The sequence below is a fragment of the Flavobacterium chungbukense genome (genome assembly GCF_020805785.1).
Classification (GTDB): Bacteria; Bacteroidota; Bacteroidia; order Flavobacteriales; family Flavobacteriaceae; genus Flavobacterium; species Flavobacterium chungbukense.
This window is the reverse complement of the sequence record NZ_JAJGZV010000009.1, coordinates 1-56,995: the sequence shown is the minus strand read 5'-3', so window position 1 is coordinate 56,995 and position 56,995 is coordinate 1. Positions and strand designations below refer to the sequence as shown.

General features: G+C 33.2%; 58 protein-coding genes and 2 tRNA genes (1 of these 60 cut by a window edge). 25 read left to right on the top strand and 35 right to left on the bottom strand.

The annotated features are described in order from the left end of the window. The 9 genes from LL966_RS19915 to LL966_RS19875 all read left to right on the top strand — a co-directional run. Positions 1 to 193, top strand: partial view of a hypothetical protein gene (locus LL966_RS19915; RefSeq protein ID WP_229355666.1) — the 3' portion only. Its footprint begins 893 nt before the window's first position; the window shows 193 of its 1,086 coding nt (coding positions 894–1,086); its start codon lies beyond the left edge, outside the window; its stop codon occupies positions 191 to 193. A 112-nt stretch (positions 194 to 305) separates the two neighbouring features. Further along, the gene (gene rsmI, locus LL966_RS19910) at positions 306 to 1,025 is read left to right on the top strand and encodes a 16S rRNA (cytidine(1402)-2'-O)-methyltransferase (RefSeq protein ID WP_229355664.1); all 720 of its coding nucleotides are present in this window, start codon (positions 306 to 308) and stop codon (positions 1,023 to 1,025) included. Between the two features lie 164 nt (positions 1,026 to 1,189). Next, positions 1,190 to 1,534, top strand: a complete 345-nt coding sequence (locus LL966_RS19905) for a HopJ type III effector protein (RefSeq protein WP_229355662.1) — start codon at positions 1,190 to 1,192, stop codon at positions 1,532 to 1,534. Positions 1,535 to 1,752: 218 nt separating this feature from the next. After that, positions 1,753 to 3,456, top strand: coding sequence for a single-stranded-DNA-specific exonuclease RecJ (gene recJ, locus LL966_RS19900; protein ID WP_229355660.1), 1,704 nt, complete (start codon positions 1,753 to 1,755; stop codon positions 3,454 to 3,456). Further along, positions 3,443 to 4,726, top strand: a complete 1,284-nt coding sequence (locus LL966_RS19895) for an MFS transporter (RefSeq protein WP_229355658.1) — start codon at positions 3,443 to 3,445, stop codon at positions 4,724 to 4,726. The genes recJ and LL966_RS19895 overlap by 14 nt, the downstream gene beginning before the upstream one ends. Beyond that, positions 4,727 to 5,638, top strand: coding sequence for an alpha/beta fold hydrolase (locus LL966_RS19890; RefSeq protein WP_229355656.1), 912 nt, complete (start codon positions 4,727 to 4,729; stop codon positions 5,636 to 5,638). A gap of 47 nt (positions 5,639 to 5,685) precedes the next feature. Next, positions 5,686 to 6,549, top strand: a complete 864-nt coding sequence (locus LL966_RS19885; RefSeq protein ID WP_229355653.1) for a carboxypeptidase-like regulatory domain-containing protein — start codon at positions 5,686 to 5,688, stop codon at positions 6,547 to 6,549. 88 nt (positions 6,550 to 6,637) lie between these two features. After that, a complete protein-coding gene (locus LL966_RS19880; protein WP_229355651.1) occupies positions 6,638 to 6,994 on the top strand; it encodes a hypothetical protein in 357 nt (118 codons plus the stop codon). An 83-nt stretch (positions 6,995 to 7,077) separates the two neighbouring features. Continuing rightward, positions 7,078 to 8,289 (top strand): cytochrome c3 family protein, encoded by a 1,212-nt coding sequence (locus LL966_RS19875; RefSeq protein WP_229355649.1) that lies wholly within the window; start codon positions 7,078 to 7,080, stop codon positions 8,287 to 8,289. On the opposite strand, the gene LL966_RS19870 is transcribed toward LL966_RS19875, so the two are convergent. From LL966_RS19870 to LL966_RS19855, 4 genes are all read right to left on the bottom strand, one after another. After that, complete coding sequence (locus LL966_RS19870; RefSeq protein WP_229355648.1) at positions 8,290 to 9,033, bottom strand: UDP-2,3-diacylglucosamine diphosphatase; 744 nt, start codon at positions 9,031 to 9,033, stop codon at positions 8,290 to 8,292. It lies immediately after the preceding gene. 63 nt (positions 9,034 to 9,096) lie between these two features. Beyond that, complete coding sequence (locus tag LL966_RS19865; RefSeq protein ID WP_229355647.1) at positions 9,097 to 9,549, bottom strand: 6-pyruvoyl trahydropterin synthase family protein; 453 nt, start codon at positions 9,547 to 9,549, stop codon at positions 9,097 to 9,099. A 33-nt stretch (positions 9,550 to 9,582) separates the two neighbouring features. Continuing rightward, positions 9,583 to 9,759, bottom strand: coding sequence for a hypothetical protein (locus LL966_RS19860; protein ID WP_229355646.1), 177 nt, complete (start codon positions 9,757 to 9,759; stop codon positions 9,583 to 9,585). 90 nt (positions 9,760 to 9,849) lie between these two features. Continuing rightward, a complete protein-coding gene (locus tag LL966_RS19855; protein ID WP_229355645.1) occupies positions 9,850 to 10,614 on the bottom strand; it encodes an enoyl-CoA hydratase/isomerase family protein in 765 nt (254 codons plus the stop codon). Positions 10,615 to 10,878: 264 nt separating this feature from the next. Here LL966_RS19855 and LL966_RS19850 point away from each other — a divergent pair. Next, positions 10,879 to 10,952: transfer RNA gene (locus tag LL966_RS19850), tRNA-Ala, on the top strand. A 131-nt stretch (positions 10,953 to 11,083) separates the two neighbouring features. Here the strand turns inward: LL966_RS19850 and LL966_RS19845 are convergent. Further along, entirely contained in the window at positions 11,084 to 11,536 is a 453-nt protein-coding gene (locus LL966_RS19845) for a hypothetical protein (RefSeq protein ID WP_229355644.1), read from the bottom strand. 296 nt (positions 11,537 to 11,832) lie between these two features. On the opposite strand from LL966_RS19845, the gene LL966_RS19840 reads away from it, so the two are divergent. The 3 genes from LL966_RS19840 (at position 11,833) to LL966_RS19830 (ending at position 14,480) form a co-directional block, all read left to right on the top strand. Beyond that, positions 11,833 to 12,402: a hypothetical protein gene (locus LL966_RS19840; RefSeq protein ID WP_229355643.1), complete on the top strand. Its 570-nt coding sequence runs from the start codon at positions 11,833 to 11,835 to the stop codon at positions 12,400 to 12,402. Positions 12,403 to 12,412: 10 nt separating this feature from the next. After that, positions 12,413 to 12,718 (top strand): hypothetical protein, encoded by a 306-nt coding sequence (locus LL966_RS19835; RefSeq protein ID WP_229355642.1) that lies wholly within the window; start codon positions 12,413 to 12,415, stop codon positions 12,716 to 12,718. A gap of 589 nt (positions 12,719 to 13,307) precedes the next feature. After that, a complete protein-coding gene (locus LL966_RS19830; RefSeq protein WP_229355641.1) occupies positions 13,308 to 14,480 on the top strand; it encodes a synaptonemal complex protein 1 in 1,173 nt (390 codons plus the stop codon). A gap of 201 nt (positions 14,481 to 14,681) precedes the next feature. Here LL966_RS19830 and LL966_RS19825 read toward each other — a convergent pair whose 3' ends face one another. The 3 genes from LL966_RS19825 to LL966_RS19815 form a co-directional block, all read right to left on the bottom strand. Further along, entirely contained in the window at positions 14,682 to 15,302 is a 621-nt protein-coding gene (locus LL966_RS19825) for a hypothetical protein (RefSeq protein ID WP_229355639.1), read from the bottom strand. 142 nt (positions 15,303 to 15,444) lie between these two features. Beyond that, positions 15,445 to 16,626: a tyrosine-type recombinase/integrase gene (locus tag LL966_RS19820; RefSeq protein WP_229355638.1), complete on the bottom strand. Its 1,182-nt coding sequence runs from the start codon at positions 16,624 to 16,626 to the stop codon at positions 15,445 to 15,447. Between the two features lie 300 nt (positions 16,627 to 16,926). Next, entirely contained in the window at positions 16,927 to 17,103 is a 177-nt protein-coding gene (locus LL966_RS19815; RefSeq protein WP_229355636.1) for a hypothetical protein, read from the bottom strand. Between the two features lie 388 nt (positions 17,104 to 17,491). Between LL966_RS19815 and LL966_RS19810 the strand changes: the two genes are divergently transcribed. After that, positions 17,492 to 17,890 carry a hypothetical protein gene (locus LL966_RS19810; protein ID WP_229355634.1) on the top strand — a complete coding sequence of 133 codons (399 nt, stop codon included), beginning with the start codon at positions 17,492 to 17,494 and terminating at the stop codon, positions 17,888 to 17,890. A gap of 97 nt (positions 17,891 to 17,987) precedes the next feature. Here the strand turns inward: LL966_RS19810 and LL966_RS19805 are convergent, their stop codons facing one another. The 3 genes from LL966_RS19805 to LL966_RS19795 are packed head-to-tail and all read right to left on the bottom strand — an operon-like array spanning position 17,988 to position 20,834. Beyond that, positions 17,988 to 18,956 (bottom strand): lipid A deacylase LpxR family protein, encoded by a 969-nt coding sequence (locus tag LL966_RS19805; RefSeq protein ID WP_229355632.1) that lies wholly within the window; start codon positions 18,954 to 18,956, stop codon positions 17,988 to 17,990. Beyond that, positions 18,934 to 19,722 (bottom strand): monofunctional biosynthetic peptidoglycan transglycosylase, encoded by a 789-nt coding sequence (mtgA, locus tag LL966_RS19800; RefSeq protein WP_229355631.1) that lies wholly within the window; start codon positions 19,720 to 19,722, stop codon positions 18,934 to 18,936. The genes LL966_RS19805 and mtgA overlap by 23 nt, the downstream gene beginning before the upstream one ends. Beyond that, on the bottom strand, positions 19,722 to 20,834 hold the full coding sequence (locus LL966_RS19795; RefSeq protein WP_229355629.1) for an NAD(P)/FAD-dependent oxidoreductase: 1,113 nt from the start codon (positions 20,832 to 20,834) through the stop codon (positions 19,722 to 19,724). The genes mtgA and LL966_RS19795 overlap by 1 nt, the downstream gene beginning before the upstream one ends. 300 nt (positions 20,835 to 21,134) lie before the next feature. Between LL966_RS19795 and LL966_RS19790 the strand changes: the two genes are divergently transcribed. Together LL966_RS19790 and LL966_RS19785 are read left to right on the top strand one after the other, a co-directional pair. Continuing rightward, a complete protein-coding gene (locus tag LL966_RS19790; protein ID WP_229355627.1) occupies positions 21,135 to 23,036 on the top strand; it encodes a S9 family peptidase in 1,902 nt (633 codons plus the stop codon). Positions 23,037 to 23,222: 186 nt separating this feature from the next. Then, entirely contained in the window at positions 23,223 to 25,655 is a 2,433-nt protein-coding gene (locus tag LL966_RS19785) for an ATP-binding protein (RefSeq protein ID WP_229355625.1), read from the top strand. Between the two features lie 28 nt (positions 25,656 to 25,683). Here LL966_RS19785 and LL966_RS19780 read toward each other — a convergent pair whose 3' ends face one another. The 12 genes from LL966_RS19780 to pdxA form a co-directional block, all read right to left on the bottom strand. Beyond that, positions 25,684 to 27,039, bottom strand: a complete 1,356-nt coding sequence (locus LL966_RS19780) for a sigma-54-dependent transcriptional regulator (RefSeq protein ID WP_229355624.1) — start codon at positions 27,037 to 27,039, stop codon at positions 25,684 to 25,686. A 129-nt stretch (positions 27,040 to 27,168) separates the two neighbouring features. Continuing rightward, positions 27,169 to 27,465 (bottom strand): PepSY-like domain-containing protein, encoded by a 297-nt coding sequence (locus LL966_RS19775; protein ID WP_229355623.1) that lies wholly within the window; start codon positions 27,463 to 27,465, stop codon positions 27,169 to 27,171. A gap of 14 nt (positions 27,466 to 27,479) precedes the next feature. Then, a complete protein-coding gene (locus tag LL966_RS19770) occupies positions 27,480 to 27,773 on the bottom strand; it encodes a PepSY-like domain-containing protein (RefSeq protein WP_229355622.1) in 294 nt (97 codons plus the stop codon). A gap of 17 nt (positions 27,774 to 27,790) precedes the next feature. Continuing rightward, positions 27,791 to 28,081: a hypothetical protein gene (locus tag LL966_RS19765; RefSeq protein WP_229355621.1), complete on the bottom strand. Its 291-nt coding sequence runs from the start codon at positions 28,079 to 28,081 to the stop codon at positions 27,791 to 27,793. A gap of 27 nt (positions 28,082 to 28,108) precedes the next feature. Continuing rightward, a complete protein-coding gene (locus tag LL966_RS19760) occupies positions 28,109 to 28,405 on the bottom strand; it encodes a hypothetical protein (RefSeq protein ID WP_229355620.1) in 297 nt (98 codons plus the stop codon). 73 nt (positions 28,406 to 28,478) lie between these two features. Continuing rightward, positions 28,479 to 28,775 carry a hypothetical protein gene (locus LL966_RS19755; RefSeq protein WP_229355619.1) on the bottom strand — a complete coding sequence of 99 codons (297 nt, stop codon included), beginning with the start codon at positions 28,773 to 28,775 and terminating at the stop codon, positions 28,479 to 28,481. Positions 28,776 to 29,123: 348 nt separating this feature from the next. Next, positions 29,124 to 30,470 (bottom strand): acetyl-CoA carboxylase biotin carboxylase subunit, encoded by a 1,347-nt coding sequence (accC, locus tag LL966_RS19750; RefSeq protein ID WP_229355616.1) that lies wholly within the window; start codon positions 30,468 to 30,470, stop codon positions 29,124 to 29,126. Between the two features lie 104 nt (positions 30,471 to 30,574). Beyond that, a complete protein-coding gene (accB, locus tag LL966_RS19745) occupies positions 30,575 to 31,060 on the bottom strand; it encodes an acetyl-CoA carboxylase biotin carboxyl carrier protein (RefSeq protein ID WP_229355614.1) in 486 nt (161 codons plus the stop codon). A 23-nt stretch (positions 31,061 to 31,083) separates the two neighbouring features. Further along, entirely contained in the window at positions 31,084 to 32,082 is a 999-nt protein-coding gene (locus tag LL966_RS19740; protein WP_229355612.1) for a beta-ketoacyl-ACP synthase III, read from the bottom strand. 172 nt (positions 32,083 to 32,254) lie between these two features. After that, a complete protein-coding gene (rpmF, locus tag LL966_RS19735) occupies positions 32,255 to 32,449 on the bottom strand; it encodes a 50S ribosomal protein L32 (RefSeq protein ID WP_008465217.1) in 195 nt (64 codons plus the stop codon). Positions 32,450 to 32,458: 9 nt separating this feature from the next. Then, positions 32,459 to 33,001 carry a YceD family protein gene (locus LL966_RS19730; RefSeq protein WP_229355611.1) on the bottom strand — a complete coding sequence of 181 codons (543 nt, stop codon included), beginning with the start codon at positions 32,999 to 33,001 and terminating at the stop codon, positions 32,459 to 32,461. Positions 33,002 to 33,106: 105 nt separating this feature from the next. After that, positions 33,107 to 34,156, bottom strand: coding sequence for a 4-hydroxythreonine-4-phosphate dehydrogenase PdxA (gene pdxA, locus LL966_RS19725; protein WP_229355609.1), 1,050 nt, complete (start codon positions 34,154 to 34,156; stop codon positions 33,107 to 33,109). 57 nt (positions 34,157 to 34,213) lie between these two features. On the opposite strand from pdxA, the gene LL966_RS19720 reads away from it, so the two are divergent. Next, complete coding sequence (locus LL966_RS19720) at positions 34,214 to 34,804, top strand: riboflavin synthase (protein WP_229355607.1); 591 nt, start codon at positions 34,214 to 34,216, stop codon at positions 34,802 to 34,804. A gap of 33 nt (positions 34,805 to 34,837) precedes the next feature. On the opposite strand, the gene LL966_RS19715 is transcribed toward LL966_RS19720, so the two are convergent. Then, positions 34,838 to 35,083 (bottom strand): hypothetical protein, encoded by a 246-nt coding sequence (locus tag LL966_RS19715; protein WP_229355605.1) that lies wholly within the window; start codon positions 35,081 to 35,083, stop codon positions 34,838 to 34,840. Between the two features lie 489 nt (positions 35,084 to 35,572). On the opposite strand from LL966_RS19715, the gene dcm reads away from it, so the two are divergent. Continuing rightward, positions 35,573 to 36,559 (top strand): DNA (cytosine-5-)-methyltransferase, encoded by a 987-nt coding sequence (dcm, locus tag LL966_RS19710; protein ID WP_229355604.1) that lies wholly within the window; start codon positions 35,573 to 35,575, stop codon positions 36,557 to 36,559. Here dcm and LL966_RS19705 read toward each other — a convergent pair. From LL966_RS19705 to LL966_RS19685, 5 genes are all read right to left on the bottom strand, one after another. Next, positions 36,556 to 36,975: a very short patch repair endonuclease gene (locus LL966_RS19705; protein ID WP_229355601.1), complete on the bottom strand. Its 420-nt coding sequence runs from the start codon at positions 36,973 to 36,975 to the stop codon at positions 36,556 to 36,558. The two genes, dcm and LL966_RS19705, sit on opposite strands and share 4 nt — an antisense overlap. 159 nt (positions 36,976 to 37,134) lie before the next feature. Next, positions 37,135 to 37,208, bottom strand: a tRNA-Ile gene (locus tag LL966_RS19700). A gap of 146 nt (positions 37,209 to 37,354) precedes the next feature. Further along, the gene (gene mce / locus LL966_RS19695; protein ID WP_229355598.1) at positions 37,355 to 37,759 is read right to left on the bottom strand and encodes a methylmalonyl-CoA epimerase; all 405 of its coding nucleotides are present in this window, start codon (positions 37,757 to 37,759) and stop codon (positions 37,355 to 37,357) included. Between the two features lie 10 nt (positions 37,760 to 37,769). Then, positions 37,770 to 40,127: a hypothetical protein gene (locus LL966_RS19690; protein WP_229355596.1), complete on the bottom strand. Its 2,358-nt coding sequence runs from the start codon at positions 40,125 to 40,127 to the stop codon at positions 37,770 to 37,772. Next, positions 40,087 to 41,022 carry a hypothetical protein gene (locus LL966_RS19685; protein ID WP_229355594.1) on the bottom strand — a complete coding sequence of 312 codons (936 nt, stop codon included), beginning with the start codon at positions 41,020 to 41,022 and terminating at the stop codon, positions 40,087 to 40,089. Before LL966_RS19685 ends, LL966_RS19690 begins: the two co-directional genes overlap by 41 nt. A gap of 244 nt (positions 41,023 to 41,266) precedes the next feature. Here LL966_RS19685 and LL966_RS19680 point away from each other — a divergent pair, with 244 nt between their 5' ends. After that, positions 41,267 to 42,955, top strand: coding sequence for an Ig-like domain-containing protein (locus LL966_RS19680; RefSeq protein WP_229355592.1), 1,689 nt, complete (start codon positions 41,267 to 41,269; stop codon positions 42,953 to 42,955). On the opposite strand, the gene LL966_RS19675 is transcribed toward LL966_RS19680, so the two are convergent. Beyond that, positions 42,952 to 43,719: an amidohydrolase gene (locus LL966_RS19675; protein ID WP_229355590.1), complete on the bottom strand. Its 768-nt coding sequence runs from the start codon at positions 43,717 to 43,719 to the stop codon at positions 42,952 to 42,954. The two genes, LL966_RS19680 and LL966_RS19675, sit on opposite strands and share 4 nt — an antisense overlap. A 182-nt stretch (positions 43,720 to 43,901) precedes the next feature. On the opposite strand from LL966_RS19675, the gene LL966_RS19670 reads away from it, so the two are divergent. The 4 genes from LL966_RS19670 to LL966_RS19655 all read left to right on the top strand — a co-directional run bounded on the left by LL966_RS19670 (position 43,902) and on the right by LL966_RS19655 (position 48,065). Beyond that, positions 43,902 to 45,221: a GntP family permease gene (locus tag LL966_RS19670; RefSeq protein WP_229355588.1), complete on the top strand. Its 1,320-nt coding sequence runs from the start codon at positions 43,902 to 43,904 to the stop codon at positions 45,219 to 45,221. A 4-nt stretch (positions 45,222 to 45,225) separates the two neighbouring features. Next, positions 45,226 to 45,693 (top strand): RidA family protein, encoded by a 468-nt coding sequence (locus tag LL966_RS19665; protein WP_229355587.1) that lies wholly within the window; start codon positions 45,226 to 45,228, stop codon positions 45,691 to 45,693. Between the two features lie 197 nt (positions 45,694 to 45,890). Then, a complete protein-coding gene (locus tag LL966_RS19660) occupies positions 45,891 to 46,982 on the top strand; it encodes a D-TA family PLP-dependent enzyme (protein WP_229355586.1) in 1,092 nt (363 codons plus the stop codon). A gap of 12 nt (positions 46,983 to 46,994) precedes the next feature. Further along, positions 46,995 to 48,065 (top strand): dipeptidase, encoded by a 1,071-nt coding sequence (locus tag LL966_RS19655; RefSeq protein ID WP_229355585.1) that lies wholly within the window; start codon positions 46,995 to 46,997, stop codon positions 48,063 to 48,065. On the opposite strand, the gene LL966_RS19650 is transcribed toward LL966_RS19655, so the two are convergent. Then, positions 48,062 to 48,838, bottom strand: coding sequence for a DeoR/GlpR family DNA-binding transcription regulator (locus LL966_RS19650; protein WP_229355584.1), 777 nt, complete (start codon positions 48,836 to 48,838; stop codon positions 48,062 to 48,064). The genes LL966_RS19655 and LL966_RS19650 overlap by 4 nt on opposite strands. A gap of 158 nt (positions 48,839 to 48,996) precedes the next feature. On the opposite strand from LL966_RS19650, the gene LL966_RS19645 reads away from it, so the two are divergent. Further along, positions 48,997 to 51,288 carry a family 20 glycosylhydrolase gene (locus tag LL966_RS19645; RefSeq protein ID WP_229355582.1) on the top strand — a complete coding sequence of 764 codons (2,292 nt, stop codon included), beginning with the start codon at positions 48,997 to 48,999 and terminating at the stop codon, positions 51,286 to 51,288. 299 nt (positions 51,289 to 51,587) lie between these two features. On the opposite strand, the gene LL966_RS19640 is transcribed toward LL966_RS19645, so the two are convergent. From LL966_RS19640 to LL966_RS19630, 3 genes are all read right to left on the bottom strand, one after another. After that, positions 51,588 to 52,334 carry a succinate dehydrogenase/fumarate reductase iron-sulfur subunit gene (locus LL966_RS19640; protein ID WP_111287192.1) on the bottom strand — a complete coding sequence of 249 codons (747 nt, stop codon included), beginning with the start codon at positions 52,332 to 52,334 and terminating at the stop codon, positions 51,588 to 51,590. 95 nt (positions 52,335 to 52,429) lie between these two features. Further along, positions 52,430 to 54,430, bottom strand: a complete 2,001-nt coding sequence (locus LL966_RS19635) for a fumarate reductase/succinate dehydrogenase flavoprotein subunit (RefSeq protein ID WP_229355579.1) — start codon at positions 54,428 to 54,430, stop codon at positions 52,430 to 52,432. Between the two features lie 11 nt (positions 54,431 to 54,441). After that, on the bottom strand, positions 54,442 to 55,107 hold the full coding sequence (locus LL966_RS19630) for a succinate dehydrogenase cytochrome b subunit (protein WP_229355577.1): 666 nt from the start codon (positions 55,105 to 55,107) through the stop codon (positions 54,442 to 54,444). 356 nt (positions 55,108 to 55,463) lie between these two features. On the opposite strand from LL966_RS19630, the gene LL966_RS19625 reads away from it, so the two are divergent. Then, positions 55,464 to 56,825, top strand: coding sequence for a hydroxymethylglutaryl-CoA synthase family protein (locus LL966_RS19625; RefSeq protein WP_229355576.1), 1,362 nt, complete (start codon positions 55,464 to 55,466; stop codon positions 56,823 to 56,825). A gap of 81 nt (positions 56,826 to 56,906) precedes the next feature. Here the strand turns inward: LL966_RS19625 and LL966_RS22905 are convergent, their stop codons facing one another. After that, a complete protein-coding gene (locus LL966_RS22905) occupies positions 56,907 to 56,993 on the bottom strand; it encodes an IS3 family transposase (protein ID WP_394799461.1) in 87 nt (28 codons plus the stop codon). Positions 56,994 to 56,995 lie beyond the last annotated feature (2 nt).

Below are 56,995 nucleotides of genomic sequence, written 5' to 3'. Positions count from 1 at the left end.
TTTTACTAAAAATCTTTTTGGAAATAGCACGGAAGATTACAGTCGTGTTTTAAACCAGTTATTGACTTTTGATTCTTATGCTGAAGCTCAAGAATTTATAGAAAACATGGTAAAACCAGATTATAATAATTGGGAAGGAAAAGACGATTACGCAGAACGTTTTCTAGGAATTATCGAGAAGAAATTCTCATAAAAATAAAAACACAAATTTCACAGATTAACACGAATTTATTGTTAGTGCAATTTTCGAAAAAATTAGAATCTGTGTTAATTCGTGCAATCCGTGTTAAATATTAAAATAGAATATGTCAAAATTATATATCGTTCCAACGCCAATTGGCAATCTTGAAGACATGACTTTTAGAGCCATTCGGGTTTTAAAAGAAGTCGATTTGATTTTGGCGGAAGACACCCGAACAAGCGGAAAACTCTTGAAGCATTTTGAAATTGGCACGCACATGCACAGCCATCATATGCACAACGAACATAAAACCACCGAAAACTTAATTGCACGTTTGAAAGCTGGCGAAACTATCGCTTTAATTTCTGATGCTGGAACTCCCGCAATTTCTGATCCAGGGTTTTTATTGACTCGCGCTTGTGTCGAAAATAAAATTGAAGTTGAATGTCTTCCAGGTGCGACGGCTTTTGTTCCAGCTCTTGTCAATAGCGGACTCCCAAATGACAAATTTATTTTTGAAGGTTTTCTGCCTGATAAAAAAGGACGTCAAACTCGTTTTTTGGCTTTAGCCGAAGAAACACGAACAATGATCTTATACGTTTCTCCACATAAACTCGTTAAAACTTTAGCTGAATTTGTACAATATTTTGGAGAAGACAGACAAGTTTGCGTTTCAAGAGAATTATCAAAATTACACGAAGAAAATGTACGCGGAAGCGCAAAAGAAGTTCTCGCACATTTTGAAAAAACAGCACCACGAGGCGAAATTGTGGTTGTTGTTGCAGGAAAAACAATAGAAAAAGAAGCCAAGAAAAGTAAGTATTCTAAGGACGAAGAAGAATAAAAAACAATATTGGCCACAGATTCCACAGATTAACACAGATTATATTTAAGCTTGCCATGAATTACACCAATTATCACGAATTAAATTAGTGGAAATTCGTGCAATTCGTGGCAAAAAAATCTTTTTAATCATTTTAATCTGTGGCAAAAAAAACAACCATCAACATGAGCATACAATCCTTTTTAGAAAAAGTAAAACAAACACCAACACAAATCACATTTCCTGAAACTATTGCAGTAATCGAAGAAAACTACAACTTTACTCCAACTGCTTTTCAAAACGGAACACAACATAATGCAGCTGGCGAAAATTCTGGTTCTTGTAAATTATTTTCTTTCGCGAAATTGCAAAATCTAAGCAAAGAAGAAACATTAGCTTGTTTCGGCGCTTTTTATTTTGAAGAAGTTTTAGGTGATCCAAACGGAACAAACCACCAAAATATTAGAAATTTCATCAACTTAGGTTGGGACGGAATTCAGTTTGAAGAAAATGCATTGGAAGCAAAGTAATATTTTAGATTTTAGAATGTAGATTTTAGATTAACTAAATCAACTTTATTTAAAATCTGAACTCTAAAAACTTTGGCAAAATTGAAACAGAATATTTCTACCACAGATTAGAAATCTTTTTAATCAATGTAATCTGTGGCAAAAAAAATTACCTACCTGATTAAACGATTTTTGATTTTTCAAATCTAAAATCTAAAATCAACAATCTAAAATTAAAAATGCGTTGGACCTTAAAACCAAAACCTTCTTTAGATAAAATCAAACATTTGGCGCAAGCTTTAAATGTAGAAGATTTTGTTGCAACACTTTTGATTCAGCGTGGTATTGAAACTTTTGAAGATGCGAAAAATTTTTTCCGTCCTTCTTTAGAACACCTTCACGATCCATATTTGATGAAAGATATGGACAAGGCTGTTTCAAGAATCGAACAAGCTGTTGAAAATCAAGAAAACATTATGGTCTTTGGTGATTATGATGTTGATGGAACAACAGCGGTTTCTTTAGTTTCTTCTTATTTAAAATCATATTATCCTCATATTGCCACTTATATTCCCGATCGTTACGATGAAGGTTACGGAATCTCTTATAAAGGAATTGACTATGCAGACGACAACGGAATTTCTTTAATTATCGCTCTCGACTGCGGCATCAAATCGATTGATCATATCGCTTACGCTAAAGCAAAAAATATCGATTTTATTATTTGCGATCACCATAGACCTGGAGAATTTCTTCCAGACGCTGTGGCAGTTTTAGATCCGAAAAGAGAAGATTGCAATTATCCGTATGATGAATTGTGCGGTTGTGGTGTTGGTTTTAAATTAATTCAGGCTTTAGGTCAAAACCGAAATGAAACTATTGAAGATTTAGTTCCATATTTGGATTTGGTTGCTACAGCAATTGCAGCAGATATTGTTCCGATTACGGGAGAAAACCGAGTTTTGGCTTATTTTGGTTTAAAGGTTATTAATAGCGAACCAAGACCTGGAATTAAAGCTTTGGTGCATCAGGTAAAAAAGAAAGTTCTAGATATTACCGATGTTGTTTTCATCATTTCTCCTAGAATTAATGCAGCAGGAAGAATAAAACATGGCAATCATGCTGTCGAATTATTAACAGAATTTAATTTTGAACAAGCACAGCAATTCGCTTCGGAAATAGAACAATACAATGCAGACCGAAAAGATTTAGATAAAAAAATCACTAAAGAAGCTTTTCAGCAAATTTTACAAAATAATGAAGAAGAGCGTTTTTCTACCGTAGTTTTTCAGGAAGATTGGCACAAAGGCGTTATCGGAATTGTAGCTTCAAGATTAATTGAGACTTACTATCGTCCAACTTTAGTTTTCACCAAAAGTGGCGATAAATATGCTGCTTCGGCAAGATCTGTAAAAGGTTTTGATGTTTACAATGCACTCGATGCGTGTTCAGAACATTTGGAGCAATTTGGAGGACATATGTATGCTGCAGGAATGACTTTAAAAGCTGAGAATTATGAGCTTTTTAAAGACGCTTTTGAGAAATGTGTACAAGAAACCATTAAGCCCGAAATGCGAACTCCCGAAATCGAAATTGATGCCGAAATTGATTTCTCAGACATTACCCCAAAACTAATTCGGATTTTAAAACAATTTGAACCTTTTGGACCGCAAAATATGACACCAGTTTTTATGACTCGCGATTTAAAAGACAGTGGTTATGCCAAAACTCTAGGCGCAGAAGAAGAACATTTAAGACTTTTCGTCAAACAATATAACTCCGACGGAATTGCCGCGATTGGCTTTGGACTCGGAAAAAAATTAGACATAGCAAAAAATCAAAATCCGTTTCAGCTGGCTTATACCATCGCCGAAAATGAATGGAACGGAACTATTTCAACTCAGCTTATGCTGAAAGACATTAGAACAGATGGAAGAGATTAAATCGAACAAACCTGATCCGTATCAGGCATTGCGTTACAGAGAGTTTAACGTGTTTTTATTATTGCGATTTGCGATGGTTTTTGCCTGGTCGATGCAGTTTATCGTAATTGAATGGGAAGTTTACAGCTTAACTAAAAATCCGCTTTCGTTAGGAATTATTGGTTTAATGGAAGTTATTCCAGCCGTTTCGATGGCATTGTTTGCAGGCCATATTGTTGACCAAAAAGAAAAGAAAGGATTATTGGTAAAATGTATTTTAGGATTTTCGGTAATCAGTTTTGGTCTATTTCTATTGACTTGGCCAAAAGTGGTTGGCGGTTGGTCTTCAAATGTGATTCTGTATTCTATTTATGCTTTAGTATTTTTTGGAGGTTTGGTTCGTGCATTTCTTGGGCCAACTATTTTCTCTCTTCTATCGTTAATTATTCCTAAAAAAGCATATCCAAATGCGGCAACTTGGAGCAGTTCGGTTTGGCAGATTGGAGCGGTTATGGGTCCAGCACTTGCGGGTTTCTCTATTAACTGGATTGGCGTTCATTGGTCAATGTGTCTCGTATTCGGATTCTCGATTCTTTCTCTAATTGCGTTATCGCAAATCAGTGCAAAACCAATCATCAATCCGAAAATCGGAGAATCAATAAAAGATAGTCTTACAGAAGGTTTGACGTTTGTATTCAAAAACCAAATTGTTTTAGGCGCTTTATCGCTTGACATGATTGCGGTTCTTTTTGGTGGTGCTGTAGCATTATTACCGGTTTTCGCTCAAGATATTTTAAAAGTAGGCTCTGAAGGATTTGGTATTTTAAGAGCCGCTCCAGCAGTTGGAGCATTTATCACAATGCTAGTTTCTGCCTATGTGCCTTTATATCAAAATGCTGGTAAGAAACTTTTAGCAGCGATATTTGTTTTTGGATTATCGATTATCTTGTTCGGACTTTCTACTTCTTTCTGGCTTTCTGTTTTCGCTTTATTTTTAAGCGGATTGGCAGACGGAATTTCCGTAGTAATTCGCCAAACGATTTTACAGCTCAAAACTCCAGATCATATGCGTGGGCGTGTCGGTGCAGTAAATTCAATTTTTGTTGGATCTTCGAATGAATTAGGTGCTTTTGAAAGCGGTGCAACTGCTAAATTGATGGGCGCGGTAACTTCAGTTGTTTTTGGAGGAAGCGTTACGCTTTTAACTGTAATTGTAACAGCACTAAAATCGCCGACATTTAGAAATTTAGATCTAAAACGAGATATGGATGATCATAATAAACTGGAATAAATGAAGTCCCTTTTTATTTCTTTATTTTTAATTTCCCTTTTTGCAAATGGACAAAACATTTATATTAAAACGTACGGAAACGAGAAAAATAAACCCATCATTTTTATTCACGGCGGTCCAAGCGGCAACGCCACCTTATTTGAAGGAACAACAGCGCAAAAACTAGCCGATCAAGGTTTTTATGTAATTGCATATGACCGAAGAGGTGAAGGAAGATCTACAGACCTAAGTGCAAAATTTACTTACGAAGAAGCTTTTCAAGATTTAAATTTCATTTATAAAAAATACAATCTAAAAAAAGCTATTTTGCTTGGTCATAGTTTTGGAGGTTTGGTTGCTACGCTTTATACGAACAAATATCCTCAAAATGTTGATGCGCTAGTTTTGGCAGGAGCATTATTCTCTCAGCAAGAAACCTACGATCATATTTTAGATACGCTAAAGAAAAAATATAGTAAAGATTCTGAACAATTAAGAAGAATAAACACTGTAGAAAATTTAGATAAAAATTCTGCCGAATACAGAAAAGGATGTTTTGAATTGGCTGGAGAAAATGGCTTTTTTAAAATGCCAAATCCAACTCCAGCATCTAAAAAATTATATGCCGATTATGAAGCTGAAGAATTTTTTAAAGTCAACATTCGGAATAAAAATGCGCCTTTGCTTTTTTATCAAAATGAAAGACAAAATAATATTGATGTCCGACCAATTTTAAAGAAAATCAAAACTTCTGGCATTCCTATTTTTGGAATTTACGGAAAACAAGATGGTATTTTTTCAACTAATCAATTGACTTCGCTAAAAGAAATTGTTGGCAAAAATCACTTTGTTTTATTAGACAATTGCTCTCATTATTTGTTTGTAGATCAACAAAATGCATTTCTTTCAAATGTTAAAAATTGGCTAAAATAGATTTCTGATTTAATCTTATTTCATTTCTTTATTTAAAAAATAACCGAATGAAATATACCTCTACTCTACTTTTCTTGTTTTTATTTTTCGGAATTTATGCGCAGGAAAATAATATTTCTGGCGAGATACAAGATTCGCAAAACAATGCCGCTTTAGAATACGTCAATATCGGAATTTCTAATAAAAATGTCGGTACGGTTTCAAACGAAGAAGGAAATTTCATTTTAAAAATTAATGAAAAAGTAAATCCAAATGACACTATCCTTTTTTCTCATATTGGATTTGAAACCAAGAAAGTTTTAGTGAGTCAATTAAAATCTAACAATAATGTTGTAAAAATGACGCCTTCCGAAAACAATTTAAAAGAAGTTGTCGTGTCTTTCAAAAAACCCAAGCCAAAACAATTTGGTCGAAGTGCAAAAGGATTGGGACTTATGCATTTCAATTTTTTTTCTGTTTTGGATAAAACTGCCGACGATTATTTGAGTCGCGAAAGAGGAATGGAATTTCGAATCAAAAAAGATTGTCAGTTGAATGATTTCAATTTCAATATTACTTCTAACGAATTTAAATCGGTAAAATTTAGATTGAATTTTTATAAAGTTGAAAACGGTCTCCCTTCAACAATTTTAATTGAAAAAGAAATCATTTTTGAAGTAAAAGACAATAAACTAGGTTTGTTTACAGTAGATTTAAAACCATATGATATTTATCTGGACAAAGAAATGGGCGATATTGCTGTAACTATTCAATGGCTAGAAAGTGTAAAAAGCACTGAAAAAAGTAAATTCTTTGCTATTTCTACAGCAATGTCTGCCACAGAAAACAGCTTTTACAGAGAACGAAATATGGCGGGTTGGAGTAAAAGCGGACAAAGCTTAACTTTTTACCTCAACACGATGTGTCAGTAAAATGAAAAAAATTATTCTTTTTTATGATTTTTTTAATTTAGAATTAATATAAATAATATTTATATTTGTTGAATTAAAAGGATTTACGATGAGAGAAATTGAACAGATATATCATAATAACTTTGGAATAGCGTTTTACTGGAAAGACCACAATACAACAATTTCAGACAAAGTTCAATTGGTTTTTAAAGAAACGGGATTTTACTTTACAGTTCAGGAATTAAATCTTTTCTGTGATTTAATAGAAGACAGTATGATTGAAAATGCTTGCTGCGAAGCTTGCGAAATGAAATATTCTTGCCATAAGTTTTTATTAAAAACCCCATGCAATTCAATAGATTTAGCTGTAAATATGACCGAATTAAAGTCAATTAAAGATTTGGTTGAAGGTTCTCTATTTAAAATTGAATTAGATGAATATATTTATGGCATTGGAATGAATTAAGACACATTCTAAATATTTTAACAGCAATTTTTCATTATTGAAATATATTTTGATTGAAATCAAAAAAAAGTATATTTACAGCAATGAAAAAAGCTGTATTTCTACTAACCAACATTCTTTTGACAATTTTCTTTGTCAGCTGCAAAAACAAATCAGAAGAATACATTGATCCGCGCGGAACTGATTTTGCGGGTTCAGAAAGCTGTGTACAATGTCATAAAACACAGTCTGACATGGTATTTCAAAGTTCTCACTTTAAAGCTACAGCTCCAGCATTATCAGAAAATGTATCGGGAGATTTTGATTCTAAAAATCATACTTTTATTTACGATCAGAATACCAAATTGGTCATGGAAAAACATGGCGACAGTTTGTACCAAGTTTTATATAAAAACGGAAAAGAAACGGCAAAATATAAATTTGAAATTGTATTTGGAACCAAACACGCACAAACTTCTGTTTATTGGAGAGAAAATAACACTTACGAATTACCGCTTTCCTTTTATCATTCTATAAACAATTGGGCGACAAGTCCTGGATTTCCTGCTGACAAACCTTATTTTGACCGAATGGTTGTTAAGGATTGTTATGCTTGCCACAGTTCTAATGTTAGCTCCAAAATGGTTGAGCAAAGTTCTTCCGAGAAAAATTTCATGTCTATGGACGTGGAAGACATCATTAACAAAAAAACAATTGTTTACGGAATTGACTGCGAACGTTGCCACGGGCCAGCTAAAAAGCACGTCGAATTTCATTTAAAAAATCCAACTGTAAAGATTGCAAATAGTATTACAAGTTATAAAACATTAGATCGTCAGCAAAAATTAGATGCTTGCGCATTGTGTCATTCGGGAAATGACGGAATGAAATTAAGATCTCGTTTTGAATTTAAGCCTGGAGATAATTTAACGGAGTTTTTTCGTGAAAACAGAAATATTACCGATAGCGCAAAATTTGATGTTCACGGAAATCAATTCCGCTTAATGGCGCAAAGTAAATGTTTTATGAAAAGCGATAAAATGGATTGCATAACGTGTCATAACCCGCATGAAAATGCGTCTAAAAATATGGCATCATATTCTAAAATCTGCATGAGTTGTCATCAAGGTTTAAAACATAATGAAACAACGCTTAAAACAATGCCTGAGAAATTATTAGCCGATAATTGTGTAGAATGCCATATGCCGAAAAAAGCTTCAAACGCGATTAGTTTTCAACTTTCAAACAGCAAACAATTGTCGAATTATATTTTGAGAACGCATAGAATCGGAATTTATCCGAATGCGAAAAAGTAATTACTTTTGAAATTCTTTCAATTCAAATTTTTCACCGTCAAAAACACCATAAGTAAAATAGCCAATCCAATCTCCAAGATTAACATATTCTGAGTTTTCGCCAACTGAACGAATCATTGGCAAATGACGATGTCCAAAAATAAAATAATTGTAATGTTTTGTTTCTAGTTTTCGTTTAGCGTATAAAATCAACCATTCTTTTTCTTCGCCTAAAAACTTAATGTCTTCATCGCCAGAAATCAATTTATTTTTAACAGAAAGATATTGCGCTAAACTAACTCCAACATCTGGATGAAGCCAACGAAAAAGCCATTTAGAAAACGGATTGGTAAAAACCTTTTTCATTCTTTTATAACCTTTGTCGCCGGGACCTTTTCCGTCTCCGTGACCAATTAAAAAGGTTTTTCCGTTAAAAGTAAATTCCTTATTATCATGATAAACCGGAATATTCAATTCGGTTTCAAAATAATCATTCATCCATAAATCATGGTTTCCAACAAAAAAATAAATCGGAATTCCGCTGTCGCGAATTTCGGCCAGTTTACCTAAAATTCGAACAAATCCTTTTGGAACGACCGTTTTGTATTCAAACCAAAAATCAAACAAATCACCCAACAAAAAAATAGCTTCTGCATCTTCTTTAACTTCATCTAACCAAGCAACGAATTTTTTTTCGCGCGGCAAACTCAATTCAGGAGTTGGCGCACCAAAATGCTGATCTGAAGCAAAATATATTTTTTTCATTTAGATTTTTAGATTTTTGGACAACTAAGATAAAATCTTTTTGACTTTTGACTTTTAACTTTTTTACAAATTATCTGAAGCGTACCATTCTGCAAAAGACGATTCTGTTTCCTGAAGTTTTAGTGAGAAAAGAGAAATTCCAGCTGGAAGTCTTGCAATAATTCTTTCAGCAAAATCAACCACCATATTTTCACTTGTTGGCTGGTAATCTACTAAAATTACATGATGCCCACGGTTTTTTAATTCTGCAGCTAATTCAACATGCGGAGTAGTCTGATTGAAAACAGTTGCATGATCAAATTGATCGACGATTTCTTCTTTTACAATTTTCTTTAGATCCGAAAAGTCAATTACCATTCCGTATTTCACATTCGATCGATCTGTAATTGGCGAACCAATAACCGTTACCGATAATTTATAACTGTGCCCGTGAACGTTTTTACATTTTCCATCGTAACCATACAATGCATGTCCAGTTTCGAAGCTAAATTGTTTTGTAATTCTGATATTACTCATCGATGTTTAATTTTAAGCTTGCAAATTTACAAATTAATAACCGTTTTTATCTCTTTTTTTAGCACGGTTATACATCCAGAGTGCAATTCCTCCCAAAACCAGAAACGGAATAAAAGATCCGATTACAACACCGATTTGATAACTGCTGTCTGGAGCATCTTTTATTTTCTCCGCAATGTCAACTTTTTGGAACAATGAAATGACAGTCATATTCAATAATTTTTATGGTGAAAACTTCGTTTTAAAATATTTTTCAAAACTATGTTTCTGTTTGTTTAAAATTAATGACTTATATCATATCTATTTTTTAAACTGGAGCAATGCCTTTTTTGTAAAATCAGACAAAACCAATTTACCCGTAATTGCAGCGCGTTCAAAAAGAAGTGATTCCCATTGTTCTGTTCCTTCCCAAATAACCTTTTTCATTTCATACAAAGCTTCGGGATTATATGAACTTAATTTCTGAGTAAAACGTTCCACTTCTTCATCAAGTTTCTCTGCAGAAGTTAAAACAGAATAAAGTCCTTTTTGAAATGCCCATTCTGCCGATTTCCACTCTTGAGCATCCAAAGTCATTTGCGTCATTGCCGTTTTGCCAATCTTACGAGAAACTGCGGGTTCAATCACAAAAGGCCCTATTCCTATTGCTAATTCTGACAATTTAATATCGCTTTGCGGAGTTGCAAATACATAATCGCAAGCCGAAATAATTCCTACTCCACCACCAACTGCTTTTCCCTGAACACGGCCAACGATAATTTTATCGCAATTCCTCATGGCATTTAATAAATGTGCAAAACCCGAAAAGAATTCGATGCCTTGTTCTTCATTTTCAACTTTCAAAAGTTCATCAAAAGAAGCGCCAGAACAAAATGCTTTCTCGCCTTGACTTTTCAGAATAATAACAGAAACCTCTTCATTTCTGCTTAAAGAGTTAATTTCGGTCGTTAATCGATTTAATAATTCTCTCGGAAAAGAATTACTTGCTGGATGTCCAAATTGTACGATCGCAATTGTATTTTGAAAAGAAGTTTCTAAACTTCCATTTAGGTTTTCAGAACTCATAAAAAATAGATTTAAGGTAAAGTTACGCTTTTGAAAAATTATATTCTGAAACTCTTTGAAATTTGTTTTTTGAGAATTATTTGACTTTATTTGTTGAAGCATTCGGAGATTAGCTCATTTGGCTAGAGTATCCGATGAAAATCGGGAAGTTGATAGTTCGAATCTGCTACGCTTCACAAAAAAGGGGGATTAGCTCATTTGGCTAGAGTATCCCGATGAAAATCGGGAAGGTGATAGTTCAAATCTGACATTCTTCACAAAAAAGGGGGATTAGCTCATTTGGCTAGAGTACTTGCCTGGCAGGCAAGGGGTGACCGGTTCGAATCCGGTATTCTCCACAATACTAAATTAGCCTATAAATCTTACATTTATGGGCTTTTTTTATAGCAATTTGCAAGCACCCAAAGTAAAATAAAGATAAAATAGGACGGTTTTAGGACGGAAATAATTCTCTAAAGAATCTACAAACCTACTGTTTTTCTTGCCTCTTAAGTGATTCCATTTTTCTTTCTTGTGACTTAATCTCTGCTCCCAACTTTATTTTCTCCTTCTTTGAGAGATTAGTCAGCTCCATTTCAGGCTTCAAAACCTCAGCAATAACTTCTTTAGCTAAAGTTTTAACGTCTGTTCTTTCATTACTTCTGACATGATTAATCATCGTATAAATCTTGATACCTTCAGACAATTCTGTAACTCCAGTGATTGTTTTATAATAGTCGATAATTTCTTTCAACGTATTTAAAGCCAGTTCAACATCTGCTGTGTAAATTGGCGCACCAACGTGTTTCCCAGTACTTATTTTATTCGCTACCTTATCTCGAAGTATTTTGAGTTTTTCTACCGTTTCCACAACATTGCTGTTCTCAAATTCAACTAGATAAAGAACACTACTAGTATGTTTAAAACTGGTGGTGAAAATCATATCGAATTGGTGGGTCAAATTTAAAGGTGTCATATTGGAATTGTTTAGTTCTTTTGTCAAATTTACAAATTAAAGGTGCAATTGTTTTCATGAAGCCCTACATCTTCCCAAACATTGATTCACTGTTTTTTTTGACTTTTATTCCAACAACCCTATTGACTTATAAAAAAAATAGAAGTATCGTTGAAATAAGTGCAAATAATCTGGCTTTTTCAGATTACGTGCATATTTACTATAAAGGTCATATTGGTTAAACTCCTCTCTTGTCCTAATCATATTAAGTTAACAATAAAAACATGAATGTAAACACAAATGAAACAATAAACAACATTAACAAAAATAGAGTTAAAATATTCTACCAACTCAATCAACTAGGAGAAATAACAGGACTATCACCAAGAACCTTAAAATATAGAATGAAGCTTGTGAGTAAAAAATATGCCGACATGCCAAGTTTACTTATAAAGAATGGTAGAGCGTGGCAAATCCATTACACAATAATTGACGAGTTCATGCCAATTTACACAAAATCACAAACGACTCTCTCAAATCATAAATGGGAAACATTCGTCACATGGAACACAAAAGACAATTATGATGTCAAGTACCACATTCAATTGATTACTGAAGTAAAAGAAAAGTTGCCGAGTTGCAATATAGCCTATGTTATTGAGACGGACCAAAGAGGTTATAATCATCTTCATGCTTTGGCTGATAGCTTGAATGATGAAGTAAAAGAAGCAGTTAGTGACGTGATGGAAAAATATGTCAACAAGGGTGATTACAGGCTACAGATTGAAAAAATAAACAACCGCACTAGTGTAACTAGCTACTTAAAAAAGAGCGGAACAATAACAATAATCTAATACAACCAAAATGAAAAAAGAAGATTTTAACAATAAAGAATTTAAAAAAGACTTCGGAATACCGTCACGGGTATTGCAACCTTACAACTATCAGCGATACAAAAGAGTGAATCCAAATTTAACCGAAGATGCTTACAAGCACCTGAGAGGAAATGGCTCTGAATGGAAAATACTATGCGGATTAAGAGTTTCTACTCATTGGGGAAATGAGATTCTAAAAGAAACATGGTATCTCAAATGCGGTAACCTATACAAGGATTCTGAGTTTTTTAAATTTAGACACTTTCCTGAAAAATATTTAGATTTAGAATGGTAACTAGTATTGACGACCAAATAAGAGTTAAACAACTAGAAATTTCAGTTGAAGGTGACCCGAATCGAAAACAAGATTTACATGTTCAATTACAGAAGTTACAGTTCGAGAAAGAAATTGAGCAAATTAGAAAACGGATTCAGCAATTAGGTTGATAATGCGTCCTCCTCTCCCCCTTGCTGTGTTATGAATTTTGCATGTCTCGTTACCTACGTCGTTTTTTGACCTCGTTATCTACAATAAGCCACATTCGGATGTGAAAGCGAACTGATATTTCAGATTTTTTTTTGAATTTTTTTGAAGATTCAATTGTTCCATATTGTTCCATATTGTACTATCATTAGCCTGTATTTGCTATGGGGGTTTAAGTATTATATAACTGTTTTTAGTAGTTTTTAGTAGTTTTTAGTAGTTTTCATATTGAGTGGTAATCAATCACTTTTAAATTTTTAGAAAAAAGTTTTATAAATTAAAATCACAAGGGTCGAGCTTTAGCTCGATCCGTATGATTTTAAACTATTATGTCAATATCTATTCTCATTTTTAATTACATTTAGCAAAGAATAGGTATATAGAACCAACTTTTAAAAACATGGAGAAAACTACAGCAGAAATTTTTGATATTGAAAATTGGCAAGCAATGTCACTAGAGCAAATTTCAATTTCTTTACAAAACAAAAAAAAGCTATCGATATACAGTTGGAGAAATTTCAACAAGGAATTATCTCCATTAAGTCTTTATAAATTACTGAAATCTAAATTTGGAATTGCAAATGGAAGCAGCATGTTATTTAAATCCGAATCAACCGATAATTTAATACATTGGCATTATACATTTTCGGTAAAAAATTGTGAAATTCATTTTCTTGGCAAAAGCAGTGGTCTAGAAATTGTACTAAAACTAACTCCTGAAATTAAATTTAACGAAACTGATTGGATGATATTATTAAATAATATTAAATCCAAATATTCAGAATACGGAAAACAAATGAAAGAAGTTCAGGCTGAATTTCAAAAATACACTTTGTTCATTAATCCATATAACAGGCTAAATCACTCTTTAAACTCACTTATCCGAGAATTAAAATCACTAGACACTACCGAAATAAAACGAATTAACGCAATGACTTCCACTCACGAAGAGATGGACAATTATCACAAAAAACTAGAGTTATGGGTTAAAAACATAGAACGTTCGGTAGCTCTCGGAACCACAATCAGAATGCTTTCTCCAGTACTAGCCGAATCGTTTATAAACTTAGTTATTTTAATTTTTGCAAAAGAAGAATACAAACAAGATAATCGTTTATATGAAAATCTAATTAGACAACAGATTGATATTAGAGTTAAAACCCTCCACTTAAATTGTAATGGTTTTAAAAAACAAATCGATGGAGAATCTGAAACTTTTAAAAATTTTCATACTTTAATGAATAACAGAAATGATTTTCTGCATGGAAATGTGGACCCAACCAGACTAATGTTTGAAGATGTTTTCTTTGATATGGAATACATTCCTTTGTTCCATGAGGATGACAGTATTATTATCAAAACAATGAAAAACTATTTAAAGAATGTGGAATCACAGAAGGCTTTTTCAGATTATAATACTGTAAAGCTATTCATTGCATTTATTCTTTCTCACTTACACGACGACCACAGAAAGTACCTCGAACATCTTTTGCTAACTAGAATGCCTGGTTACAATCATCAAACAAAAGGAATAGGAATCCTATTTAATGTGGGGCTTGCAGAAATGGGATAAAACTAGAACAAGTCCACATTTGGGTTTACAAGTGTGTTCGTTTTTTAGTTTTTTTTGAAATTTAATTGCTCCACTAAAAACGTTCTCTTTTAAAATTTTAAAGAAAAATTGTCTTATAAATTAAAATCCCGTGGGTCGAGCTTTAGCTCGATCCACAGGATTTTAAAATATACATAAATCAAACAAAGGTTTTAGTCCTTCCTAAACGATTTGATAATTCTGAAAATTATAAACAGTTTCATTTGCTTCAAGCAAATCTTGTATGCCCTTCACCCGAATTATCATTCGATGTTCATCAGCATAAATATATCCAGAATTTGTTCTATGAAATAGGTGGTATATTAATCCAAAGTTTGGAACATTTGCTGTCATAAATTTAAAAAACACTTCGTGCTGTAACAAGCTATATTTTAACTTATACTCATCGACTTTATAAAACCCTCTAAATCTTTCTTCAAAATCTTTATGGTTAAGTAAGTCCAGAAACTTCGCAATATCATTCTTCAACTCATTTATGAGATAGTAAAACAAAATCATCGAAAATTCAGTATGGATATTAATTGTACCTTCTGTTATAACAATTGTCTCAGAGTTGAAGTAATTACCACCTGTGTCGTTTTTTTCTAAATAATCATTGCTGAAAAAGACTCTAAACGGAATTTTTTCAAATTGTTTAAGAAATTCAAACTGTTCTTTTCTGGCATTAAAAATTCCTATATCATAAATGGCATAATTATTATGATACATCTTATTCAAACTGCTAAACCTACCAGAAAGTGTTTGATAAGGAATTGAAATTTTATTATAAAATTCTTGTGTCATAGTTTAGTAAATGGTTTTAAAGTTAATTCACAAATTTAAACCTAATAGTCAAAATTTCCGAATTGATTAATTTTTCAAAGCTTAATTAACTAATAGTTAATTACACCAAATTTAGACAAACAATAAATTTAAGGTTATATCTCTATATCACAGGAATAGCCTTATTTCTAATATCAACAAACTGCCCCAACTTTTTGAGATAAATTTCTGTAGTACTAATATTGGTATGTCTGTTCGCTTTCATGATTTGGCTAAGGGTCCATCCATCGATATACTTCTTAATGTTTGATGTGTGCTTGAAGGAATACAAATCGTATCCTTTTTCATTTAGTCCTAATTTTTTCAATGCTGAAATCAATTTATTGTAAGGCGTATTTTCTCCTATTATCTTCTCACCAACGATGTTCGTAGAAGAACCTGTTAAGTAATAATCTTTAGGATATTGTTCAAGATTTAGTTCTTTTAGAATTGGAGCAAAGCTTGAATTTATATCCAGATAGTCGTTTTCATTATTACTGGTGACCTTCTTAACTGATGCCGGTATTGTAATTCTGTTACTCTCCATATTAATGTTCTCTACTTTTAGTCCTCTAATCTCGGAAGGTCGCAAACATGTGTAGTAAATCATTCTACAGAAAAAGGCAGAATATTTGTCATTTGCATCAAGGTAGTCTAATATTGTTTTCAGGTCCGTATCAGAGAATGGAACATGTCTTTCTTCGGTCACCTTGTTGCTTTTTATCTTACCATCAAAGCCATTCATGGGATTGATTTGTATAAGGTCTAACTTGATACACACATTGAAAAAAGTAGAAAAAACACGTTTGACACTTTTAACACTATCTTGTGAGTAAGTATTGTCACTTATTTTTGACCTAACAAAACTTTCAAGATTCTTTGTTTTTACTTCAGATAATAAGACGCTCGGAAGATACTTGCTGAGAGCATTCATTTTACTCAGGTAGGTTTGTATAGTTTTTTTTCTGGAATTATGAATCTTGTGGTACTCTTCAAATTGCTTTATAGCACTCTCCAACGTTGTTGTTTCTTTACGCAAGTGTTCGGTCCACTGTAAAGGCTTTAAAGGATTGTAGCCGTTCTTAAGGTCTTGTTTGATACTTTCTAGTAGGATTTCACCCGCCAGTTCTTTTTCAGCAGGGTCATGAATTCTATTAAGGTTATCTTTTACTTTATATTGCTTGCCCTCGAAAGTATAGGATACATACCAAACATTTTTTGCCAGCTCCTTCAACTTGCTACTTCCTCTCGGAATTGATAATGGCGCTTTGCCTTTGTTTAATTTGGGTGTTGTATAATTGCTCATAATCCTATAACTTTACAATACAAAGATACGAATCGTTTTGTATAATTAGGACTGTTTTAGGACTAAAAATTTCAAAACTACTGCAAAACACCTAATTTTAAAGACATTAAAAAAGATAGTAGAGAATCCGGTATTCTCCACAAAACAAAAAACCCTTGTAAATTTAGTTTTTACAAGGGTTTTTATTTTATACGCAATCTTGTCATTTCGAGGAACGAGAAATCGCACTAGATGATCGACAAGATTGTGGAATTCCGAGTGTGATTTCTCGTTCCTCGAAATGACAACTTCAGTGTTAAATTATTTCTCATTCGCCGAATCTTCAGCATTCACGTCGTCTTTCTCTGTTTTTTTGAAATCGTTATTTAGCAAATTTTCCAATTTCTTTTTTTCCTTTAGATTTTTTCTGATTGTTAAAACAACCAAAATTGCAACTAAGATTGCTACAACTCCAATTATATTCCAATTAACATCCATAATTTAAATTTTAATTAAATATAAAAATTTAAAGCAATTAGCGTATTATCAAAAGGTTAAGTATTGTTTGGAAATTGATTTTCAAAATTTAGCAGCAGAAGTATTATTTTCAAAAGACCACTTGTCCCGCTGTTCGCTATATCTTTTTTCTGCTAAAGAAGCAGTAAAAAGGATACCGCTGCCATCGGGGCTAGACAAGAACTTCTAATTTTCATAAGAAGTTTTTTGATTAGACCAAATATATAGAGCAATCAGGCTTATTGTAATACAATTATGCCTTTTGGCGCACATTCTAAAAGTTTTATAGCTACATCTTTGTAAAATGACTGACTTTAAATCCTTTGATTTAAAGGATGCTGAATATTACTTCAACTTAATTATACAAACCATGAGAAAATTATTTTTACTGCTTAGTTTAGTTATCATAACAACATCTTGTTCTTCATCAGACAATGAAGGTTCTGGAAAAACAGACAAAGGATCAAATAGTTTTGCCCCTCCCGAATGGATTATAGGAACGTGGAAATCAAATTTTGGAGGAACATATACTTTTACGAAAGATGATATCATCTACGGAGCTGGAGGCACAAAAACATCTACAAAAGAACAAGTTGCTACACTTAAAAAAGCTGGTATAGAGGTATCTGTAAAAGAAACCAAAAATAATTCATCATACAGTGCAGATTACAAATTTTCAGAAGCAACAGTTACATTTAGTTTTACTAAGACTTCTGACACTGTAATTGAATCAACTGGATTTTTGGATGGAACTTATACAAAACAATAAATAACCAAAAAACCGTATTCTTAAATTGGAATACGGTTTTTTTATTTTGCAGCAAATTTTATTCAAGAACTTTTGCCATATATCTTAATAGCAAAACCTACCGCAACAAAAACCCCATTCGTATCGACCCAAAAAAATATCCTTTATTCGTATCAATTCCTGGATCGTTTAATTCTCGTCCGCGATAAATAAAAGAGTATGAAATATTGAAATTGTTATAGCGATATTTTAAACCAGCTTCGGCATTAAAACGAAGTGGCTTTAATTCAAAAGTAATCGGACTTGTGTCGTTAAACATACTTCCTTCAATCGTTGCGTCATAGAATTGATAATTAACGCTTGGCATCGCATAAAAATAAAATTCTCTAATATTCGATTGTATTTCAGCACTTACCGAAGCATCGTGCATATTAGAATCATAAATTGGAAGCAAATTTTTAAACCCAAATCTTGCCATAAAACCAGTAGAAACTCCTGTAAAAATCGTTCCTAAATTGGCTTCAGACTGCCAATGAAGATCTACAAAATCATTGTGTTGAGATGGAAATAGTTTTTTAGAATACATCACATGAGCTTGCAATCCTAAAGCATTGTGTATTTGATTTTCCCATCCATATACTTTTTTATAACCAATAATTTTGTGAAATCCTTCTTGTAATTCTTCTCCCAAAGCATTCGGACCAAGAAAACCAATTTGAAAATCAGTCTTCAAAACCGATTCACTCTGATAAAAAAAGCTTTTTCCGGCTTCTGCAAAAAGATAACCCGCAAAAGGACGATCATTTATATCAACCGCTTCTTCATTTATAAATCTCGGATTGTAAAGATATTGTCCAATTCTGAATTCGGTAATTTCTTTATTGATTTTCTCGTTGTTGTTTTTACTCAAAAATCGGTAAAAAAGTTCCAAACCATTGGTATAATACATATCATTTTTAGAAGATGTATATAAATCATTATCAGATATAAAACCTATTTCTGTTTTTTTTCCTTGTCCAAAAGTGAGCGTTACTGTCAATATTAGAAAAGCAAAAAGTTGTTTTTTACTTCTCTTTTTCTTTTCCATCATAATTGATTTTTCCAACATAACGCATTTCGCGTACAATTCTTTCTTTTCTTCTATTGATATAACTTGAAGAACCTGTAGCTTTAAATTTTCTCGGATTTGGTAAAATTGCCGCAATTCCAGCTGCTTGCATTGGGGTTAAACTTGAAGCATCTCGGCGATACCAGTGTTCTGTCGCAGCATAAGCACCATAAACCCCATCACCCATTTCGATGCTATTTAGATATACTTCCATAATTCGCTCTTTGCCCCAGATAATCTCGATTAGAACTGTAAAGTAAGCTTCTAAACCTTTACGCAAGTAGCTTTTTCCCTGCCACAAAAAGACATTTTTAGCAGTTTGTTGCGAGATGGTACTTCCACCGCGAATTCTACGTCCGCGTTCGTTACTTTTATATGCTTTTTGAAGTGCTTTAAAATCGAAACCATTATGCGTTAAAAAAGTTGCGTCTTCACTCGCAATTACTGCCTTTTGTAAATTCATCGATATTTTTTCAATCGGTTCCCAATCATGGTCAAAATAAACTTCTTTTCCGCCAAATTTATTTTCAATAGCACGAATAAGCATCAAAGGTGTAAAAGGAACTGGCACGTATTTAAAAAATATTACCGACCCGATTGATATTCCGAAAAACCATAAAGCAGCTTTTATAAAAAACCATTTTATTTTTTCTCCTAAAGAACGATTTCCTTTTTTAGAAGACGTCTTCGGTTTTGGTTTTGTTGCTGTTGTTTTTTTTGGTGCTGGTTTTTTGGGTGCTGCCATTATATTAAATCTGCTAATTCGTTTCCTATTAAACTTCCTATTGCGACTCCCATTCCACCCAAACGCACTCCACAAAACACGTTTTCAGATAGTTGAGAAACAACAGGTTTTTTACTATTTCCAATTCCCATGATACCGCTCCAACGATGCGAAATCTGGAAATCCTGATTTGGTAAAATTACATTTTTCAGCAAATCTTCCAATTTATTTTGAATAATTTTCGTCTCGCCAAATTTGGTAGTGGTTTCTCCTTCAAAATCAAGATTTCTTCCACCGCCAAGTAAAATTCGATTGTTGATATTTCTAAAATAATAATATCCACGATCTAAATGAAACGTTCCTTTTATGTCTAAATTGTGAATAGGTTCTGTAATCAGAACTTGTGCCCTTGCCGGTTTTACTGCTCCATTTGTTAGAGATTCTGCGAAACCGTTTGTAGCAAAAAGCAGTTTTTGGGTTTTAAAACTAAAATCACTCAAAACCACTTCTACATGATTTCCTGCCTCTGCATAAGAAGTAACTGTCTGTTGATTTAAAATCAAAATATTTTCGGAAACTGCCTGTTTCAACAATTCGTTCATCATGTTTCCTATATCGATTTGTGCTTCAAATGGATTAAAAATCAAATAGTCCTGAACATTTCCAAACCCAAATCGGTCGGTTTCTTTGGCAAAAACTTCAGCTTTAAAAAGTGGTTTCAAAATTTCGTTGACAAAAGACATTCTCGAAATACATTCACTAAACCCGAATTCGTCTTCTTTCAAAAACAATTCATATCCGCCGTGAGGCTTAAAATCAATTGCAACATCTCCCAATCTTTTTCGAAGCATCTGTAAACCTTTCCAACGATTTTCAATAAGAGTCATAACATCATCTTCAGAATGTGTTTTTAGATCTTCTAAAATTTCAGAAAGACTTCCGAAACAGGCAAAACCGGCATTTTTGGTACTGGCGCCTTGCGGCAACATTCCTTTTTCTAGAACCAGAATTTTGGCAGCTGGAAATCTTTCGCGTAAGCGCAAAGCTGTATGTAAGCCGACAATTCCGCTTCCGACTATTGTGTAATCCACATTCGTAAACCAGTTTTTTAATTCCCAATAGCTTAGTTCCATAAATTTTTTATTCTAAAAATAAATTCCAAATTTCAAACTCCAAATCCCAATCTTGGGTTAAATTACAAAACTAAATGGAATTACAAATTCCAAAAACTAAATTACAAATTCCAAAACTTCATAAATTTTAAAAAAACTTATGTTGTCAGGCTTAGCAGAGTCGAAGTCTCTTACGTTGAGACCTTTGACTTTGCTCAGGGTGAAAATTGGAATTTGGAATTTTTCCACATTGGAATTTTAACAATTTATTGGAATTTAAATGTTGTATTTTTAGCGCCACAAAAAATAGAATAATTGATTATGAAAAAAGTAGTATTAACAACCTTAATAATGATGAGTTTAAACGCTATCGGACAGAATGTAATGTCGCCGGAATTGTTATGGAAATTAGGAAGAGTAACACCTCTTGGCATTTCTAAAGATGCAAAAAATGTTGTTTTTAAAGTTTCTACACCTTCTGTAGAAGAAAATAAATCATCTTCAAAATTGTATACAATTCCTGTAACGGGAGGAAATGCAGTGGAAATTAAAGACACAAAAGATATTCTAGCAGATAAAAATATTTCGCCTGATGGCAAATATGTTGTTTATAATGAGGAAGTAAAAATCGATAAAGTTTTAGGGAAAGATTTTTATCCAAAATTAGACAAATCTGAAGCTCAAATTTATGATGGATTAGATTATCGTCATTGGGATACTTGGAACGAAGGAAAATTCAATCACGTTTTTTATAAAGAAAACAAAGATGGTGCAAAAGGAATTGACATCTTAAAAGGTGAAACTTTTGATTCTCCACAAAAACCATTTGGTGGTGACGAAGACTACATTTGGTCGCCAGACAGCAAAAGCATTTTTTATGTGTGCAAGAAAAAAGCTGGAACGTCTTATGCAATTTCTACAAATACAGATATTTTTGAGTACAACTTAGAAACTCAAAAAACAACCAATAAAACGGATGGTAATTTAGGTTACGATACCGCTCCGCAATTTTCTCCAACAGGAAATTTAACTTGGTTGCAAATGAAACGTGACGGTTATGAATCTGATAAAAACGACATTATTGTTGAATTTAAAGGAATGAAAACCAATTTAACGGCAAACTGGGATGGAACTGTAGATAATTTTATTTGGAGTAAAGACGGAAAAACAGTCTTTTTTGTAGCGCCAATTGACGGTACAAAACAAATTTTCTCGGTTAATTTTCCAGGTTTAACTAAAATTGCAATCAACGTTCACCAGATAACAAAGGGAGATTTTGATGTTAATGATTTAGTTGGATTTTCTGGAGATGATCTTATCGTAACAAGAAACGATATGAATCACGCTGCTGAAATTTACTCTTTTAACTTGAAGAAAAATACTTGGAAACAGCTTTCAAATGTTAACACAGAAACGTACAAATCTTTAGCGTTAAGCAAAACAGAAAGACGTTATGTTACAACAACTGACGGAAAAAAAATGTTGGTTTGGGTTATTCTTCCTCCAAATTTTGATGCTTCTAAAAAATACCCAACATTATTGTATTGCCAAGGCGGACCACAAAGTGCGTTGACACAATCGTATTCTTACCGTTGGAATTTCTCTTTAATGGCAGCTAAAGGTTATGTCGTTGTTGCGCCTAACCGTCGTGGAATGCCAGGACACGGTGTTGAATGGAATGAACAAATTAGTAAAGATTGGGGCGGACAAGTTATGGATGATTATCTTTCTGCAATTGATGATGTTGCAAAAGAAAGCTACGTTGACAAAAGCCGTTTAGGTTGCGTTGGAGCTAGTTACGGAGGATATTCTGTATTTTATTTAGCAGGAATTCACAAAAACCGTTTCAAAACTTTTATTGCACATGACGGCGTTTTCAATACCGTTTCTATGCTAGGAACAACTGAAGAAGTTTTCTTCAACAATTGGGATTTTGGAGGCGCTTATTGGGAAAAAGATAATGCTGTTGCTCAAAAAGCATACACCACTTTCAACCCTGCAACTTTGGTTCAGAATTGGAATAAACCAATTTTGATTTTCCAAGGAGGAAAAGATTTCCGTGTGCCAATCGGACAAGGACAAGAAGCTTTTCAGGCGGCTCAATTAAGAGGAATTAAAAGCAGATTTGTGTATTTCCCAGACGAAAATCACTGGGTTTTAAAACCACAAAATGCTCAAGTTTGGCAAGGTGAATTTTTCAAATGGTTAAGCGAGACTTTATAATCTTTAAAAAAGTATAAATAACAGCCGTAGATTTTACATAATCTACGGCTGTTTTTATTTTTAAACATGACAATTATATAACAGATTAGAAAGGTTTAGACTTCCAAAAACAGATTTTTTTAGATAAATTGCAATGTTTTAATCCCGAGGCTTCGGGACCTAATTTCCCAAATCCTTCAATAAAATATGGAGACTAAAAAAAGTTACACCGCAATAAAAGTTTTATTCAGCTATGTTGCACTATTAGCTTTGGTTGTCACCGTTGGATGGTTTTTATATTCTGAAAATGTCGTTTATAATAAACTCGAAGACAAAATTGCCTTTGAAAAGACCAAAATACTGCGAGTAAGTAAATTATATTCTAATGTTTATAAAACTGAAAGTTTAGCAAGGCAGACCATTCAGAGTAATTCGGAAAAAGATTTTAAAAATTACTTGATTGAAACAGATTCTCTCCGCAAACGTATTGATACTTTAAAACAAATTGTTACTACAGAATATCAAAAAACACTTTTAGATAGTGTTACTTTTTTTCTGGCTGAAAAAACAGAAAACATCAAACAATTAAAGGAAATCAAAAACAAGGCAGATGATGAAACTTCTGTAAATAATGCTATTGATGAAATCACAAAAATGGAGTTTAATCTAAGAAAATTAGAGCTTCAAGATTTCACTAAAAACCCAAACCAGCTAGGAAGTTATCAGCGAAACGTTTTACAGCGTTATGTTGATTATATGAATTCGAATATCCCAGATGACAGCACCAATACGTTAAGCAAAAAAGCTTCAGATTCTATTCTAGCCAATTCTAAAAAGCTATTGAGCTCGGTAAAACTAAAAGCTGAAAAGAAAAAAGAATCTTTAAATTTTGAGGAAAACAAGCTGCTTCAAAATGAAATTGCAATTTCAGATCAGCTTCGAAAAATACTTCGAATTATTGAGCGAGAAATTATCATCAATTCAATTAAAAGTAATTCATTAAAAGAAAAATCATTAAAAAGAGTCAACGAAATTGTTACTGCTTCGGCGGTAATTGGTTTATTGCTGACGTTATTTTTCTCTATTTTGATTGTCAGCGATTATTCGAAATCTCAAGTGTATAAAAAGCAGTTGGAAATCGCCAATTTTAAAACTAAAAATCTGCTGAAAAGCCGTGAACAATTAATTTCGACCGTAAGCCACGATTTAAAAACTCCTTTAAGTACAATTGTAGGCTATTCTGAACTTCTCGGAAATTCTGACATCAATACCAAACAGTCTTATTTCGTTAAAAACATTAAAAACTCTTCAGAATATATAACGCAGTTAGTACAGGATTTACTTGATTTTTCGAAAATAGAAGCTGGAAAAATTACGATAGAAAAAGTGCCTTTTTTATTGCCAGAAATTATTGAAGATATTGCTAGAAACATTCAAACCGTTTACAAGCATAAAAACATTGACTTGATTATCAATATTGATGATAAATTTCAAAAGCGAATTGTTGGCGACCCATTTAGATTGAAACAGATTCTGACCAACATTATTGGAAATGCCTATAAGTTTACAGAAGAAGGACACATTAGAATTGCCGCTTACGCGAATGACGAACAATCTTTTACCATTACAATTCAAGATACCGGAATCGGAATAGAGAAAGAAAACCAGAAACTTGTTTTTGAAGAATTTGCTCAAGCGAATGAAAACATCGAAAAGAAATATGGCGGGACAGGTTTAGGATTATCTATCTGCCAGAAAATAATTTCTATTTTGGGTGGTACTTTAAGCTTGGAAAGTATTTTCGGAAAAGGAAGTACGTTTAAAATTCAGTTGCCGTTATTATTCGATAATAGCGAAAACAGTACTGTTGTGGCTCCTAAATCTAAAATGGTAAAAAACACTAAAAAGCAAACTTTTATTGTGGTTGATGACGACATTAATCTTTTGAATTTGACAAGTGGCGTTTTAAAACAGGAACAACATCAGGTTTTTTCTTTCAGCAATCCCGCCAAGGCTTTAGAAACTATTCAAACTACTCCTTTTGATTTTGTCATTACTGATATTCAAATGCCAGGAATTGATGGATTCGAATTATTAGAGAAACTCCGCGAACTTCCTATTTTTAAAAATCAGCCTGTTATTGCTTTAACTGGCCGAACAGATTTGGACCTTTCTGTATACAAAAATGCTGGTTTTACTACAGTGGTAAAGAAACCTTATTCGCCAAAAATCTTACTCGAAACGATTCAACATATTTTAGATCATGAAGAAATTCCCGAATCTGAAATAGCAGAAGTAGAAAATCAAAATGCTACGCAAATGTATTCTCTAGAGACTTTAAAAGATTTTCTAGGCAAAGACGAATCGGCTTTGACGGAGGTCTTAAATTCTTTTATAGAAAACAGTATCGAAAATTTAAGTCTTTTAGAAACTGCAGTCAACGAAGAAAATCATGAAGAAATAAAATCTATTGCACATAGAATTGCTCCGATGTTCAGACAAATTCAAGCCAATCAAATTGGTGAAATTCTTAAAGATTTAGAAAAAGAAGATTTAAATAAAATAGATTTAAAAGGTACTTACGCTGACTTAAAAGACAAAACAGAAGTTCTGTTTGAAGCTATAAAAAAAGAAATTTAAAAAGTAAAGCACGAATTAAATTGGTGCTTTACTCAATATTATAATGCTTTAATTTGTTGTATAATGTCTTTCTTGTAATTTTCAAAAGTTTAGCCGCTTCCGACTTATTATTTTGCGCTTTTGATAAGGCATGAATAATAGCTTCTTTTTCATTTTCAGACAAAGAAAAGCTTTCGCCTGAACCTGATTGCTGTTTTTGAATTTGAAAGAATTCTGCAGGAAGCACTTCACTTTCTATAAAATCACCACGAGTTAAAAGAGTGGCGCGTTTCACGCAGTTTTGCAATTCACGCAAATTTCCAGGCCAGTTGTAATTCTGAAAAATAGAAACTACTTCTGGAGAAAATCCGATAACCTCTTTATTTAATTGCTGATTGGCTTTTTCTAGAAAATAATCAGCAAAAAGCATCAAATCTTCGTCACGATCTTTTAAAGATGGAGATTCAATCGAGAATTCATTTATTCTATGGTATAAATCTTCTCTAAAATCGCCGTTTTTTACTGCCTCGCGCAAATCTTCGTTTGTAGCCGTAATAATGCGGATATCGACGTTTATTTCTTTATTACTTCCAACGGGTTTGATTTTTCTTTCTTGGAGTGCTCTTAATAACTGAATTTGATTTTCGTAGGAAAGATTCCCAATTTCGTCCAAAAATAGTGTTCCGCCATTTGCTGCTTCGAAATAACCCATTTTGTCGCTAATAGCTCCAGTAAAAGATCCTTTCAAATGTCCAAAAAATTCACTTGCCGCTAATTCTTTTGGAATCGCTCCACAATCTACCGCAATAAAATTATTATTTTTTCTCTGGCTTTGCTGGTGAATACTTTTTGCAATTATTTCTTTTCCTGTTCCGCTTTCACCAATAATCAAAACTGACATATCAGTTGGACTAACCAGCTGGATATGATCTAAAAGTTTTTTTGAAGCAACAGAAATTCCTTTTACAAATTCATTTTCGCCCGAAGCCTGTTTCTTAGGCGCTTTTTTTTCTTTAGCAGGAATCTTTTCTTCTTCTACAATTTGCGGAGTTTGTAATGCATTTGTAATAACCAGTAAAACCTCATCGGGATTGAAAGGTTTAGAAATATAATCTGCCGCACCATTTTTAATTGCTTTAACAGCAGTATTTACATCAGAGTAACCTGTCATTAAAATAATTGGAATATGCGGGTATGTATTTTTAAATTCAGACATTAGTCCGATACCATCAAAATCAGGCAAACGAAGATCTGTCAAAATCAAATCAAACGATTCTTTTTTGATGGCTTCACGTGCTTCTGCGGCTGAGAAAGCAATGGTAACATCATACGATTTCTTAATTAGAAATTTTTCTAACAGTTTACAAAACGAGATGTCGTCTTCTATCAATAATATCTTAGGCATTTGCTTATAAGGACTTTTATGCTAAAATAGCACTATTAAACTAGTAATTTCATAAAATTAATGTAAAAAAAAAGAGATTGCAAGTTGCAATCTCTTTTTCACCAAAAACATAAATCTAAATTCACCTAATTATATTTTCAACCAGTTACCATTGACATCTGAGTACACAGTAGCCTTTTGGTCTCCAACTGATATTTCTAGTTTGTATTCTTTCTTTTCGTTTACAAATGCCTTCTCCAGTTTTGCTCCTGGATAAGCCGTCTGCAAAGCCGTTTTAACAGCTGCAGGCACAGCATCTGCAGTTACTTCTGTATATTCTGATTGAATAATCACAGTTGCTTTGTTGTCTATAGAAACAGGCAATACATTTGCGTGAATCGACATTGTTCCTAAAAGAACTACTGCTGATAAGATTAACTTTTTCATGATGCTGATTTTAATTATTTTTTGATGATATTACCAGAAGCATCTGTAAAAATAGTATACTTCTTTTCTCCACTTGAAATCTCAAGTTTATACTCGTTCTTCTCGTTTTTATAAGCTTTTTCAAGCTTAGTCTTCGGGAAAGATTTTTCAATAGTAGATTTCACTGCCGCTGGAACAGCATCTGCAGTTACTTCGGTAAATCCATCTTGAATAAGTACTGACTGAGTGATTGAAATTGCAGGAAGAACTGCTGCATTAACCGATAAACTTCCTAACACAATCGCTGCTGATAAAACTAACTTTTTCATAATATTATGGTTTAAAATTATTTTTTAAGAATGTTACCAGAAGCATCTGTATAAACGATCGATTTTTCTTTACGAACGGTTATCTCAATTTTATACTCCTTTTTGTCATTCACCCATGCTTTTTCAAGCACTACACCAGGATAAGCGTCGTCTAAGGCTTTTTTTACAGCTGCCGGAACTCCGTCTACTTCTTTATATCCATCCTGATCATTTACTGTCTGTACCATTTGATTGGCTACAACAGCGGTTTCTGCGTGCATCGACAAACTGCCTAAAACAATTGCTGCCGATAAGATTAACTTTTTCATAGTAATAGTTTTTAAGGGTTAGTTTACTTATTTTTTAATCCAAGTTCCATCTGCGTTAGCAAAAAGATTTCCTGTTTTATCTCCAACAGTCACTTCAAGCTTGTATTCAGATTTTGTGTTTTTAAATGCTTTAGTAAGCACAGCATCTGGATACGCTTTTTTAAGTGCATCTGTTACTGCTACTGGAACTTCTTCCAATTTAATCTCTGTATAATCATCTTGGATAGAGATTGTTTTTACGATAGTATTTGAAATTGGCGAAGTTGAAGCAAATGATGTTAAACCTCCCAAAACGATTGCGGCTGATAAAAATAAATTTTTCATGATAGTTCTTTTTTAATATTCGTAATTTAATCTTAGTATTCTTGATCTGGATCTTCACAAATCTATATTTAGATTATTTTTTAATCCAAGTTCCGTCTGCATTAGCAAAAAGATTTCCAACTTTGTCACCTACTGTAACATCAAGTTTATACTCTGATTTTTCGTTTTTATATGCTTTTGTAATTACTGCTTCAGGATAAGCTTTTTTCAAAGATTCTGTAATTGCAGCTGGTAATTCTTCTAATTTGATTTCAGTGTATTCATCTTCAACAGAAATCGTTTTAACGATTGTATTATTTACTTGTGTAGTTGAAGCGAATGAAGTTAAACTTCCTAAGACAATTGCGGCTGATAAAAATAAATTTTTCATAACGTATATATTTAATATTAATAGTTGTTTACGCTTTAGATAATGAAATTATTATGCCGTAAAAGAAAACAACCATGCCAAACACGTTAAAGCCTTGTTTTTAAAGGGTTTTCATCAATATGCCAAAAATTGACTTATTTTAAAAAGTGTGTAAATGAAGAAAAAGGTGTGTAATAAGTAAACACTGTAAGTGTAACCTTGATAGAATTTCAATAAATCAAATTCCAAATTCTAAGATTTAAAACTCAAATCACATATAAAGGTCTGGAATTTGGAATTTCAAATATTGGAACTTAATAATTACAAAAGAAAAAGGCTTCCAAATCTGGAAGCCTTTTTCTTTTGTAATTATTCTGGATTATTCATTTTAAATGTATCCATAAATGCAGTTGTATAATCTCCTGCAATATATTTTGGATCATCCATTAATTGTCTGTGGAAAGGGATTGTAGTCTTCACACCTTCGATTACGAATTCGTCCAAAGCTCTACGCATTTTGCTAATAGCTTCTTCACGAGATTGTGCCGTTGTAATTAACTTAGCAATCATAGAATCGTAGTTTGGCGGAATGCTGTACCCTGAATATACGTGAGTATCTAAACGTACTCCGTGTCCTCCTGGCATATGAAGCGTAGTAATTTTTCCTGGTGAAGGTCTGAAATCATTATAAGGATCTTCAGCATTAATACGACATTCGATAGCATGTAATTCAGGAAGGTAGTTTTTACCAGAAATCGGAATTCCGGCAGCAACCATAATTTGCTCACGGATCAAATCATAATCAATAACTTGTTCTGTGATTGGGTGCTCAACTTGAATACGAGTATTCATTTCCATGAAATAGAAATTTCTGTGTTTGTCTACAAGAAACTCTACAGTTCCAGCTCCTTCGTATTTAATGAATTCAGCCGCTTTTACAGCAGCCTCTCCCATTCTTGCACGAAGTTCATCTGTCATGAAAGGTGAAGGTGTTTCTTCAGTTAATTTTTGGTGACGACGTTGTACTGAACAGTCTCTTTCAGAAAGGTGACATGCTTTTCCGTATGCATCTCCAACAACTTGGATTTCGATATGACGTGGTTCTTCAATAAGTTTCTCCATGTACATTCCGTCATTTCCAAAAGCAGCAGCAGCTTCTTGACGTGCACTTTCCCAAGCTTTTAAAAGCTCATCTTCTTTCCAGATAGCACGCATTCCTTTTCCACCACCACCAGCTGTAGCTTTCATCATAACTGGATAACCAATTTCTTTAGCTGTTTTTTGTGCATGCTCATAAGATTCTAATAATCCGTCTGAACCTGGTACACAAGGAACTCCTGCAGCTTTCATTGTAGCTTTAGCAGAAGCTTTATCACCCATTCTGTCAATCATTTCTGGAGCAGCACCGATAAATTTGATTCCGTGCTCTTGGCAAATTTTAGAGAATTTAGCATTCTCAGAAAGAAAACCGTATCCTGGGTGTATTGCATCTGCATTTGTAATTTCTGCAGCAGCAATAATATTTGACATTTTTAAATACGATAAGTTACTCGGAGGAGGACCAATACAAACCGCTTCGTCAGCAAATTTAACGTGTAAACTTTCTGCGTCGGCTGTAGAGTAAACTGCAACAGTTTTGATTCCCATTTCCTTACATGTACGAATTACACGTAGTGCAATTTCTCCTCTATTCGCAATTAATATTTTTTTAAACATCTTATTTTAATTAGATAATTAGACAATTTGAGAATTAGATAATTTTAGATGAAATAAAAATCGCTTTATAAATCAATCTAAAATCTAAAATCTAAAATCTAAATTTATGATGGATCTACTAAGAATAAAGGTTGGTCAAATTCTACTGGAGACATATCGTCAACAAGAATTTTTACAATTTTACCAGAAATTTCAGATTCGATTTCGTTGAATAATTTCATTGCTTCAATTACACAAAGAACATCTCCTTTAGCGATAGTGCTTCCTACTTCAGTAAAAACTGGTTTGTCTGGAGATGGTTTTCTATAGAATGTTCCAATAATTGGAGATTTTATAGTAACATATTTAGAATCGTTAGCAGCTGGCGCTTCTGGAGTTACATTTACAACAACTGGAGCAGTTACTTGTGGAGCAGTTACTTGAGGTAAAGCTGCCTGAGTTGGTAATTGCTGTACATAAGTTGCTTCAGTTACATTTGTTTCTAAAGTTGTTCTGATAGTGATTTTTACATCATCCATTTCCAACTTCACTTCTGCAACGCCCGAATTTGCAACAAATTTGATTAGGTTTTGAATTTCTTTTAAATCCATAATGATTCGTTTTTAGTTTTAATTTATTTCTTATCGTAAGCCCATTTTAAATAGATAGATCCCCAAGTGAATCCACCACCAAAGGCAGCAAAGATAATATTATCTCCTTTTTTAAATTTATCTTCAAAATCAGCCAATACTAATGGAAGAGTTCCTGAAGTAGTATTTCCGTATCTTTCGATGTTTACTAAAACTTTAGAATCTTCCAATTCTAATCTTCCAGCCGTAGCATCAATAATACGTTTGTTTGCCTGATGTGGTACCAACCAGTCAACATCCTGATTTGTCAAATTATTTCTCTGTAAGATCAATTCGCTGGCATCTGCCATATTAGTTACAGCATATTTAAAAACAGTTTTACCATCTTGCATAATATTATGCTGTCTGTTTTTTACTGTTTCTTCGCTAGGTGGAATTAAAGAACCTCCGGCAGGGATTTTAAGAAAATCGCGTCCTACACCATCACTTCTCAAATATTCATCCTGCAAACCTAAACCTTCATAATTTGGTTCGAAAAGAACTGCACCAGCTCCATCTCCAAAAATAATACAAGTTGCTCTATCTGTATAATCTACAATTGATGACATTTTATCGGCACCAATTAAAAGTACTTTTTTGTAACGTCCTGACTGAACATATGCTGCAGCCGTTGACATTCCGTATAAGAAACTTGAACATGCCGCTTGCAAATCGTATGCAAATGCATTTGTAGCTCCAATTTCTGTTGCTACATACACTCCTGTAGAAGCCACCATCATATCTGGTGTTGCTGTTGCCATGATAATCATATCAATCTCTAACGGATCAATATTTGCTTTTGCAATTAAGTCTTGTGCTGCTTTTATTGCAAGGTATGATGTTCCTTTATCAGCATCTTTAAGAATTCTTCTTTCTTTAATTCCTGTTCGAGTAGTAATCCACTCGTCATTGGTTTCAACCATTGTTTCTAAAACTTTGTTCGAAAGCACAAAGTCAGGAACGTATCCTCCAACAGCGGTAATTGCGGCTGTGATTGTATTCATTATATTCTATTATTTCCTTTCAAATATTATTATTTGAAAAATTTTTAAAAGACTTGAAAATTACAAAAAAAAACGAAACGATTTTGTCTATATTTTCTTAAAAAACGAAAATTATAACCAACAAAAAAAACTCTCACTATGTGAGAGTTCTAGTATAATTTACAAAAACGTATTAAGCAACCGCTTCAGATTTATCGATAACAACTTGCCCTCTGTAGTACATTTTACCTTCATGCCAGTAAGCTCTGTGGTATAAATGTGCTTCTCCAGTAATTGGACATGTAGCGATTTGAGCTACAGTAGCTTTATAATGTGTTCTTCTCTTATCTCTTCTTGTTTTCGAGGTCTTTCTCTTAGGATGTGCCATTTTACTATATTATTTATCCGTTAATAGTTTCTTTAATTTTTCCCAACGCGGGTCAATATCTTCTTCTTTGTTACTCTCTTCCTTTTGTTCTTTTACACTCAACTCATTCAATTTTGTTAAAGTTTCTGTCTGTAGACTTCCATCTTTAACTCCTGGATGAATTCTTTTTTGAGGTACAGAAAGCGCAATCATTTCATATATATACTGCGCAATGTCTATCTCATGCTCACCATGTGGTAAAATCAACAATTCTTCATTATCATTATTGAATTCATCTCCAAAACGAACAATTAACTTCATTTTTCCCTTTATAGGTAAATCAAAATCTTCGCCTGTTAGATCACAAGGTACATTTACGGTCCCTTTGTGTTTGAATTCCAACTCTAACATTGTACTTTTCTTTTCGAAAAGCAATTTGACTTTAATATCAGAACTTTGAAACTCATCGTACTCAAAATTCTTAAAAAAATCATTATTTATCTGATACTCAAAATGGTGTTTTCCTAGTTTTAATCCTACGAAAGGAATTAAAAATTCTTTTGTTTTGCTCATTTCAACATCAATTTGATCAATTCATTTCTAAAACTAGATATCTGAATTGGGGTGCAAAGATATAAAATTATTATAAATCTAATAATCTTATTCACCTTTTTTTGTTTATAACTGTTTTTCTTTTATTTTAAGAGGTTTTTGGCTAATCTCCTCATACTGATTACGAGAGCGAAAAATATCTATCGCAAGATAAACTGCTTCTTTAAATGAATTGTAATCTGCCATATCCTTTCCTGCAATATCATAGGCTGTACCATGATCTGGAGAAGTTCTTACCTTATTTAAACCTGCTGTATAATTGACTCCTTTTCCAAAAGATAATGTTTTAAAGGGAATCAATCCTTGATCGTGATACATTGCTACAATTGCATCGTATTTTTCGTATTGTCCGCTTCCAAAAAAGCCATCTGCAGGAAATGGTCCAAAAACCATGGTTCCTGAATCAAATATTTTCTTTAATGTTGGCTTTAAAACCAAATCATCTTCTTTTCCAATTACACCGCCATCACCAGCATGCGGATTTAATCCTAAAACTGCTATTTTTGGCTTTACAATACTAAAATCTTGAACCAAAGATTTCTTAATGGTTTCAATCTTTTTAGTAATTAACTCTTCTGTTAAATACGAAGCAACCTCGTTTAAAGGCACATGATCAGTAATTAATCCTACTCTTAAATTATCTTGAACCATCATCATAAGTGCATTGCCTTCCAATTCTTGGTCTAGATAATCGGTATGTCCAGGAAATTTAAAATCTTCCGATTGAATATTATATTTATTAATCGGCGCTGTTACCAAAACATCTATCTCTCCATCTTTCAAGGCTTTTGTAGCTGCCGCAAACGATTTGATGGCATATTCTCCAATTTTTTCATCATTAACGCCAAAATTGATATCCACGCCTTCTTTCCAAAGATTAAAAACATTTACTTTTCCAGGAAGAACCTGATCCAGTTTATCAACTCCATGAAACTGAACTGTCGATGTGAAACTTTTTTTTACGAATGAAAGAATCTTCGCATTTGCAAAAATAACCGGCGTACACAATTCTAACATACGAGAATCTTCGAATGTTTTCAGTATAACTTCGCTTCCAATACCGTTTAAATCTCCTACTGAAATTCCAACAATTATATTTTCTGCTTTTTTATTCATGAGCTCAGTTTATTTATTACTAATTTTGATGTGCAAATTTAGTAAAATAAAACCACAATGTTCACAGGAATTATAGAAACACTCGGCAGGATTCATGAAATCCAAAAAGACCAAAACAATCTACATATAACAGTTGACTCTTCCATAACAAACGAATTAAAAATAGACCAAAGCGTTTCGCATAACGGAATCTGCCTTACAGTTGTAGCAATTAAAGATTCTTTTTATACCGTAACAGCAATAGACGAAACTATTTTGAAAACCAATATTGGCGATTGGAGAACAGGCGATATTGTCAATTTAGAAAGAGGAATGAAACTTGGCGATCGTCTTGACGGCCATATTGTACAAGGCCACGTAGACCAAACTGGAACTTGTATTAAAATTGAAGAAGCAAACGGAAGCTGGAATTACACTTTTGAATACGACAAAAATCTAAACAATATTACAATAGAAAAAGGTTCGATTACGGTAAACGGAGTTAGTCTTACTGTTGTAAATTCTAAAACGAACGAATTTAGCGTATCCATCATTCCTTATACTTTTGAGCACACTAATTTTAAGGATTTCAAAGTTGGAACAAAAATCAATTTAGAATTTGATGTTGTCGGAAAATATATTTCCAGACTTTATTCTATAAACAAATAACCCTAATAGTTTTCAAACAAAAAAAAGCTTCAATTAAATTGAAGCTTTTTTTATTCTATTTTTATATAATATGGTCGCTCCTAAAGCTAAACCTGCTATTGCTAAAAAAACAATGTTTTCATCTATAGGCAAAGCGGGATCTCCATCATCGCAAAATTCACAGGCCGCCGTACTTGCATTTTTCGCAGTAGGCTGTGGCGGCGTTGGATTAGCAGATGTCGCTAAAACATTGAATAATATTATTGCAACTGCTAAAAAGGGGGCTTTTAGTTTTCTCATAAATTCAAGCTGTTTGATTCAACAAGCTAGTATTAAATAAACACATTTTTCTTTCATAGAAATTTCTCACAAATATATTTTTCCCTATAAAATCTGGGACAAAAGTATAAGTTTTTTGTATAAATGCAACTTTTAAAACAAAAAACATAAAAGAAATTTTAACAGTTTTTTGTCCAAAACACAGAATGCCTTTTCAGAAAACGTTATAGCACATAAAAAGCTCATTTTCATAATATTCACTTCACTTTTAGCCTTATAAGAATTTCCTGATTTTAACAAAATTAAAAATAGGTTTTGTATAAAATTTTACATTTTAAACTCATTTACGAGAAAATAAACAGATTGGTTTTTTAGACTTTAAACTAATCCTTTAATGGTTATTTTTGAAATAAATATTTTTGCAAAAGATTGTAATTAGAGAACAGTCTTTCTATTTTTACTTTTTAAGAAATTTTATTTCCAAATTCAAATCTCACAATCAACAAAAAAATGACAGACAAATATACCGTTGGAAGTTTATACGCTGGTGTTGGCGGTATTTGTTTGGGTTTTGAAAATGCAGGTTTTAAACTGGAATGGGCAAATGAATTTGACAAAAAAGCGTGCATTACTTACAAAAACAACTTCGACCACACGCTCATAGAAGGAGATGTAATGGAACTAGATGTAAAAAAGCTTAAAAAAATAGACATTCTTACTGCAGGATTTCCTTGTCAGCCTTTTTCACTCGCGGGTCACAGAAAAGGTTTTGAAGATGTTAGAGGCAATCATTTTTTCAAAATATTAGATTTTATTGACGAAATGAGACCTAAAGTGGTATTTCTAGAAAATGTTAAAAACCTAAAAAGTCACGACAAAGGAAATACTATGAAAGTAATTGAACGCGAAATTAAAAAGCGCAATTACACTTTCGACAGCGCCATTTTGAACACTAAAGATTTCGGAAACATCCCGCACAATCGCGAACGAATTTTCATGATTGCTTTCGACAAAGATTTCGTTAAAAGAGGTTTTAAATTTAATTTTCCAGAAAAAGAACAATTAACCAAAAAGGTAACCGATTTAATTACTAAAGAGCAAGTCGAAAAGAAATTCTACTATACCGAAGACAAATATATGTACAAAATGCTGAAAGAAGCGGTTGTGCGCGAAGACAGAATTTACCAGTTTAGACGACAATATGTTAGAGAAAATAAAAGAAAAGTCTGCCCTACTCTAACGGCAAATATGGGAACTGGCGGCCATAATGTCCCAATTATTACAACTGACTTTGGTTTTAGAAAATTAACGCCTAGAGAATGTTTTCGTTTTCAAGGATTTCCCGACAGTTATAAATTGCCCAAAATATCCAATTCTAATCTTTACAAACAAGCTGGAAATTCTGTCAGCATGCCAGTTATTGAGAGATTGGCTTCTGAAATTTTCAAATGCATTGAGAAACTAGAAAAGAAGAAGTCTAAAGCTGAAAAAGCTTAAATACTCCGAAGCATTATTGTGCCTTCGATTTTAGCCAAACAAACGTCGAGATTTTTCTCAATTTCTTTACTCCAAAATCGTAAAACCGCCCAGTTTTCTGAAATAAGAAAAGAATTAACTTCCTGATCTCTTTCTATATTTCTTTGAATTTTCGGAATCCAATATTCTCGATTCGATTTGATTCTTGATTGTTCTGTTTCCCAATCTTTTCCGTGAAAAAATTCGCTATCCACAAAAATGGCAATTTTATATTTGGCAAAAGTTAGATCTGGTCTTCCAAATATCTTTTTATTGTTTTTTCGATATCTGTAACCTAATTTCCATAATGCTTTAGCAAGCCTTACTTCGCCTTTTGTAGCAGTGCTTTTTATCGCCTGCATAGTTTTGCTCCTCTGCTCGGGAGTCAATCTATCCATCTGAAGATTAAATTTGTTTCGGGTGGATAAAGTTAAGGGATTTTGAAGAAAGAAAGTTTAAATATTATCTATGAGCAATTTCAATTTTCACATTTTTAGAATGTTGTAAAAACAAAAAAGCCTTTACATTGCTGTAAAGGCTTTCTATTTCTAAAAGTGTGGTCCCACCTGGGCTCGAACCAGGGACCACCTGATTATGAGTCAGGTGCTCTAACCAGCTGAGCTATAGGACCGGTTTAGAGGATGCAATATTACTACTATTTTTCATTCACTCCAAATATTTTAAGACATCATTTGTATTTAATTTTAAATCTTTCTTAGAATTTCAAAAACGAAATTGATTTTCAATGTCTTATTCAAAAACTAAAATGATTTTTTTTTATTTAATTTCCTGACAAAGTTCCACCAAAACGCCATTTGTGTTCTTCGGATGCAGAAAAACAACCAATTTATTGTCTGCTCCTTTCTTCGGAACTTCGTTTATAAGCACAAAACCTTCCTTTTTTAAACGAATAATTTCGGCTTCGATATCATCAACATCAAAAGCGATGTGATGAATTCCCTCTCCTTTTTTTTCTAAAAACTTCGCAATCGGACTTTCTGGATTTGTTGCCACCAAAAGTTCAATTTTATTGTTTCCAGTTTGAAAAAAAGAAGTCAAAACGCCTTCGCTTTCTACCGCTTCCATTTTATAAGAAGGAACGCCCAACATTTTTTCGAACAAAATATTGGCATCGTCCATATTTTTTACTGCAATTCCGATATGTTCTATTTTGTTTACCATTCTTTCAAATTTATTGGTTTGCATACGTATTAAAATAACCGCATTCTGCAATTACATCCTGATAATATTTGGTATCCGAATACTCTTTTCTTAAAATTTTGAAAGAGTTCCAGGCAATAAAATTAACTTTATCATCTTGAATTTCCCAATAGCTGTTTATAGCACTGTACTTTTTATTATAATACTCGTTGCGTTCGCATTTCGAGATCAGATATAAACATTTTGCTTTTTGTTCTTTATTCGAAGCCGCTTCAAATGCTTTTTGATAATACATTTTAGAAACCGAATTATTGGTAATCATTTCTTTCATGGCATCTCTGAACGAATACGGACTTGAACCGTAACCTACAATATTAATTTCGTAGAAAGTTCTTCCGTTTCCGAAATGAGAAATATTATAAAATGCATTTCCTAACAAAAGACTATTGGTATAAACATCTTCTTTTTTAATCAATTTATCTTGCATTTCTTTTATCGTGGTCAAGAAATCCATGTAAGTATATTTTCTTTTTTGATACGCAGCGTGATCGCAATCGTGACAATCTTTGATGCTTCCATTAAACGGATTTCCCAAAAATTTATAATATTGAACCGAATCTGCTTGTTTCAAAAATTCGATTGCTTCTGGAATTTTATTTTTAAAAGTCGCCTGAACCGCTTGAAAGTTATTAATATCTTTCAGTTTCAAACTATAAATTCCGGCACCAATTTTCTCAATTTCAGATTTATTCGTTTTCTCCAAAAAGCTTTTTATTGCCAATAAATCCTTTTCATTGTCATAATACGAATTTCCGTCGTTCCAATAACTGTAACGCGATTCACCAAAAATCTCACCCAAAACCAAATTTCCTTTTTCTTTGTATAAGTTTGATAAATAACTTCTGCTCCATGAAGAAGCATTTTGATAACGAAATTCTTGTCCTTTATAATTTTTAGGAAGTTCGTAATACAACCAATTCAAATCGGCTAGAATTGTTTTCTCATTTTTATCTGTCAGTTTATCAATCTTGCTTAAATTATTTACAAAGCGCAATAAACGAAGCTGCATTCCTGCTAATTCTGTTTTTGGAAGTGTTTTTTCTGCTTTATTAAAATTCTTATCCGCATTGGCATAATCGCCTTTTAGGGTTTGAAGATATCCAATTGCCATATCCCATAAATAAGGTTTTTCGGTATTTCCTGTTGCAGAAATTTTAGCAATTAAATCGATCGCACTATTATCAATTTTAGCTTTATTTTCGTTTTTATTTTCTGCAACGGTTTGTGGTTTTGGCTTTTGATTTTCGCCTCCGCTCTGCTGAAACGAATTGTTCATTTTCTGTTCCAAAGCATTTACCAATCGAGTTGCCAGATAATTTAGATGTTCACTTTTTGGATCTAATTGATAGATTTTTTCAATGGCCTGTTTTTCGTCTTTGTAATATCCGTGAATAGCCCAAAGCGCCGCTTTTTCTTTATTATTTTTTGCCATTGCCAAAGCCTTAGTCCAATCTGATTCGTTTTTTGGACGAAAACTATAAGCCGTTACAACTCGTAGTTCTGGGCATTTATCAAAAACTTGAGCGTACAAATAATTAGAAACCGCGAATTTCTTTTGTTTATGATTGATTCCTGCGACATACGACAAGGCACGATAATATAAAGTGTTTTTTGGAACAGAACTTTCTGTTTTATTAAAAAAATCAATGGCTTTTTGTTTGTCATTGCTATAAAAACGCGCTTTCATAGTCAGAAACCAATATCTGTTTTTCAAAAACGGATCAGATAAAGTATTATACACGTTTTCAATAGACTGAATCATTTTAGCATCATTGAAAGTTTTAGCCACAACGGGATCATAACTCCAATAATCTTCGCCAATAGAAACGGTTTCTATTTTTTGTGCCAAGTACAAAAACTCAATAAAATTCTTAATTTTCTCCTCTTTCAAATTGAGCTTTTTACCCCATTTTTGAGAACTTTTATTTTCTTTTTTTGTTTTATAAAAAACATGAAGATCTGTTATTTCTTCTTTGTTTTTTATCTTGTCTTTCTCATCAGAATAATATCTTGGCCTATCGTCTCCAATCAAGAAATAATTGACGGTTGCAGTATCTGCTTTTCCTTTTAGATAATCGGCCCAATCCGATTTTATGTTTTCATTAAAACGAGAATTATGCTGCGTATCAAATCCAATTCCGTAAAAAATGCCTCCCGATAAAAACAAAGGAGAATAGGATTTGTCGGCAAAAGTTTCTGGAGTAAAATTAGAATTATAACCAAAAAAATCCCAGTCGTCTCCTCCCGCGCAGGCGTATATTATTCCGTATGCAGAAAGCAAAACGGCACTAGAAACAAGAAATAATTTGCTTAAAAGTATTTTTTTCATAATTATTTAAATTGAATTCGTCTAAATCGTAAAATATAATTTCCTTTGGCTTTTCTACAAGATTCTCTTCCAAATCTTCTGCCATTTCTTTCAAATCTTTTGCTTTAATTTCTTCTATTTTCAGCAAATCATTTTCTTCATAAAAAACTCCATTTTTATAATTGGATTGTTTTACTCTAAAAAAAATCGGACTTGTTTTTTCAAAATTCGGATCTTTTTCTAAAGCCGAACTATTTATTTTGGAACGAAGTCCAATCACTTTATTGTTTCGAATATGAATTGCCCACGAATAAATTGGAAAAGCAAAATCAAGATGAAGCGGATATCTCTTTAAACTTTTAAGGTATTTTGCCGCCACTTTTTGATCGTAAATCGAATTGAGAGAATCTGACGCAATAGATCCCATGTTGTAATACATTAAAACGCCAGAATCGACATTTGGAATTTTGGTTTTCTTGAAATATTTCACCTGATGAAGCCGAATCGTCGCTGAAAGTTTTTTAGTAGAAAGCTTCTTGAAAACTGCAATAAATTTCAAGTAATTATCTTTGCTTTCTAAACTCCAATCGCAGTCAATTTGAATTTCCTGGCAACTTATTTTATTCTTGGAATTGATTTGCGCAATAAAATCAAAAGTTTTTTTTGCTAAATCATTTACATCAAGATGCTTCTGAAGCATCACTTTGTTCTGAATAAAAACAACGGGAACAATTTGATATTCTTTTGGATTTTCTTCAAACCGAATAGGACTAATCGGAATTGGATTTTTTGATTCTGGATGCAGTCCAATGTCAAAATATCTCAAATAAAGTTTGGTAACATTGTTTTGATCTAGAGTTTCTTTTTCTGTTTTTGAAAATTTGAATATCGTCTTCCAATAATAAAAGGAGATCATCGGTGTATCATTTTTACCGCAAGACAGCAGCAAAAAAAGGCATAAAATTGAAAAAAGACGTTTTAACAAAACTCAGAAAATTACATTTGAAACCAAAAGTAAGAAATTATGACTGTTTAAAATATTTCAAAATCATAAAAAATAGCAAAGAAACCTAAAAGTTCTAAATCCTAATAAATGCCCAAAAAATTTCAATTAAAGCAAATATAATCGTTATTTTGTGCAATCAAATTGAAAAAACCTTATGTTGAAAAACGCCTTAAAATATATTTCATTCGTTATTCTGATATCCATGATAAGCTGCGCCAAAAGAGGCAGCATTACTGGCGGTTTAAAAGATACTTTAGCTCCTATTTTGGTATCTAGTTTTCCTGAAAATTACAGCACTAACTTCAAAGGAAATACGATTACTTTAAATTTTGATGAATATATCAAGCTTAAAAACCTGAACAAACAGCTGATTATTTCTCCGCCGATGAAGCACGAACCGCTTATTTCGCCAACATCGGTTAGTAAATTTATTAAAATCGATATTAAAGATACTTTACAGCCTAATACTACTTACAGTTTTAATTTTGGGCAAGCTATTACAGATAATAATGAAGGAAATGCAATAAATCAGTTTAAGTATGTTTTTTCAACTGGTCCGTATATAGACTCTTTAAAATTGAGCGGCCGAATTAAAGATGCAAAAGATAAATATGTAGATAATTTTGTTTCTGTAATGCTGTATGAAGTAAATGACAAGTTTAAAGATTCTACTATTTACAAAGATTTTCCGCGTTATATTACCAACACTTTAGATAGTTTGAGAACTTTTCAGTTTGAGAATTTAAAAGAAGGCAAATATCTTTTGGTTGCCTTGAAAGATAAAGGCGGTAATAATAAATTTAATCCGAAAGATGATAAAATCGGTTTTTTAAAACATTATATCAACATTCCAACTGATACGGTTTACGAAATAGAATTATTTAAAGAAGTATTGCCTTTAAAAGTTTTTAAGCCAATTCAGGCATCTGGAAACAGATTATTACTTCCGTATGAAGGAAAACAGGATTTTAAAAATGCTAAACCAAAAATTGTTCTTAAAAATGGGAATGAAGTTTTGGAAACTATAGTAACGCAATTTCCGAAAAAGGATTCGCTTCAGGTTTGGTTTAAACCTCTAAAAGCCGATTCTTTATCTATGCAGGTATCAAAAGACAACTACGACAAAAAGTTTTCTTTCAAAATTAAAAACATGAAAAAAGACACCTTAAATGTTAAGGCTGTACAAAATGGTATCATTAACTTTAGAGAGCGTTTTACTCTGGAAACAGAAACTCCTTTAGTGAAATTTGATAAATCTAAAATTGCATTAGTCAACAAAGACTCTACAGCAGTCGATTTTACAACAGAATATGATGAATTTGAACAAAAATTATATATTGATTTCAAAAAAGATCCTGTAGAAAAATATAATTTCACTTTCTTGCCAGGCGCTTTAACTGACTTTTATGAAAAAACAAATGATACTTTATCATTCAAGTTAACCACAAAAGAATTAGAAGATTATGGTAATTTGGTATTGAATTTCAAAAATGCCAAACGTTTTCCGATTATTGTGGAAATAACCAATAAAAAAGGAGACGAAGTTCTTGCCAGCGGATATTCTGAAGGTGAAACTAAAATGACATTCAATCTCTTAGTTCCCACAGAATTTACGATTCGTGTTATTTATGATGATAATAAAAATAAGGTTTACGATACCGGAAACTTCTTAAAGAAAACCTATTCTGAGGAAGTGTTTTATTATCAAAAGGGCGTTGATGTCCGGTCTAATTGGGATGTAGACGAGAGTATTGATCTTAGCATACCGTTTAACCCAGAAGTCGAGAAAAAACAAGACGACAAAAAGAAAAAAGAAGCCGAAAAGAAACGGAAAGCGTTCTAGATTTTAATTTCGAAATTATCTCGATCTCCTAGAAAATTGAGTTTTCTACGAGTTTCCAACATTATATTTTTATCCAATTCAGCCACAAAAACACCTGTTGTTTCTTGTGGCTTTATTATATAATTTCCCCAAAAATCAATTATTTGAGAATGTCCGTTATGTTCAAAATCATTATCATCAAAACCAATTCTATTCACGGCCGCAACATAACTCAAGTTTTCTATGGCACGAGCATTTAGCAAAGTATCCCAAGCGCTTGTTCGAACTTTTGGCCAATTGGCTACATATAAAAGAAGATCATAATTTTCGACATTTCTTGAAAAAACTGGAAATCGCAAATCATAGCAAATCTGAAGACAGATTTTCCAATCCAGATAATCCACAATTACTTTTTGAGTTCCAGGCGTATAAAACTGATCTTCTCCTGCTAAAGAAAAGAGATGGCGCTTATCATAATATTGAAAATCTCCTGATGGAAATACGAAAAGCATTCGGTTGTAAAAGTTTCCGTTTTCTGAAATAATTATACTTCCTGTTATCGCAGCATTTTTTTGTTCTGCTTTCAATTTCATCCATTCAAGAGTTTCTCCCTGCATCGTTTCTGCGACGTCTGAAGCATTCATGGTAAATCCTGTAGAAAACATTTCTGGAAGTACAATTAAATTTACTTCCGAATCGATTTCATTAATTTTTGAGTCGAAATTTTCTCTGTTTTTAGAAGCATCTTCCCAAAAAAGATCTGTTTGGATTAAAGCAATTTTCATCTTTTTAATTTTTCTATAAAGGTAGAAAACATCGATGTATTCTCGATTTAGAACCTTACAATTTTAACATTGTAGTTGCAAAAAAAACGCAGTTTTTGCAAAAAAAATGCGAAGTGTAAAAATATTTTATATATTTGAAATTACAACCACAATTATAACTAACTAAAATACAACCACAAACCATGAGCATTCTCATACTCACTGCGTGCATTATTTTCTTAATTCTACAGATTGCCTGGTTTAAAATTAATCCGTTTATAGCATTTATAATCACATCGCTATTGGCCGCACTTTTTCTAGGATTACCGATAGAAAACATTTCGCCAGTTTTGCAAAAAGGTCTTGGAGAAATGCTTGGTTCCATAACTTTAATTATTGTTTTTGGAACTTGTATTGGAAAACTTGCGGTTTCTTCGGGAGCAGCAAAAGTCATTGCCAAAACGGTGATGAACTGGACAGGAAAAAAATATGTTCGTCTGGGACTAATGATTACCGGATTTATAATCGGAATTCCGCTTTTTTACAGCGTTGGTTTTGTGCTTTTGGTTCCGCTGATTTTCTCTGTCGCGCATCAATTTAAATTGTCGAAAGTATATTTAGGAATTCCGATGCTGGCTTCACTTTCTGTGGCGCACGGTTTTCTGCCGCCGCATCCTTCGCCAATGGCGTTAAGCAGTATATTAAAAGCAGATATTGGTTTGGTTTTAATTTATGGAATTATAATCGCTATTCCGACCATTTTAATTGCGGGTTTGTGGTTTTCAACACGTTTTAAAAACATCAAAACCGAATCGGATCACGAAATTTTAAATGTCGAAGAAATAAAGAACGAAGGCAAACTTCCTAGTTTTGGCATAAGTTTATTCTCCGCCTTATTTCCAGTTTTCGGATTAACGATTACTTCTTTGCTTCCGTTAATTTCAGACAATCAAAAACTAGCTGCCATCTGTAAAATTATCGGCGATCCAAGTATCATTATGCTTTTATCATTACTTCTTTGCACGTATACATTAGGAATTAGAATGAACAGAAGCATGTCATCTGTCATGGACGATTATACACAGGCGATAAAAGATGTTGCTCTAATTGTTTTAATTGTGGGAGGGGCTGGCTGTCTAAAGGAAGTAATGATTGTCAGCGGTGTAAACGAAACGATTGTTGCGACTTTAAATCAGATAAACATCCATCCTTTTTTATTGGCTTGGATGATGGCGGCAATTATCCGCGTTTGTGTGGGTTCTGCAACAGCGGCAGGATTAATGACTGCGAGTGTTTTATTACCTTTACTACAATCAAACGATCTCGACCCTAATCTCTTTGTACTTTCTGTTGGCGCTGGAAGTCTAATGTGTTCGCACGTTAACGATCCGAGTTTCTGGATGTTCAAAGAATACTTCAATATTAGTCTAAAAGACACTTTTAAATCCTGGACGGTAATGGAATCGCTGGTTTCTGTTCTAGGAATTGTATTTATATTTATTTTAAACGCTTTAATACATTAAAATCATGAGTTTAAATCCGCAAGAAAAATTCGAAAGTCTAGGCTTGTCACTACCTCCTGCTCCACAGCCTTTAGGAATTTACAAACCGTACTTAGTAGACGGCAAATACTTATACCTTTCAGGACATGGCCCTGTACAAGATGACAAATCTTTAATCATCGGACGCATTGGAGAAGATATAGATATCGAAGCAGGAAAATTGGCAGCAAGACAAGTCGGACTGACAATGCTTTCTACCATTGTAACCAATTTTGGAAGCTTGAGTAAAGTAAAAAGAGTAATCAAAGTTTTAGGAATGGTAAACTGTACTTCAGATTTCTTAAAACATCCATATGTAATTAATGGCTGCAGTGAATTGTTCGCAGAAGTTTGGGGTCAAGAAAACGGAATTGGCGTAAGAAGTGCAGTTGGATTTGGATCTCTTCCTGATAATATTCCTGTCGAAGTTGAAGCGCTTTTTGAATTATATTAATTCTTTTTTAAACACATAGTAACATAGATTTTTGATGCTGGTTAAAGGCGTTTCACTTATTTTAACAAACATAGACTATGTGTAAATGATTTGTCATTTATTTCAATATTTCTAAATCAAGAAAATAAAAAACTATGTCTCTATGTGTTTAAAAAATTATGTTCAAAATAATTACAATTAGCTAAAAACCAAGAATCATGCAAAAGAACTGGTGGGAAATAAATTCTGAAACTCTTATCGATACTCCGTTTTTAGCAGTTTACGAAGATCGAGTACGACAAAATATCGAAAAGTTGATTTCTTATGTAAAAGGTGACACGCAGAGATTGCGTCCGCATATTAAGACGCATAAAAATGCCGAAATTTTAGAGCTTTTTAAAATTTATAATATCAAAAAAATAAAATGCGCTACAATTGCTGAAGCTGAATTAGCTGCCAATCAAAATATAGAAGACATTCTTTTAGCTTATCAACCTGTTGGATTAAAAGTCGAAAGATGGATTTCATTAATTAAAAAATTTCCTGAAATCCAATTTTCAACTATTATTGATAATGAAAAAACGGCTTTTGATTTAAATGAAATTGCCAAAAGAAACAATCTTGTTTTGTCTGTTTATTTGGATTTAAATACCGGAATGAATCGAACTGGTTTTTCGATTTCAGAAAATTGGACAGGGCTAATTGATGCTATTTTACAATTAAAAAACATTCAATTTGAAGGAATCCATATTTATGACGGTCATATAAAAGGAAGTATTGAAGAAAGAAATGTAGAAGCTTCTAAGTCTTTTGAGCAAATTATAAATAAAGCAGAAAACTTTAAAATTGTTGCGGGCGGATCGAATACTTTTCCATTTTACGCATCGCAGGAAAATGTAGAATGCAGTCCCGGAACTTTTGTATTTTGGGATTCGAATTATCAAAACAATTTGCCTGAACAAGATTTTAAACCCGCATTAACTATCGTTGGAACTGTAATTTCTAAACCAACAAAAAACACAATCTGTGTAGATATTGGTTATAAAGCCGTTTCATCTGAAAATCCGATTGATAAAAGATTGGTTATTTTAAATGATGAAAATTTGATTCCAACTGCACATTCTGAAGAACATTTGATTTTAGAAAATAAAGGCACGAACGAATATGAAATCGGTGCTATTATTTATGCAGAACCTTATCATGTTTGTCCGACTGTTGCCTTATATGATAATCTTCAGGCAGTAAACAAAAAACAGCAAATTTATGCGCAATGGCCAGTTGGTGCGCGAGGCCGAAAAAATACTATTTAAACTTTAAAACCTATGTTTATACTAGATGCCCACTTAGATCTCAGCATGAATGCAATGGAATGGAATCGAGATCTGAGAAACGATGTTCCGACTTTACGAAACTTAGAAAAAAGAATGACCGACAAACCCGACCGCGAACGAGCTACGGTTTCTTTTCCTGATCTTCGACGCGGCAATGTCGGAATTGTAGTCGCGACTCAAATTGCACGATTTGTAAAACCCGACAGTATCATTCCGGGATGGAATTCGCCAGAACAAGCTTGGGCACAAACGCAAGGACAACTTTCGTGGTACAAAAGCATGGAAGAAGCTGGAGAAATGACGCAGATTACAGATAAAAAATCACTTCTAAAACATTATGATTTATGGAATAATGGAACTCCAAACGACAAAAAACCAATCGGATATATTTTAAGTTTGGAAGGAGCTGATTCAATTGTAAATATTTCTTATTTAGAAAAAGCTTATAATTACGGATTAAGAGCTATTGGCCCGGCACATTACGGCCCAGGAAGATATGCAAACGGAACCGATGCAACTGGAAAAATGAATCAGAACGGAATTGATTTATTAAAAGAAATGGAGCGTTTGAATATTATTCTCGATGCAACCCATTTATGTGATGATGCTTTTTGGCAGGCTTTAGATCATTTTAATGGTGCGGTTTGGGCAAGTCACAACAATTGCAGAGCTTTAGTTAATCACAATCGTCAATATAGCGACGAGATGATTAAAGCTTTAGTTTCTAGAGGCGCAGTTATTGGCGGCGCTTTAGACGCTTGGATGATGGTTCCGAATTGGGAAAGAGGAATTTCAGATCCTAAAAAAATGAATTGCAGTTTAGAAACCGCTTTTAAACATATGGATCAAATTTGCCAACTTGCCGGAAATGCCAATCATATCGGAATTGGTTCTGATTTGGATGGCGCTTTTGGAACAGAACAATGTCCATATGATTTAGATACGATCGCCGATTTGCAAAAGTTAGTTCTGATATTTAAAAATCATGGTTATGATGATGAAGATTTAAAAAAGATATTTCATCAAAATTGGATTGATTTTCTAATCAAACATTGGGATTAAATCACATTCACATTCGGAAAGTTTTCTTTGTATGATTTTAGTTTGACACTATTTGGTTCTTCTTCGGTAATCACATAATTTATCTCAGACAAACTAGCGATTTTCATTTTAAGAACGGTGTTTAATTTCTCCGTAATGGTTAAAACCGCTGTTTTTTTAGAAGCCTGAATCATTGCTTTTTTAACCTGAACCGTTTCCCAATCAGAATCAGAATAACCGCCGTCAATATCAAGAGCATTTGTTCCAAGAACCAAAAGATCTGCTTTTATGTTGGCCAATTGATGAAAAGCTTCACCGCTCACACACATCTGACTGTACGACGAAATGCTGCCGCCAATCATGATGGTTTTGATATTTGGTTTATCTAAAAGCTGAACCGCCGTTAAAGCGGTAATCGTAAAAACAGTTAAATTAAGATCGTTTGGAATTAATCGGATGAACTCACGAATAGTTGTTCCTCCGTCAACAATTAAAACCATTCCGTCATGAAGAAGGCCGACTGCTTTTTGGGCAATAACTTGTTTGGCTTCGACAGCATAAGTCTGGTTTGACGAAGAATAGTGATACCCTTTGGTCATGGCACCGCCTTTTACTTTAATCAAAAGTAAATCAGCGTCGAGTTCATTAATATCACGGCGAACAGTATCTTCGGAAACACCAAGTTTAGCCGAAAGAGTTTCAAAACTTACACGCGTGTGCAAATTGATCTCTTTTAGAATATGATTTTTACGTTCTTCTTTACTGTAATTTAAAACTTCATTTTCAGTGCTCATGCCGATTGTTTTTTTCTAATTACAAAAATAAACATTTCAGCAAATAATTCATCCAAACTAAAAGTCGTATTGACAATAAAAATTTTCAATAAATTAGTTTAAAAGCATTTTTAATGTTTTTAAAACTGTTTTTAATAAAAATCTAAAGTTTTTCTCCTATGAAAAAATTCCTTTTTTTATTTTTTGCTCTTTCTTTTTTAAGTGGAAAAGCACAAAACTCCCAACAAAATATTTCTATTATCCCCGCTCCAAATTTTTATAAATTGATTGGAGACAGCATTCGGATAAATGGAAAAGTACAGATTAATTTTAAAAATAAAAATTATAGTGAAAAGGAATTAAAATCGGCTAAAATTTTAGAATCAATATTGAATGCGAAAGCCAATTCGAAAAAATCGAATCTTAAAATCGAATTTGATTCAAGCAAAAATCTTTCGTCCAAAGAAGGATATAGAATTGAAATTACTTTGAATAAAATTACAATTATTGGTCAAGAAGAAGGACTTTTTTATGCCGTTCAATCTTTATTGCAGCTTCTTCCGAACAAAATTTACACTGAAATAAAATTGCCATGCTTAATTATTGAAGATCAACCGCGATATTCTTACCGAGGCTTACATTTAGACGTCTGCCGTCATTTCTTCTCTGTTACTGTTATAAAAAATTTTATTGCACAAATGTCCAGCTATAAATTAAATAATTTTCATTGGCATTTAACCGACGATCAAGGTTGGAGAATTGAGATAAAAAAATATCCAAAATTGACGGAAGTAGGTTCGAAAAGAGCACAGACTTTAGTCGGAAACAAATTTGAAAGATCGCCATTTTTTTTCGATGGAAATCCATACGGAGGATTTTATACTCAGGAAGAAATTAAGGAAGTGGTAAAATTTGCCGAAGATAATTATGTGAATGTTATTCCAGAAATCGAAATGCCAGGACATGCTTCTGCAGCAGTTGCAGCTTATCCAAATTTGGCTTGTTTTCCAGATCGAAATTACAAAGTAATAGAATCATGGGGAGTTTTTGAAGATGTTTTTTGTGCGGGAAAAGACGAAACTTTTACTTTTTTAGAAGATGTTTTGACAGAAGTTATGGCGCTATTCCCAAGTAAAAATATTCATATTGGCGGAGACGAATGTCCGAAAACCAGATGGAAAGCTTGTCCGAATTGTCAAAAACGAATCAAAGAGCTAGGCTTGAAAGACGAGCATGAACTGCAAAGTTATTTCATTAAAAGAATAGAAAAATTCCTGAATGCAAATGGAAGGCAGATTTTTGGCTGGGATGAAATTCTCGAAGGCGGATTGGCACCAAATGCGGCTGTTATGTCTTGGCGCGGAGAATCAGGCGGAATTCACGCAGCAAAACTGAAACATCCTGTTGTTATGACGCCAGAGGGAACAGTTTATTTTGATTACAATCAAGGTTACTCGCCAAATGAACCGCTAACAGTTGGAAGATTAAGCTCTTTAGAAAAAGTATACCATTACAATCCAACTCCTGTTGACAGTTTAAGTGCCGAAGAACAAAAATATATTATCGGAGTTCAAGCCAATCTTTGGTCAGAATATTTAACGAGTCCAGCAAAATTGAATTATATGCTTTATCCGAGAATTTTCGCTTTGGGAGAAATTGCCTGGACCGAAACCCCTAATAAAAATTACAATCATTTTATTCAAAATCAACTTCCATATCATTTAGAAAAATTAGAATTACAAAATCGATTGTATAAAGTTCCAACGCCTTTTGGTGCTGATGAAACGGCATTAATTGCATCAAAATATATTTTAAATCTAAAACCAACCATCAAAAATGGAAAGATATTTTATACTATTGACGGCTATAATCCTGATGAAACAGCAAACTTGTACCAAAATCCAGTAACGATAAATATTCCGAAAGGAGAATATAGAATCATCAAAACAATTCAAATCAGCAAAAGCGGTAAAAGAAGTTCTATCAATAAAATCATTGTGAGAAATCCAGATTTGAAATCAGCTTTAACCATTCAGCAAAAGAAAAATGGTTTGAAATATGAGTATTTTACAGGAACGTTTAAACAAGTTCAGGATTTAGAACTTTCAAAACCTATTAATTCTGGCATTTTAGAAGGTAAAATCAGTGCCGAAAAATGGAAAACGAAATTAGAGCGTTATATTGGTTTAAAATTTAGCGGATATATCTTTATTCCAGAAACAGGAAATTATACTTTTTCAACCCTTTCAGACGACGGATCGAAGCTTTTTATCGATAATGAATTAATTGTAGATAATGACAATATTCATTGGATGAATGAAGCTTACGGCGCAGTTAAATTGGAAAAGGGATTTCATAAAATCAACATCAGTTATTTTGATATGACTGGAGGAACAACTTTAAATTGTTTTATACAGCAGGAAGGAAAGGAAAAGCAAGAAATAAGCGCTTCGCAATTGTATTACGAATAGAATACAAAAAGAAATTGTATGAAAAGGACATCTCTCTTAATGGGATAGAATATTATACAATATCATCCAATTCGCAAAACCCCAGCGGGGTAAAATATTTATAGAATTTCAATAGGACACATAGAAAAAGCTCCAGCGGAGCGACATATATTGAAAATTGTAAAAAAATATGTCGCTCCGCTTAAGCTTTATATTATAACATCTTTTTCTTAGCTATAAATATTTCGCTTCTCCAAAGCTTACAAAAAAAGGAGCTATCCTTTTGAGAAAGCTCCTTGATTTTATATAAAAAAGATAAATTATCCTTTCAAACTTGCTGCTAAATACTCACGGTTCATACGTGCAATATTTTCAAGTGAAATTCCTTTTGGACATTCGATTTCACAAGCTCCTGTATTTGTACAGTTTCCGAAACCTTCTAAATCCATTTGGTGAACCATATTCAATACACGATCCGTTGCTTCCACTTTACCTTGTGGCAATAATGCATATTGAGAAACTTTTGCAGAAACAAATAACATTGCTGAAGAGTTTTTACAAGTTGCAACACAAGCTCCACAACCAATACAAGCTGCAGCATCAAATGATTTGTCTGCATCGTCTTTTGGAACAGGAATAGTATTCGCGTCGATTGTATTTCCTGAAGTGTTTACAGATATAAATCCTCCAGCGTGCTGGATTCTATCAAAAGAACTTCTGTCAACAACTAAATCTTTAATTACTGGAAAAGCTTTTGCTCTAAATGGCTCAATAAAAATTGTATCGCCATCTTTAAACATACGCATGTGTAACTGACAAGTGGTAACTCCTCTGTCTGGTCCGTGCGCTTCACCGTTGATGAATAAAGAACACATTCCGCAGATTCCTTCACGACAATCGTGATCAAATGCTACTGGCTCTTCTCCTTTGTTGATTAAACCTTCGTTAAGAACGTCTAACATTTCAAGGAAAGACATATCTGGTTCGATTCCATCGATAGGATATTCTACAATCCCTCCTTTATCTTGAGCGTTTTTTTGACGCCATATTTTTAATGTAAGTTTCATACCTTTTTAGTTTGAAAGTCATAAAGTCGAAAGTCGAAAGTCGCTTGGCACATTTTGCCTTTTGACTTTAAGACTTTGGGCTTTCGACCAAATTCTTATTTATAGCTACGCTGTACTAATTTAATGTTTTCGTAATTAAGAGGTTCTTTGTGTAATACTGCATCACTCGGTTTCCCTTTGTATTCCCAAGCTGCAACGTATGCAAAGTTTTCATCGTCACGAAGTGCTTCTCCTTCTTCTGTTTGGTATTCCTCACGGAAGTGACCACCACAAGATTCGTTACGGTGTAAAGCATCTTTTGCGAACAATTCTCCTAACTCTAAGAAATCGGCAACACGAGTCGCTTTTTCTAATTCCTGATTAAATTCGAAAGCGCTTCCAGGAACTTTTACATCTTTATAAAACTCTTCACGTAAAGCAGCAATTTCTTCGATAGCCTCAGTTAAACCTTGAGCATTACGAGCCATACCTACTTTATCCCACATGATTTTTCCTAATTTTTTGTGGAAATAATCTACAGAATGTTTACCGTTGTTGTTTATAAATTTATTGATTTGATCTACAACCGCTTTTTCAGCTTCAACGAATTCTGGTAAGTCTGTAGAAATTTCTCCCATTTTAATATCTGGAGCTAAATAATCTCCAATAGTATATGGCAATACGAAATATCCATCAGCTAAACCTTGCATTAAAGCAGAAGCTCCAAGTCTGTTTGCTCCGTGATCAGAGAAATTAGATTCCCCAATTGAGAAACATCCAGGAATTGTAGTCATCAAGTTATAATCAACCCAAGTTCCACCCATTGTGTAGTGAACCGCTGGATAAATCATCATTGGTGTTGTATAAGGATCTTCGTCAACAATTTTGTAATACATTTGGAATAAGTTTCCGTATTTACTTTTCACGATAGCAGCTCCCAGTTTAGTTACCAAAGCAGCATCTTTATCATCTAAACCTTTTACATAAGCATCTTCAGTTCCGTAACGTTTAATTGCCGCTGCGAAATCCAAGTAAACTGCTTCACCCGTTTTATTAACTCCAAAACCAGCATCACATCTTTCTTTAGCCGCACGAGACGCAACGTCACGAGGAACTAAGTTACCAAATGCTGGGTATCTTCTTTCTAAGAAATAATCTCTTTGATCTTCAGATAGATCAGTTGCTTTTTTCTTTCCTTCACGGATAGCTTTTGCATCTTCCAAGTTTTTTGGAACCCAAATACGACCGTCATTACGTAAAGATTCAGACATCAAAGTCAATTTTGACTGGTGATCTCCTGAAACCGGAATACATGTTGGGTGAATTTGTGTGTAACAAGGATTTGCGAAAAACGCTCCTTTTTTATGAATTTTCCAAGCTGCTGTTGCGTTACTTCCCATAGCATTTGTCGAAAGGAAAAATACGTTTCCATATCCTCCAGAACCAATCACTACCGCGTGAGCAGAATGTCTTTCTATTTTTCCTGTGATTAAGTCACGAGCGATAATACCTCTCGCTTTTCCGTTCACGATTACAATGTCAAGCATTTCGTGACGGTTGTACATTTTAATTTTACCACGACCAATTTGACGGTTCATTGCAGAATAAGCTCCTAACAATAATTGCTGTCCAGTTTGTCCTTGTGCATAAAATGTACGAGAAACCAAAGTTCCTCCAAATGAACGGTTATCTAAAAGTCCTCCATATTCACGAGCCAATGGCACCCCTTGAGCCACACATTGGTCAATAATATTTGCAGAAACTTCAGCCAAACGGTGAACGTTTGCCTCACGTGCACGGTAATCTCCTCCTTTTACAGTATCGTAGAACAATCTGTAAACAGAGTCACCGTCACCTTTATAGTTTTTTGCTGCGTTGATACCCCCTTGTGCTGCAATAGAGTGTGCACGACGTGGAGAATCTTGGAAGCAAAATGCTTTTACGTTATATCCTAACTCAGCCAAGGTAGCCGCAGCCGAACCTCCAGCTAAACCTGTACCAACTACAATAATATCTAAATTACGTTTGTTAGCAGGGTTTACTAAATTAATATGATCTTTATAATTTGTCCATTTGTCCGCTATAGGACCATTTGGAATTTTTGAATCTAATGCCATTATAATTGATATTAATTATTGAAATGATGAAATAAAGCGATAATTACGAAAAGAGCTGGAACTACAACTGCAAATCCATAACCTACTTTTGCTAAAAATCTTGAATATTTGTTGTGCATCCCTACAGATTGAAGAGAAGATGCGAACCCGTGCCATAAGTGGAATCCTAAAAGGATAAAAGACACACAGTATAAAGCTGTACGGATTGGGTCGTGAAATTTGTGAACTAACTCACCATAATATCTTGTAGCATCTGGCGCTGTACCTGCTATGTATTTGTAGCTAACTTCAGGAAACCAGAAATCATAAAAGTGCAATCCTAAGAAAGCCAAAATAACCAGTCCAGAAATAATCATATTTCTAGAACTCCAAGAAGCGTTTGCAGCTCCGTTGTATTTAGCGTATGCAATTGGTCTTGCTGCGCTGTTTTGTGCCGTAAGTACAAATCCCATTACGAAATGGAAAATTACTCCAAATGCCAAAACTGGTTGCATTACATACTGAATCAGCGGATTGTATCCCATAAAGTGAGAAGCTTCATTGAAAACATCTTCACTAAGAATAGAAATAAAATTTAAGGAAACATGCAGCGCTAAAAACGTGATTAAGAATATTCCCGAAAGAGCCATAGCCACTTTCTTTAAGATGGAAGCATTCAACTGTGCAGATTGTGCCATAAGTGTTTAAGTAGTTTGTTTTAAAAAATTAAGCAAAAATAACTCAATTACAAAAGAACTACAACCATTTCGCTGTTATTTATAATGATTTTAAAATAGCTCACTTCTAAGTATTTTTACGTACAAAAATCAAATTCATTAAAAATAATTCATTATAAAATTTTCACAAACCTACTTTTTAAGCCTTGAAATCAAAACTTCAATAAAAGTAGATCAGGAAAATTTTATCATATTGTTATTTTATTCAAAGATTTGATTTGTTTTCTTCAAAAGTGTTACTGCATATAAATTTTGTCTAAGTAAAAAATTGTCATTCCGCAACATAGTTTTACCTTTAGCGGCTCAAAAAAATAAGAATGAAAACAGGAATTGATGCTATTTCTTTTGACGTAGCAAACATACATTTACCCATAAAAACTTTGGCTGTTGCCAGAAATATTGAACCAGAAAAATTAGAAAAAGGTCTTGGCTTACTAAAAATGACTTTTCCAGACGTTCATCAAGACGCTGTTGTTTTTGGAGCAAATGCTTTAACCAAACTTATCATTGACAATAAAATAGACTTAAAAGAAATCAGCCGAATTTATGTTGGTACCGAAAGCGGCATTGACAGTTCTAAACCAATTGCTTCTTACTTAATTAGTTTAATGGAGCAGAAATTTGGCGAAGATTCTTTAGCAGAATGTGATGTTGTCGATTTTACTTTTGCTTGTATTGGCGGAGTTGACGCGATGCAAAACTGTCTTGATTTCGTAAAATTAAATCCAACTAAAAAAGCAATTGTTGTAACTTCTGATTTTGCAAAATACGATTTAAACTCTGGCGGAGAATACACGCAAGGAGCTGGAGCTGTAGCCATGTTAATTACGGCAGATCCAAAAATTATTGCTTTTGATAACCATTGGGCAACAAGCACGAAAGGTGTTTTCGACTTCTTTAAACCATGCAGAACCATTTCTAAAGAAGAAATTACAAAAAATGCCAACAACGATTCTTGGTTTGACAATTTAGAAGCTGAAATCGAAATCCACAAAGACCAACCAGTTTTTGACGGACAATATTCGAATCAATGTTATATGGATCGTACGCGTAATGCTTACTTTTCATTAAAAAAATTAAAAAATACTACCGAAACTTTATATAACACTTGGCACAGTATCGTGATGCATTTACCTTATTCTTTTCAAGGTAGAAGAATGTTGTCTGAAATTTACGCTTTAGACAGTGCTGAAAAAATTATTGCCGATGATATTACCCCTGCAGATTATCAAACAAAAATTAAAGAAGTAGCAAAATCTGACGATTACAAAAGTTTTGTTACCGAGAAATTACAACCTGCTGAATTGGCTTCTTCATTAATCGGAAACCTTTATACAGGTTCTATTTTCATGGGATTGTTATCGACTTTGGCTCATTTTTATGATACAAATAAAGACGTTGCTGGAAATAAATTCGGTTTTTTAGCGTACGGAAGCGGATCCAAATCAAAAGTTTTTGAAGGAACGATTCAACCAGAATGGAAATCTGCTTTAGAAAACGTGAAGCTTTTTGAAAATTTAGCCGAAAGTCTAGAAATTGATTTCAATACTTATGAAAGTCTTCATAAAAAAGAACAAAAACAAAGTGTTAGAACTCCTAAAAACGAATGGGTTCTTGACCGAATTGAAAAAGAGATTCCTGTTTTGATTGGTGCGAGATATTATAAATGGGTTGATTAAATTTTAATAAAGAAATTCCAAATTCCAATAAAAAAACCGAAGCTTGATAGACTGCACCCAAAAGTTTGGACGAATTTATAATTAAATTTGATAATAATGAGCTCGATATTTTATCGGGCTCATTCCTTTTAAATTAAGTTTTATTCTTTCATTATTATAGTATTCTATAT

What these genes read in the sequence shown, in the direction of transcription:
- accC (WP_229355616.1), bottom strand. Translation starts at nt 30,470, where the DNA reads ATGTTTAAAAAAATATTAATTGCGAATAGAGGAGAAATTGCACTACGT.
- LL966_RS19685 (WP_229355594.1), bottom strand. Translation starts at nt 41,022, where the DNA reads ATGATCTCCTTTTATTATTGGAAGACGATATTCAAATTTTCAAAAACA.
- LL966_RS19890 (WP_229355656.1), top strand. Translation starts at nt 4,727, where the DNA reads ATGAAGTCCCTTTTTATTTCTTTATTTTTAATTTCCCTTTTTGCAAAT.
- LL966_RS19870 (WP_229355648.1), bottom strand. Translation starts at nt 9,033, where the DNA reads ATGAAAAAAATATATTTTGCTTCAGATCAGCATTTTGGTGCGCCAACT.
- LL966_RS19740 (WP_229355612.1), bottom strand. Translation starts at nt 32,082, where the DNA reads ATGAATACAATCACAGCCGCAATTACCGCTGTTGGAGGATACGTTCCT.
- LL966_RS19810 (WP_229355634.1), top strand. Translation starts at nt 17,492, where the DNA reads ATGAGAAAATTATTTTTACTGCTTAGTTTAGTTATCATAACAACATCT.
- LL966_RS19875 (WP_229355649.1), top strand. Translation starts at nt 7,078, where the DNA reads ATGAAAAAAGCTGTATTTCTACTAACCAACATTCTTTTGACAATTTTC.
- LL966_RS19640 (WP_111287192.1), bottom strand. Translation starts at nt 52,334, where the DNA reads ATGAAACTTACATTAAAAATATGGCGTCAAAAAAACGCTCAAGATAAA.
- LL966_RS19880 (WP_229355651.1), top strand. Translation starts at nt 6,638, where the DNA reads ATGAGAGAAATTGAACAGATATATCATAATAACTTTGGAATAGCGTTT.
- pdxA (WP_229355609.1), bottom strand. Translation starts at nt 34,156, where the DNA reads ATGAATAAAAAAGCAGAAAATATAATTGTTGGAATTTCAGTAGGAGAT.
- LL966_RS19755 (WP_229355619.1), bottom strand. Translation starts at nt 28,775, where the DNA reads ATGAAAAATTTATTTTTATCAGCCGCAATTGTCTTAGGAAGTTTAACT.
- LL966_RS19690 (WP_229355596.1), bottom strand. Translation starts at nt 40,127, where the DNA reads ATGAAAAAAATACTTTTAAGCAAATTATTTCTTGTTTCTAGTGCCGTT.
- LL966_RS19625 (WP_229355576.1), top strand. Translation starts at nt 55,464, where the DNA reads ATGAAAACAGGAATTGATGCTATTTCTTTTGACGTAGCAAACATACAT.
- LL966_RS19905 (WP_229355662.1), top strand. Translation starts at nt 1,190, where the DNA reads ATGAGCATACAATCCTTTTTAGAAAAAGTAAAACAAACACCAACACAA.
- LL966_RS19630 (WP_229355577.1), bottom strand. Translation starts at nt 55,107, where the DNA reads ATGGCACAATCTGCACAGTTGAATGCTTCCATCTTAAAGAAAGTGGCT.
- LL966_RS19865 (WP_229355647.1), bottom strand. Translation starts at nt 9,549, where the DNA reads ATGAGTAATATCAGAATTACAAAACAATTTAGCTTCGAAACTGGACAT.
- LL966_RS19845 (WP_229355644.1), bottom strand. Translation starts at nt 11,536, where the DNA reads ATGATTTTCACCACCAGTTTTAAACATACTAGTAGTGTTCTTTATCTA.
- LL966_RS19660 (WP_229355586.1), top strand. Translation starts at nt 45,891, where the DNA reads ATGCAAAAGAACTGGTGGGAAATAAATTCTGAAACTCTTATCGATACT.
- LL966_RS19760 (WP_229355620.1), bottom strand. Translation starts at nt 28,405, where the DNA reads ATGAAAAATTTATTTTTATCAGCCGCAATCGTTTTGGGAGGTTTAACA.
- LL966_RS19795 (WP_229355629.1), bottom strand. Translation starts at nt 20,834, where the DNA reads ATGGAACTAAGCTATTGGGAATTAAAAAACTGGTTTACGAATGTGGAT.
- LL966_RS19705 (WP_229355601.1), bottom strand. Translation starts at nt 36,975, where the DNA reads ATGGATAGATTGACTCCCGAGCAGAGGAGCAAAACTATGCAGGCGATA.
- LL966_RS19835 (WP_229355642.1), top strand. Translation starts at nt 12,413, where the DNA reads ATGAAAAAAGAAGATTTTAACAATAAAGAATTTAAAAAAGACTTCGGA.
- LL966_RS19655 (WP_229355585.1), top strand. Translation starts at nt 46,995, where the DNA reads ATGTTTATACTAGATGCCCACTTAGATCTCAGCATGAATGCAATGGAA.
- LL966_RS19720 (WP_229355607.1), top strand. Translation starts at nt 34,214, where the DNA reads ATGTTCACAGGAATTATAGAAACACTCGGCAGGATTCATGAAATCCAA.
- LL966_RS19635 (WP_229355579.1), bottom strand. Translation starts at nt 54,430, where the DNA reads ATGGCATTAGATTCAAAAATTCCAAATGGTCCTATAGCGGACAAATGG.
- LL966_RS19650 (WP_229355584.1), bottom strand. Translation starts at nt 48,838, where the DNA reads ATGAGCACTGAAAATGAAGTTTTAAATTACAGTAAAGAAGAACGTAAA.
- LL966_RS19680 (WP_229355592.1), top strand. Translation starts at nt 41,267, where the DNA reads ATGTTGAAAAACGCCTTAAAATATATTTCATTCGTTATTCTGATATCC.
- LL966_RS19765 (WP_229355621.1), bottom strand. Translation starts at nt 28,081, where the DNA reads ATGAAAAAGTTAATCTTATCGGCAGCAATTGTTTTAGGCAGTTTGTCG.
- LL966_RS19780 (WP_229355624.1), bottom strand. Translation starts at nt 27,039, where the DNA reads ATGCCTAAGATATTATTGATAGAAGACGACATCTCGTTTTGTAAACTG.
- LL966_RS19820 (WP_229355638.1), bottom strand. Translation starts at nt 16,626, where the DNA reads ATGAGCAATTATACAACACCCAAATTAAACAAAGGCAAAGCGCCATTA.
- LL966_RS19665 (WP_229355587.1), top strand. Translation starts at nt 45,226, where the DNA reads ATGAGTTTAAATCCGCAAGAAAAATTCGAAAGTCTAGGCTTGTCACTA.
- LL966_RS19885 (WP_229355653.1), top strand. Translation starts at nt 5,686, where the DNA reads ATGAAATATACCTCTACTCTACTTTTCTTGTTTTTATTTTTCGGAATT.
- LL966_RS19775 (WP_229355623.1), bottom strand. Translation starts at nt 27,465, where the DNA reads ATGAAAAAGTTAATCTTATCAGCAGTAGTTCTTTTAGGAACAATGTCG.
- LL966_RS19860 (WP_229355646.1), bottom strand. Translation starts at nt 9,759, where the DNA reads ATGACTGTCATTTCATTGTTCCAAAAAGTTGACATTGCGGAGAAAATA.
- recJ (WP_229355660.1), top strand. Translation starts at nt 1,753, where the DNA reads ATGCGTTGGACCTTAAAACCAAAACCTTCTTTAGATAAAATCAAACAT.
- LL966_RS19825 (WP_229355639.1), bottom strand. Translation starts at nt 15,302, where the DNA reads ATGACACAAGAATTTTATAATAAAATTTCAATTCCTTATCAAACACTT.
- dcm (WP_229355604.1), top strand. Translation starts at nt 35,573, where the DNA reads ATGACAGACAAATATACCGTTGGAAGTTTATACGCTGGTGTTGGCGGT.
- LL966_RS19645 (WP_229355582.1), top strand. Translation starts at nt 48,997, where the DNA reads ATGAAAAAATTCCTTTTTTTATTTTTTGCTCTTTCTTTTTTAAGTGGA.
- rsmI (WP_229355664.1), top strand. Translation starts at nt 306, where the DNA reads ATGTCAAAATTATATATCGTTCCAACGCCAATTGGCAATCTTGAAGAC.
- LL966_RS19895 (WP_229355658.1), top strand. Translation starts at nt 3,443, where the DNA reads ATGGAAGAGATTAAATCGAACAAACCTGATCCGTATCAGGCATTGCGT.
- mtgA (WP_229355631.1), bottom strand. Translation starts at nt 19,722, where the DNA reads ATGGCAGCACCCAAAAAACCAGCACCAAAAAAAACAACAGCAACAAAA.
- mce (WP_229355598.1), bottom strand. Translation starts at nt 37,759, where the DNA reads ATGGTAAACAAAATAGAACATATCGGAATTGCAGTAAAAAATATGGAC.
- LL966_RS19840 (WP_229355643.1), top strand. Translation starts at nt 11,833, where the DNA reads ATGAATGTAAACACAAATGAAACAATAAACAACATTAACAAAAATAGA.
- LL966_RS19675 (WP_229355590.1), bottom strand. Translation starts at nt 43,719, where the DNA reads ATGAAAATTGCTTTAATCCAAACAGATCTTTTTTGGGAAGATGCTTCT.
- rpmF (WP_008465217.1), bottom strand. Translation starts at nt 32,449, where the DNA reads ATGGCACATCCTAAGAGAAAGACCTCGAAAACAAGAAGAGATAAGAGA.
- LL966_RS19815 (WP_229355636.1), bottom strand. Translation starts at nt 17,103, where the DNA reads ATGGATGTTAATTGGAATATAATTGGAGTTGTAGCAATCTTAGTTGCA.
- LL966_RS19790 (WP_229355627.1), top strand. Translation starts at nt 21,135, where the DNA reads ATGAAAAAAGTAGTATTAACAACCTTAATAATGATGAGTTTAAACGCT.
- LL966_RS19830 (WP_229355641.1), top strand. Translation starts at nt 13,308, where the DNA reads ATGGAGAAAACTACAGCAGAAATTTTTGATATTGAAAATTGGCAAGCA.
- LL966_RS19715 (WP_229355605.1), bottom strand. Translation starts at nt 35,083, where the DNA reads ATGAGAAAACTAAAAGCCCCCTTTTTAGCAGTTGCAATAATATTATTC.
- LL966_RS19730 (WP_229355611.1), bottom strand. Translation starts at nt 33,001, where the DNA reads ATGAGCAAAACAAAAGAATTTTTAATTCCTTTCGTAGGATTAAAACTA.
- LL966_RS19785 (WP_229355625.1), top strand. Translation starts at nt 23,223, where the DNA reads ATGGAGACTAAAAAAAGTTACACCGCAATAAAAGTTTTATTCAGCTAT.
- LL966_RS19855 (WP_229355645.1), bottom strand. Translation starts at nt 10,614, where the DNA reads ATGAGTTCTGAAAACCTAAATGGAAGTTTAGAAACTTCTTTTCAAAAT.
- accB (WP_229355614.1), bottom strand. Translation starts at nt 31,060, where the DNA reads ATGGATTTAAAAGAAATTCAAAACCTAATCAAATTTGTTGCAAATTCG.
- LL966_RS19805 (WP_229355632.1), bottom strand. Translation starts at nt 18,956, where the DNA reads ATGGAAAAGAAAAAGAGAAGTAAAAAACAACTTTTTGCTTTTCTAATA.
- LL966_RS19770 (WP_229355622.1), bottom strand. Translation starts at nt 27,773, where the DNA reads ATGAAAAAGTTAGTTTTATCAGCAGCGATTGTGTTAGGAAGTTTATCG.
- LL966_RS19670 (WP_229355588.1), top strand. Translation starts at nt 43,902, where the DNA reads ATGAGCATTCTCATACTCACTGCGTGCATTATTTTCTTAATTCTACAG.